The organism is uncultured Phascolarctobacterium sp. (assembly GCF_905212365.1).
Taxonomy (GTDB): Bacteria; Bacillota; Negativicutes; order Acidaminococcales; family Acidaminococcaceae; genus Phascolarctobacterium_A.
In genome coordinates, this window is record NZ_CAJMEH010000001.1 from 55,792 (window position 1) to 113,462 (window position 57,671).

Annotated in this window: 53 protein-coding genes, 1 other RNA gene, 1 pseudogene and 1 riboswitch (2 of these 56 only partly in view); of the genes and pseudogenes, 48 read left to right on the forward strand and 7 right to left on the reverse strand. The window is 50.3% G+C overall.

Annotation, left to right across the window (positions count from 1 at the left end; all coding sequences use genetic code 11):
- Nucleotides 1-390 carry the 5' portion of a hypothetical protein gene (locus QZ105_RS00305; protein ID WP_293727850.1) on the reverse strand. Its footprint begins 375 nt before the window's first position, so the window shows 390 of its 765 coding nt (coding positions 1-390); the start codon lies at nt 388-390; its stop codon lies beyond the left edge, outside the window.
- Between the two features lie 790 nt (nt 391-1,180).
- Here QZ105_RS00305 and QZ105_RS00310 point away from each other — a divergent pair.
- From QZ105_RS00310 to QZ105_RS00340, 7 genes are all read left to right on the forward strand, one after another.
- Nucleotides 1,181-1,582 (forward strand): hypothetical protein, encoded by a 402-nt coding sequence (locus tag QZ105_RS00310; protein WP_293727851.1) that lies wholly within the window; start codon nt 1,181-1,183, stop codon nt 1,580-1,582.
- 66 nt (nt 1,583-1,648) lie between these two features.
- Entirely contained in the window at nt 1,649-4,060 is a 2,412-nt protein-coding gene (locus QZ105_RS00315) for a TonB-dependent receptor (protein ID WP_293727852.1), read from the forward strand.
- Nucleotides 4,061-4,176: 116 nt separating this feature from the next.
- Complete coding sequence (locus tag QZ105_RS00320; RefSeq protein ID WP_293727853.1) at nt 4,177-5,220, forward strand: ABC transporter substrate-binding protein; 1,044 nt, start codon at nt 4,177-4,179, stop codon at nt 5,218-5,220.
- A 5-nt stretch (nt 5,221-5,225) separates the two neighbouring features.
- Nucleotides 5,226-6,281: an iron ABC transporter permease gene (locus QZ105_RS00325; protein WP_293727854.1), complete on the forward strand. Its 1,056-nt coding sequence runs from the start codon at nt 5,226-5,228 to the stop codon at nt 6,279-6,281.
- Nucleotide 6,282: 1 nt separating this feature from the next.
- Nucleotides 6,283-7,059, forward strand: a complete 777-nt coding sequence (locus QZ105_RS00330) for an ABC transporter ATP-binding protein (RefSeq protein WP_293727855.1) — start codon at nt 6,283-6,285, stop codon at nt 7,057-7,059.
- A 20-nt stretch (nt 7,060-7,079) separates the two neighbouring features.
- Nucleotides 7,080-8,273: a hypothetical protein gene (locus QZ105_RS00335; protein WP_293727856.1), complete on the forward strand. Its 1,194-nt coding sequence runs from the start codon at nt 7,080-7,082 to the stop codon at nt 8,271-8,273.
- Nucleotides 8,274-8,514: 241 nt separating this feature from the next.
- On the forward strand, nt 8,515-8,928 hold the full coding sequence (locus QZ105_RS00340; protein ID WP_293727857.1) for a GNAT family N-acetyltransferase: 414 nt from the start codon (nt 8,515-8,517) through the stop codon (nt 8,926-8,928).
- Nucleotides 8,929-9,022: 94 nt separating this feature from the next.
- On the opposite strand, the gene QZ105_RS00345 is transcribed toward QZ105_RS00340, so the two are convergent.
- Nucleotides 9,023-9,445 (reverse strand): flavodoxin, encoded by a 423-nt coding sequence (locus tag QZ105_RS00345; RefSeq protein ID WP_293727858.1) that lies wholly within the window; start codon nt 9,443-9,445, stop codon nt 9,023-9,025.
- A gap of 263 nt (nt 9,446-9,708) precedes the next feature.
- On the opposite strand from QZ105_RS00345, the pseudogene QZ105_RS00350 reads away from it, so the two are divergent.
- Nucleotides 9,709-10,332 (forward strand): annotated as a pseudogene (locus tag QZ105_RS00350) (2-dehydropantoate 2-reductase N-terminal domain-containing protein); the annotation flags it as partial.
- Nucleotides 10,333-10,442: 110 nt separating this feature from the next.
- Nucleotides 10,443-10,589, forward strand: a complete 147-nt coding sequence (locus QZ105_RS10490; protein WP_366935932.1) for a ketopantoate reductase C-terminal domain-containing protein — start codon at nt 10,443-10,445, stop codon at nt 10,587-10,589.
- Nucleotides 10,590-10,635: 46 nt separating this feature from the next.
- On the opposite strand, the gene QZ105_RS00355 is transcribed toward QZ105_RS10490, so the two are convergent.
- Nucleotides 10,636-10,857, reverse strand: coding sequence for a hypothetical protein (locus QZ105_RS00355; RefSeq protein ID WP_293727860.1), 222 nt, complete (start codon nt 10,855-10,857; stop codon nt 10,636-10,638).
- A 312-nt stretch (nt 10,858-11,169) separates the two neighbouring features.
- Between QZ105_RS00355 and QZ105_RS00360 the strand changes: the two genes are divergently transcribed.
- The 23 genes from QZ105_RS00360 to QZ105_RS00470 all read left to right on the forward strand — a co-directional run bounded on the left by QZ105_RS00360 (nt 11,170) and on the right by QZ105_RS00470 (nt 35,606).
- Nucleotides 11,170-12,585: an Rne/Rng family ribonuclease gene (locus QZ105_RS00360; protein ID WP_293727861.1), complete on the forward strand. Its 1,416-nt coding sequence runs from the start codon at nt 11,170-11,172 to the stop codon at nt 12,583-12,585.
- A 126-nt stretch (nt 12,586-12,711) separates the two neighbouring features.
- Entirely contained in the window at nt 12,712-13,023 is a 312-nt protein-coding gene (gene rplU / locus QZ105_RS00365; RefSeq protein ID WP_009145437.1) for a 50S ribosomal protein L21, read from the forward strand.
- 5 nt (nt 13,024-13,028) lie between these two features.
- The gene (locus tag QZ105_RS00370) at nt 13,029-13,355 is read left to right on the forward strand and encodes a ribosomal-processing cysteine protease Prp (RefSeq protein WP_293727862.1); all 327 of its coding nucleotides are present in this window, start codon (nt 13,029-13,031) and stop codon (nt 13,353-13,355) included.
- Between the two features lie 5 nt (nt 13,356-13,360).
- Nucleotides 13,361-13,651, forward strand: a complete 291-nt coding sequence (gene rpmA / locus QZ105_RS00375) for a 50S ribosomal protein L27 (RefSeq protein ID WP_293727863.1) — start codon at nt 13,361-13,363, stop codon at nt 13,649-13,651.
- A gap of 185 nt (nt 13,652-13,836) precedes the next feature.
- Entirely contained in the window at nt 13,837-14,304 is a 468-nt protein-coding gene (gene bcp, locus QZ105_RS00380) for a thioredoxin-dependent thiol peroxidase (RefSeq protein ID WP_293727864.1), read from the forward strand.
- Nucleotides 14,305-14,528: 224 nt separating this feature from the next.
- Nucleotides 14,529-15,566 carry a sugar-binding transcriptional regulator gene (locus QZ105_RS00385; protein ID WP_293727865.1) on the forward strand — a complete coding sequence of 346 codons (1,038 nt, stop codon included), beginning with the start codon at nt 14,529-14,531 and terminating at the stop codon, nt 15,564-15,566.
- Nucleotides 15,567-15,619: 53 nt separating this feature from the next.
- Entirely contained in the window at nt 15,620-16,627 is a 1,008-nt protein-coding gene (gap, locus tag QZ105_RS00390; RefSeq protein ID WP_293727922.1) for a type I glyceraldehyde-3-phosphate dehydrogenase, read from the forward strand.
- Between the two features lie 17 nt (nt 16,628-16,644).
- On the forward strand, nt 16,645-18,570 hold the full coding sequence (tpiA, locus tag QZ105_RS00395) for a triose-phosphate isomerase (protein WP_293727866.1): 1,926 nt from the start codon (nt 16,645-16,647) through the stop codon (nt 18,568-18,570).
- Between the two features lie 111 nt (nt 18,571-18,681).
- Nucleotides 18,682-20,199: a 2,3-bisphosphoglycerate-independent phosphoglycerate mutase gene (gene gpmI / locus QZ105_RS00400; RefSeq protein ID WP_293727867.1), complete on the forward strand. Its 1,518-nt coding sequence runs from the start codon at nt 18,682-18,684 to the stop codon at nt 20,197-20,199.
- 19 nt (nt 20,200-20,218) lie between these two features.
- The gene (eno, locus tag QZ105_RS00405) at nt 20,219-21,505 is read left to right on the forward strand and encodes a phosphopyruvate hydratase (protein WP_293727868.1); all 1,287 of its coding nucleotides are present in this window, start codon (nt 20,219-20,221) and stop codon (nt 21,503-21,505) included.
- A 211-nt stretch (nt 21,506-21,716) separates the two neighbouring features.
- A riboswitch (cobalamin riboswitch) is annotated at nt 21,717-21,887 on the forward strand.
- 154 nt (nt 21,888-22,041) lie between these two features.
- Nucleotides 22,042-24,210 (forward strand): TonB-dependent siderophore receptor, encoded by a 2,169-nt coding sequence (locus QZ105_RS00410; protein ID WP_293727869.1) that lies wholly within the window; start codon nt 22,042-22,044, stop codon nt 24,208-24,210.
- Between the two features lie 61 nt (nt 24,211-24,271).
- Complete coding sequence (locus QZ105_RS00415) at nt 24,272-25,357, forward strand: ABC transporter substrate-binding protein (protein WP_293727870.1); 1,086 nt, start codon at nt 24,272-24,274, stop codon at nt 25,355-25,357.
- 11 nt (nt 25,358-25,368) lie between these two features.
- A complete protein-coding gene (locus QZ105_RS00420; protein ID WP_293727871.1) occupies nt 25,369-26,421 on the forward strand; it encodes an iron ABC transporter permease in 1,053 nt (350 codons plus the stop codon).
- Complete coding sequence (locus QZ105_RS00425; RefSeq protein WP_293727872.1) at nt 26,422-27,189, forward strand: ABC transporter ATP-binding protein; 768 nt, start codon at nt 26,422-26,424, stop codon at nt 27,187-27,189.
- A gap of 183 nt (nt 27,190-27,372) precedes the next feature.
- Nucleotides 27,373-27,603, forward strand: a complete 231-nt coding sequence (secG, locus tag QZ105_RS00430; RefSeq protein ID WP_293727873.1) for a preprotein translocase subunit SecG — start codon at nt 27,373-27,375, stop codon at nt 27,601-27,603.
- A gap of 113 nt (nt 27,604-27,716) precedes the next feature.
- Nucleotides 27,717-29,714 carry a sodium-translocating pyrophosphatase gene (locus QZ105_RS00435; protein ID WP_366935937.1) on the forward strand — a complete coding sequence of 666 codons (1,998 nt, stop codon included), beginning with the start codon at nt 27,717-27,719 and terminating at the stop codon, nt 29,712-29,714.
- A 565-nt stretch (nt 29,715-30,279) separates the two neighbouring features.
- Nucleotides 30,280-31,032 carry an alpha/beta fold hydrolase gene (locus QZ105_RS00440; protein ID WP_293727875.1) on the forward strand — a complete coding sequence of 251 codons (753 nt, stop codon included), beginning with the start codon at nt 30,280-30,282 and terminating at the stop codon, nt 31,030-31,032.
- A gap of 57 nt (nt 31,033-31,089) precedes the next feature.
- Nucleotides 31,090-31,503, forward strand: coding sequence for a PaaI family thioesterase (locus tag QZ105_RS00445; protein WP_293727876.1), 414 nt, complete (start codon nt 31,090-31,092; stop codon nt 31,501-31,503).
- A gap of 68 nt (nt 31,504-31,571) precedes the next feature.
- Nucleotides 31,572-33,902, forward strand: a complete 2,331-nt coding sequence (rnr, locus tag QZ105_RS00450; RefSeq protein WP_293727877.1) for a ribonuclease R — start codon at nt 31,572-31,574, stop codon at nt 33,900-33,902.
- A 6-nt stretch (nt 33,903-33,908) separates the two neighbouring features.
- A complete protein-coding gene (gene smpB, locus QZ105_RS00455) occupies nt 33,909-34,376 on the forward strand; it encodes an SsrA-binding protein SmpB (protein WP_293727878.1) in 468 nt (155 codons plus the stop codon).
- 115 nt (nt 34,377-34,491) lie between these two features.
- Nucleotides 34,492-34,838: a transfer-messenger RNA gene (ssrA, locus tag QZ105_RS00460) on the forward strand.
- 104 nt (nt 34,839-34,942) lie between these two features.
- Nucleotides 34,943-35,233 (forward strand): nucleotidyltransferase family protein, encoded by a 291-nt coding sequence (locus QZ105_RS00465; protein WP_293727879.1) that lies wholly within the window; start codon nt 34,943-34,945, stop codon nt 35,231-35,233.
- Nucleotides 35,217-35,606, forward strand: a complete 390-nt coding sequence (locus QZ105_RS00470) for an HI0074 family nucleotidyltransferase substrate-binding subunit (RefSeq protein WP_293727880.1) — start codon at nt 35,217-35,219, stop codon at nt 35,604-35,606. Before QZ105_RS00465 ends, QZ105_RS00470 begins: the two co-directional genes overlap by 17 nt.
- A 50-nt stretch (nt 35,607-35,656) precedes the next feature.
- On the opposite strand, the gene QZ105_RS00475 is transcribed toward QZ105_RS00470, so the two are convergent.
- Nucleotides 35,657-35,857, reverse strand: coding sequence for a hypothetical protein (locus QZ105_RS00475; protein WP_293727881.1), 201 nt, complete (start codon nt 35,855-35,857; stop codon nt 35,657-35,659).
- A 4-nt stretch (nt 35,858-35,861) separates the two neighbouring features.
- Nucleotides 35,862-36,125 carry a TM1266 family iron-only hydrogenase system putative regulator gene (locus tag QZ105_RS00480; protein WP_293727882.1) on the reverse strand — a complete coding sequence of 88 codons (264 nt, stop codon included), beginning with the start codon at nt 36,123-36,125 and terminating at the stop codon, nt 35,862-35,864.
- Between the two features lie 150 nt (nt 36,126-36,275).
- Between QZ105_RS00480 and QZ105_RS00485 the strand changes: the two genes are divergently transcribed.
- Complete coding sequence (locus tag QZ105_RS00485) at nt 36,276-36,902, forward strand: 3'-5' exonuclease (RefSeq protein ID WP_293727883.1); 627 nt, start codon at nt 36,276-36,278, stop codon at nt 36,900-36,902.
- 53 nt (nt 36,903-36,955) lie between these two features.
- Here the strand turns inward: QZ105_RS00485 and uraA are convergent, their stop codons facing one another.
- Nucleotides 36,956-38,206, reverse strand: a complete 1,251-nt coding sequence (gene uraA / locus QZ105_RS00490; protein WP_293727884.1) for a uracil permease — start codon at nt 38,204-38,206, stop codon at nt 36,956-36,958.
- Between the two features lie 175 nt (nt 38,207-38,381).
- Here uraA and QZ105_RS00495 point away from each other — a divergent pair, with 175 nt between their 5' ends.
- Nucleotides 38,382-39,617: a Zn-dependent hydrolase gene (locus QZ105_RS00495; protein WP_293727885.1), complete on the forward strand. Its 1,236-nt coding sequence runs from the start codon at nt 38,382-38,384 to the stop codon at nt 39,615-39,617.
- Nucleotides 39,618-39,779: 162 nt separating this feature from the next.
- The gene (locus QZ105_RS00500) at nt 39,780-41,276 is read left to right on the forward strand and encodes an argininosuccinate lyase (RefSeq protein ID WP_293727886.1); all 1,497 of its coding nucleotides are present in this window, start codon (nt 39,780-39,782) and stop codon (nt 41,274-41,276) included.
- Nucleotides 41,277-41,408: 132 nt separating this feature from the next.
- On the opposite strand, the gene QZ105_RS00505 is transcribed toward QZ105_RS00500, so the two are convergent.
- Nucleotides 41,409-42,233, reverse strand: a complete 825-nt coding sequence (locus tag QZ105_RS00505; RefSeq protein ID WP_293727887.1) for a transglycosylase domain-containing protein — start codon at nt 42,231-42,233, stop codon at nt 41,409-41,411.
- 220 nt (nt 42,234-42,453) lie between these two features.
- On the opposite strand from QZ105_RS00505, the gene argC reads away from it, so the two are divergent.
- From argC to grpE, 13 genes are all read left to right on the forward strand, one after another.
- Entirely contained in the window at nt 42,454-43,488 is a 1,035-nt protein-coding gene (gene argC / locus QZ105_RS00510; RefSeq protein ID WP_293727888.1) for an N-acetyl-gamma-glutamyl-phosphate reductase, read from the forward strand.
- A 35-nt stretch (nt 43,489-43,523) separates the two neighbouring features.
- Entirely contained in the window at nt 43,524-44,729 is a 1,206-nt protein-coding gene (gene argJ / locus QZ105_RS00515) for a bifunctional glutamate N-acetyltransferase/amino-acid acetyltransferase ArgJ (RefSeq protein ID WP_293727889.1), read from the forward strand.
- A 31-nt stretch (nt 44,730-44,760) separates the two neighbouring features.
- Complete coding sequence (gene argB, locus QZ105_RS00520) at nt 44,761-45,651, forward strand: acetylglutamate kinase (RefSeq protein WP_293727890.1); 891 nt, start codon at nt 44,761-44,763, stop codon at nt 45,649-45,651.
- A gap of 78 nt (nt 45,652-45,729) precedes the next feature.
- Nucleotides 45,730-46,920, forward strand: a complete 1,191-nt coding sequence (locus QZ105_RS00525) for an aspartate aminotransferase family protein (protein ID WP_293727891.1) — start codon at nt 45,730-45,732, stop codon at nt 46,918-46,920.
- A 20-nt stretch (nt 46,921-46,940) separates the two neighbouring features.
- Nucleotides 46,941-47,882 (forward strand): ornithine carbamoyltransferase, encoded by a 942-nt coding sequence (gene argF, locus QZ105_RS00530; protein ID WP_293727892.1) that lies wholly within the window; start codon nt 46,941-46,943, stop codon nt 47,880-47,882.
- A 126-nt stretch (nt 47,883-48,008) separates the two neighbouring features.
- Nucleotides 48,009-49,229, forward strand: coding sequence for an argininosuccinate synthase (locus QZ105_RS00535; RefSeq protein WP_293727893.1), 1,221 nt, complete (start codon nt 48,009-48,011; stop codon nt 49,227-49,229).
- Entirely contained in the window at nt 49,229-50,641 is a 1,413-nt protein-coding gene (gene argH, locus QZ105_RS00540; protein ID WP_293727894.1) for an argininosuccinate lyase, read from the forward strand. Before QZ105_RS00535 ends, argH begins: the two co-directional genes overlap by 1 nt.
- A 201-nt stretch (nt 50,642-50,842) precedes the next feature.
- Nucleotides 50,843-51,529: a Crp/Fnr family transcriptional regulator gene (locus tag QZ105_RS00545; protein WP_293727895.1), complete on the forward strand. Its 687-nt coding sequence runs from the start codon at nt 50,843-50,845 to the stop codon at nt 51,527-51,529.
- Between the two features lie 574 nt (nt 51,530-52,103).
- Nucleotides 52,104-53,378 (forward strand): SLC13 family permease, encoded by a 1,275-nt coding sequence (locus QZ105_RS00550; RefSeq protein WP_293727896.1) that lies wholly within the window; start codon nt 52,104-52,106, stop codon nt 53,376-53,378.
- A 425-nt stretch (nt 53,379-53,803) separates the two neighbouring features.
- Nucleotides 53,804-54,844: a hypothetical protein gene (locus tag QZ105_RS00555; protein WP_293727897.1), complete on the forward strand. Its 1,041-nt coding sequence runs from the start codon at nt 53,804-53,806 to the stop codon at nt 54,842-54,844.
- Between the two features lie 71 nt (nt 54,845-54,915).
- On the forward strand, nt 54,916-56,100 hold the full coding sequence (gene hemW / locus QZ105_RS00560; protein WP_293727898.1) for a radical SAM family heme chaperone HemW: 1,185 nt from the start codon (nt 54,916-54,918) through the stop codon (nt 56,098-56,100).
- A gap of 107 nt (nt 56,101-56,207) precedes the next feature.
- Entirely contained in the window at nt 56,208-57,239 is a 1,032-nt protein-coding gene (hrcA, locus tag QZ105_RS00565; RefSeq protein ID WP_293727899.1) for a heat-inducible transcriptional repressor HrcA, read from the forward strand.
- Nucleotides 57,240-57,259: 20 nt separating this feature from the next.
- On the forward strand, nt 57,260-57,671 hold the 5' portion of the coding sequence (gene grpE, locus QZ105_RS00570) for a nucleotide exchange factor GrpE (protein WP_293727900.1). 182 nt of this gene lie beyond the right edge of the window; 412 of the gene's 594 nt are visible here — the first part of the coding sequence; its start codon is at nt 57,260-57,262; the stop codon falls past the right edge of the window.

Consider the following 57,671-nt stretch of genomic DNA (forward strand, 5'->3'; position numbering starts at 1 on the left):
GGTACCATCCTTGGCAAAATGGACAAGGCTGCCGCTTTTATAGCGCACATGGCCGTAGGTGGGAATGGCGATGCCGTAGCGCACGCCTACAGGCCGGAAGAAGCGCGGGAAGAAAACGCTGGAGGCCTGCACATAGCAGTAATCGTTGATGATGCTTTGCCAGCCGGTGGGACGCAGATAGGTGTCGCTGTTCAGTATGCCGCTGATGACTTCGCCGTCGTCATTGAGCAGCGCTTGCGTATCCTTTTTGAATTTTAAATCGTCGTCCGCTACGGTCCAGCCTTGCGGAACAAGCTTTTCCGCTTTATTCAGAGTGACGGTCTGCGCGCTGGCCAGCTGTGCGGCTAGGCAGGCGGCCAGAAAAACGGTAATTAAAGAAAGCTTTTTCATAAAAATCACCTCGCTTGTATAACGACGGCAATGCTTAAAAGGCTTGCCGTAATTTATTAAGCTTCTGATTTTCATTATAAGGTACAGATATTTAAAAGTCAAAAATAAATAAGAGATAATATCATTTGTTGCAGATTTTTTACAAATCCGCAGCGCGGAGAATAAGGCGAAGGGGTTCACGCAGTTTCTGGTAAAAATTTTTGTGAGTACTCGTATTTTTGTTAACCGGACATGCGGCTATTGACGTGATAGGTGTAAGGATATATTTGATTATTTATTGAAGAAGCGCATTTTAGTATGATTAAAATTGACGTTGTTGCAGCTAGTGTTTATGTTAAAGGCCGCCGTAAGGCAACCTTTTTGCTGATTTTTAAAATTAAAGATAGTTAGGTAACCAAAAAGGCTTTAAGGCGTTGCAGCAATGCAGCGTCTTTTTTGTTGATGATTTTTGGGGTGAGCGCAGACGCAACAAGGGAAAGACTATAAGTTACGCACTTTCTAACGCACGTTCCCCCGAAATGCGGCAGCATTTCAAATAAAATCCGCTTGAAGCGGATTTTAGGTTGACAGGGGGGGACAAGAGAGTATAATACAAGCAGAAATAAGTATCAATAAAGCTAATAACTCAAAACAAATAAAAGATAAATAAATTCAATAAAGCAAGTAAAAGAAAATTTCAGATGCTTTCCTGTGATGAATAAGCGAAACATGGACAGCGGATTCATCATTTGAAAATATTTTAGTTTTTCTCACAACACACTCTCACGAAATTTGAGGGAAAGGAGGAATCATGAAAAGAATTTATTTGGTGCTGGCGCTTTTATTGGCGCTGATGTGCCCAGCCTTTGCTTCCGCAGCGGAAGTTTCCGGCGATAAAATGATTTTGGACTGGACTACGTCCAAGGTGTGGGTATCCGGCGGCGACCTGTGCGTTACCGGCAGCTTTGTCAATAAGCGCAGCGATTTAACCATTACCAAATTAAACGAGTTTGTTATGCGCATCACCTTTACCGATAAGGATGGACAGCAGCGGCAATTTACCGGCAGCCCGGTGAAGCTGCCCTTGTGCAAAATAGCGGCCGGCGGTTCGCGCAAAATGAATTTTAATTTTGGTAAATTCGAGCATGATATCAACAACTGGGTAACGGCGCAGACATATACCTTTACGTATATTAACGGCGCGCGTTTTTGAAGCGAAACTAACGCGGCCTGTAGAAGCGCAGGCTGCGGCGTATGATGAAAGAAGATGTGTTTGAAAATGACTAAAAAACGTTTTACGGCGGCTGCCGCAATGATGATGGTTATGGGGCTGTGCGCCAATGCCAGCGCAGCTTTCGACGAACACTTAAACGATTATACTTTGGATACAATTGTAGTTGAAGCGGACGCCGCAAAAAATAAATTCGGCGACACTATTACCGAGCAATCCTATTACCGTACCGGCGGCGACGTAAAGGTAATTACCCGCGAGGAAATTGAAAAGCGTCATTATACCGATTTGACGGAAGCAATTAAGCGTATCCCCGGCGTTACCTTCCAAAACCCAGGCTATCGCGGCGGTGAATATGGTTATCAATTTTATAATAACGGAGTTTCTATTAACGGCGATACTCGCGTAATCATTTTGGTGGATGGACGACGTGTAGATAATGCTGCAAGTACAAGAGCCAGCGATAAATCTACTACCGGCACTAAATCTACAGGTGTAAATCTTGACCAAGTAACTAATATGGAAAATGTCGATAAGATTGAAGTTATCAAAGGGCCTGGCGCTTCTGTTTATGGTGCCGATGCTTTGGGTGGTGTAATCAATATTATTACCCGTAAGGGTGGGCAGCAGAATGTCGGCTCGATTGATTTGTCCACCGGGTCCTGGCATAAACATAAATATGCTATCAGCTACTCCGGCAGCGCAGGCAATGATAATTCCTGGCATTATTTCTTATCTGCCAATCGCGATATGTCCGGCGATACAAAATATAAAGATGGCATTGTAGGCGGTACCGGTACTTTGGGCGGTTCTAAGTGGAAAGAGGACGGCGTTAACTTCCGCTTGGATAAAGACTTTAATGATAAACAAAACTTGAAGGTTTGGTACAACTTTAAAGAAGGCAAGGACGGTTATCCTATTGCCGTACCTAATTTAAAATATTGGAATGAAAAAGACTGGAACGATATCATCTTTAAGGCTACTGTCGGACAGCTTGATGAGAATAATAAATTAGTGGGCGGTACTTTAAGCGGCGACGCTAAAAACCCAGGCTATCATAATTTATATGCATTAGACGGACAGGTTTACGGTTCGTTCAGTAAATTTAAAAACAACGATTGGGATATTCAATATACCTTTGATAAAGATAATGGTATGGAAAGCTTTATCCGCGTGTACGACCAAAATCATCGTTATTCCCACCGTGATAAATATCAGTGGTATGTCAACGGCAGAGGCGCTGCCGACGCTTATAACGCGGCGTTCCCGAATGGCGCAACGAACGAGCAATTATCACAGTGGATTAAAGATAATTTAGCTCCGTTCCCGGACGGCGACCAAGATAGGGTTAAGGAATGGCTGGAAAAAACGGGCGGCGCAGCGCAGGAACCTACTAGCTGGCATGAAGAAAAGAATCGCGGCGTACAATTACAATATGCTAAATCAGTCGGCGTGAACGATATTATCGCTAGCATAACTTATGATAAAGCAAAGAATTTCTCTAAACGCTATGATTCTTACGGTAAACTTACAAGTAGTCATGTCGACAGAAAAACGATTTTAGGTTATGTTCAGGATAAAATCCATATCAGCGATAAATGGGATTTAACGCCTGCTATTCGTTATTCTAAATATAGTTCTTTTGAAACTACAAATAGCGCCGGTACGACACAAGGCAAAGGCGATACGAATTTGATTACGCCGGTTATTAATACCCAATATATGTTTGATGATACCAGCAGCATGTATTTTGGCTGGACTAAAGTGTTCCGTCCTTTGAAAGAAGGCGACTATAATACAACAGACGGCGTATTTAAAACTCCCTTGGACGATGAAAAGGGCGACGCTTGGACGTTGGGCGTACGCAAGGATTTGACGGATAAAACCAGTGTAGCTGTACATTATGATTGGACTCGCATGAGCAGTGCTATTGCTACATTGCCCATTTTTGATACTTCTACTGGTAATATTACAAAGACTGCTGTTAATGCTAAGGAAGATAAAAAATCTTTTAATGTTACTTTGGATCATCAATTTGACGATCATTTTACCTTGAGCGCTTCTTATTCTCATATGAAGGATGAATGGAAGGCTAAGAACGGTTGGGTGCTTGATCCCAGCTGGGGTTATGCTAATGACAGCGATATTAATACTGCTATCAACAGCTTACGTCCGAAAAATCATTATTCCTTAAACCTTTCTTATGAAAATGGTAAATTGTATACGGGACTTTTGACTAACTGGTACACAGGCTGCAGCGATTACGCTTTCACTAATAACCGCTTCCTGGTTTTGGATTGGAACATCAACTATGAAATCACCAAAGATATGACTGTTTATGCTTTGGTAACTAATCTGACTAACGAAGCTTATGAAACATCCTATAATTCTTGGAACGGCGTTGGCAGTTCCGCAATGCCTGGCCGCTGCTGGATGGTTGGCGTAAAATACACCTTCTAATTTTAAATTTGCTAATCACTAACATCATTCTCCATTCACTTCACTTTAGTAGAGCGCTGCTGCTGGTTTTAGCAGCGGCGCTTTACTTCATTTTAAGATAAATATGAGGCCGATTTATGAATAAGCTGTTGATGGTAACGCTTCTATTGGCGGCAGCCTTGTCGCAGGGCTGCGCGAGAGATATTTTTACCCTGCCGGTGCAGGAAAATCAGGCGGCACTGGTGCGCTTTAACCGACCGGTTCATTATGATTACAATCCTGCCCACTATCCTTTGAGTATTGAAAATATAAATTCTCAAAATGAAATTGAGAAGATGACATACACCAAGCCGCCGGAAAGAGTGGTGGCCGTGTGGCAAAATTCCATTGAAACCCTGCTGGCTCTGGGCGTGGGAGACCGCATCATTGCCGGCAACGGCGTGCCTAGCCCCAGCTATTTTTTGCCGCAGTACCGGCAGCAGTATGGGCAAATACCTTATACCGGTTTGCAGCTGCTGGATTTGGAAACAACTATGATGCTGCAGCCGGATTTAATCGTAGGCTGGTATTCTACCTTTGGCCTGAAGGTGATCCGCAGCACGGATTTTTGGCATAAGCGCGGCGTGAATACCTATATCGCTAATAATTCTGTAGGCAGCCTGCGCTTTAAAACGCTGGAAAACGAGTACGACGATATTTTGAAGCTGGGCAAGATTTTTGACAAGAACGAGCGGGCTGCCGAGATAGTTAAGGCTATGCAGCGGGAGATAGGCTTCGCCGTGGAGCGGACGGCTCATTATCCAACTAAACCGCGGGCGCTCGTTATAGAATTTTTAGGCAAGGACGTTAATGTATATAACGAAAGAACCCTGGCGGGGAATATTGTCAACGCCCTGCACGGCGAACTGCTGGGACCGCAGGATCATAATATCGGCATCGAGCAGATTGTCGATTATGACCCGGACGTTATTTTTGTGATTATCACGGAATTTTATTACGGCCGGGAGCAGGAAATGGTGGGACGCCTGACGCAGCACAGCGCGTTGAGAAATTTGCGCTGCGTACAGAATAAGCGCGTGCTGCCGCTGCATCTGTACGGCGTATACAGTGCGGGCGTGCGGGCTTACGACGGTATTAAAACTATTTCGCGGGGGCTGTACCCTGAATTATACAAGGAGTGAGGCTTATGTTCAGCTTTTTAAAACGGCAGGGATATCTTTTCTTGTGCGCCGCGCTGCTGGGCGCTTTAGTAATCGCGTTGTTTTGGGCGCTGTCCATCGGCACGGTGAAGCTGCCCATGGATAGAATTTACGCCGCTGTGGTGCAGCAGCTTACGGGCGATCTGCCCATCGAGGCGGCGGGGCAGGGGCCTGTACACGATATAATCTGGCTGCTGCGGCTGCCCCGTCTCGTTCTGGCGGCCTTCGTAGGCATGGGGCTTTCCGTCTGCGGCGTAATTATGCAGGCCGTGGTTAAAAATCCGCTGGCCGACCCATATATTTTAGGCATTTCCTCCGGCGCGTCCCTGGGGGCGACGGCGGCAATTTTGCTGGGCATTGGCGTGGCCTGGGGCGAAAACTTTGTGGGCATTGCCGCCTTTATCGGCGCTTTTGCCATTTCTGTGGGCGTTTTGTTTATTTCTAATTTAGGCGGCCGCGCCAACGCTGTGAAGCTGCTGCTGGCCGGTATGGCGTTGAGCGCGGTGTGCGGCGCTTTTTCCAGCTTTATCGTGTATTTTGCCAATAATAAGGAAGGCATGCAGACCATCGCCTATTGGCTGATGGGCTCCTTTGCCGGGGCTAAGTGGGATACGCTGGCTGTGATTGGCCCGATAGTGGTAATATCGGTGCTGTTCTTCTGGAGCCAGAGCCGCATGCTGAACCTGATGCTTTTGGGCGACGAATCGGCTTTGACGCTGGGCACGGATTTGCATGTGTATCGGCAGGTTTACCTGCTGGTCAGCGCGCTTATCGTGGGCTTTGTGGTTTTTACTGCGGGCATGGTGGGCTTTGTGGGCCTGGTGGTACCCCATGTTATTCGCATGCTGGTAGGTACGGACCATAAAAAGCTGATACCGGTATCGGCTTTAACCGGCGCATTGTTTTTGGTAATAGCGGACGGCCTGTGCCGCGTTATCATTCCCAGAACGGAGCTGCCCATCGGTATTTTAATTTCGCTGATTGGCGCGCCCTGCTTCGTTTATTTAATGGTTAAGAAAACCTACGGTTTCGGAGGCAACTAAGATGGAAATATTAGCGGAAGCGGTTAAAATGGCCTTTGGCAGCAAGCAGATTCTCAAAGGAATCGACTTTACGCTGCGCAATAAAGAATTTGTAGGCATCATCGGCCCTAACGGCAGCGGCAAAAGCACCTTTTTGAAATGCGTGTACCGGGTGCAGCGGCCCTCGGCCGGCAGGATACGCTTTAACGGGCGCGATCTGGACGAGCTGAGCTACCGTGAATCGGCTTTGCAGCTGGCGGTGGTGGCGCAGCATAATGTGTACAGCTTTGATTTTTCTGTTTTAGAGGTGGTGCTCATGGGGCGTTCGCCCCATAAAAAGCTGCTGCAGCGGGATAATCTGGAGGATTACCGGATTGCGCGCAGGGCGCTGGCGGTGGTCGGGCTGGCGGATTTTGAGGAACGCAGCTTTGCTACGCTGAGCGGCGGCGAGCAGCAGCGGGTAATTTTGGCGCGGGCGCTGACCCAGCAGACGGAATGCCTGGTGCTGGACGAGCCCACTAATCATTTGGATATTAAGTATCAGCTGCAAATTATGGATATCGTCAAATCCTTGGATTTGACGGTTGTGGCGGCGGTACACGATTTGAATATCGCCGCTATGTACTGCGACCGCCTGGTGGCTATTAAGGAGGGGCAGGTCGTAGGCGTGGGCACGCCGCGCCAGCTGCTGACGGAGCAATTTATTTACGATATGTACGAGGTCAGAAGCAAGGTCAATGTTGACGAAGCGACAGGCAGAATCAATATTGTTTATCTGCCGCAGCATTGGCAGAGGTAAAATTACGGGAGGTATGTCTTATGAAAAAGCTATTTGCAGTTTCTATGCTGGCCGTTTTATTGGCTGTGCCGGGCTTGTGTGGAGCTAATACTTTAGCTGCTGCGCCTGCTGGTCAGCCTAGCGCGGCGGTAAAGCAGCAGGAGGGCAAGCGTATGCCGCCTCCGGCGCGAATGCGCCGCCCGCAAATGAGTCGCGAGGAGGCGGCAGAACGTTTGTACAAGGAGTACGGTGCAGATAAGGCGGAAATACGTAAATTGTTGGAGGCGGGGCAAAGCTATAACGAGCTGAATACGGCCTATCTTTACGCCGCTTTATCTAAAACGCCGGTGAGCAGGGTGCTGGAGCTGCGGGAGCAGGCTACCTGGGGGCGTGTGCGCGTGCAGCTGGGCATGGACGCAGGCACCTTTGCCAAGCGTAATTTGGATTATCAGCTGAACAAGCTGCCTAATGACGGCGCGCTTAGCCGGACGGCGGCGCAAAAATATACGCGGCAGGGCTATTCTTTGGCAGATATTAAACGGGCTGCCGTAATCGCCGTTAATGCTGATAAAGCCTTGGCCGAGGTTTTGCCGCTCAAAACGGCAGTCAAGGACTGGAATGCCGTTGAGGCGGAGCTGGGACTGGCTAAGCCGGCTGATAATGCCGGCTTGCGCGGACGGGGACAGCGCTCCGGCGCAGGCTTTGCCGGTTTGCATATACGCAATATGACTAAGGAGCGGGCGCTGAAAATTTTCCACGACGACTATTTGTTCAGCGAGGAGGAGCTGGCGCCGCTGTACGATGAGTTGGGCTTTGACGGCTTGGAGGACGTGTGCCTGCACGCTTATATGGGGCGTGTGCCGCTGCAAAAAATTATGGAAATGCGCGGGCAATATTCCTGGGAAAGGATTAAATATTTGCTGGGGTTAACGCCGCAGGTATATTTTGACCGCTGTGTGGATTATCAGGCGCGCCGCTTGTTGGAACGGATGGATATACCGCAGGAGGTTACTAAGGAGTTTATGCGGCAGGGCTATGCCATGCATCACGTCAATACGGCGTATCTGCTGGCTGCGCAAAGCGGGAAGCCTATGGCGGAGATTATCGTTTTGAAAACGCCTAAGAACCGCTGGAGCCAGGTGGCGGAAAGCATCGGCGTGAGCGCCGGGGAGCTGCGCGAAGCGCAGACGAAAATTTCCCAAGCCTTTGGCAGGCACGATGGAAAATTTTTGTGATTTCAAAAGAATAATAGATGATAACTACGAAGAACGATTATATGATTTATTAAAAATAGAATTTTATAGAAATAGTCTTTTTTACAATGTATATGAACAAGCATTTTTACATACTATATCATCTCTTGTTGATTTAAAACTTATGATATAGGCATCGATTGATAATGCAAAGTGAAGTGATTATAAATATTGAATTTAAAACCATTGAAAAAATAATTATGCGAGCGTAAGGGTGTGCAAAATGCTGATTTTTAAAGAATATAACGAATACAAGGAGACTGAAATTTTGGGGCTGTATACCAGCGTGGGATGGAGCAATTATACTCGTGAACCTGATATGCTGCGCAGAGCTTTTTCTAATTCCCTTTATGCTTTGGCTGCTTTTGATAACGATAAGCTTGTCGGCTTAATTAGAGCGGTTGGAGATGGCGCTTCTATTATTTTCATACAAGACCTTTTGATTTTGCCAGAGTATCAGCGGCGTGGCATTGGCAGCAGGTTGCTGCAAATCCTTATGAAAAAGTATAAGAAAGTCTATCAATTGCAGCTGCTTACAGACGCTTCTATGAAAAATATCGCTTTTTATGAAGCTGTAGGGTTAAAGAAAAGCAGCGATTTGAATTGCTGCGCTTTTATGCGAGTGCAGCAGGCTTGACAGCTTTTAATGGGGATGTACATTAGCAAGCAAAAAGCGCTCCGCGTACTGCTTTCACAGTATCGTGGAGCGTTTTGCTCATACTTATATGCTTTTATTCTGCCAGCAGCTTGCCGATTTCAGCGCATTGTGCCAGAGCGTCGTCATCAGGCTCATTCATAGCCAGTACGCCGTCGGCTACCAGCTCTGCGCCTGCTGCGGTTACGCGGTCCTGCCAATCCTGCATGTAGCTGCCGCCCCAGCCGTAGGAGCCAAACAGAGCAACCTTTTTGCCCTGCAGCCTGCCTTCCAGTTCTGTGAAGAAGGGCTCAAATTCAGCTTCCTCCAGAACCTCCACTCCCATTGCCGGGCAGCCCAGAGCCATGGAGTCGTAAGCTGCCGCGTCGTCGGCGGTGGTGCTGCTTACTTCCTGCAGCAGAGCCTTAGCTCCGGCTGCTTCGATGGCTTCCGCTACGGCTTCGGCCATTCTTTGGGTATTGCCGGTTGCGGACCAGTAAATTACGGGAATCTCTTTCATATCTTGTGCCTCCTTTTAGTTACCTTTTGCTAACTATATTATCATTGTAGCATAAGATAAAAAGGTTAGCAAGAGGTAACTGCTGCGTTTGCAAAGAATTTAGCTTCCGACTGGCCGTAGGCAGGCTGTTGCGCGGCGCGGCAAAAAGTGCTAAGATAAATTCATCAGGCCGCGCTGGCGCAGGCACAGCTGCTTTCGGCAGACGGCTATCAAGCAGGAAATGAGGGACGAGGGTGGAAATAAAAAGCGTTGCGATTGTAGGTATGGGGGCTTTGGGCCTGCTGTACGGCGAGCAGATTGTCAAAAGCTGCGGGCGCGAGGCCGTGCGCTTTGTGATGGACGCCGGGCGGTACGAGCGGCATAAGAACGACGTTTATACGGTCAACGGTGTGCAGCAGAATTTTGTGCTGCAAAGCGCCGCTGACGCCAAACCGGTGGATTTGGTGATTGTGGCTACTAAATTCAGCGGGTTGGAGCAGGCGCTGACGGAAATGCAGGGTCTGGTGGGCCCGGAAACGGCGATTTTTTCGGTGCTCAACGGCATCAGCAGCGAGGAAAGGATTAAAGAGCGCTTTGGCGATGGTAATTTGCTGTACTGCGTGGCTTTAGGCATGGACGCCGTGCGCGAGGGAACAAGCCTGACCTATCAGCACAGCGGTATGCTGAAAATAGGCTGTCTGGAGGATAAGCAGCGTCCGGCGTTAGCGGCGGTCACGTGCTTTTTGGACAAGGTTGGCCTGCGCTATACGGTGGAGGAGGATATTCAGCACGCTCTGTGGGCCAAGCTGCTGCTGAACGTGGGCATTAACCAAACCTGCATGGTTTACGAAACCAGCTACGGCGGCGCGCTGGCGGACGCTAAGGCGCGGGAGGATATGTTCGCCGCTATGCACGAGGTGATTGCGGTGGCGCAGTGCGAGGGCATCAATCTGACGGAGGCTGATTTTGAGGGTTGCGACAGGTGCTGCGCGGCTTGGCGCACGAGGGCCTGCCTTCCATGCGTCAGGACGCACTGGCTAAGCGGCCGTCGGAGGGGGAGCTGTTCGCCGGTACGATTATACGCCTGGCGGCTAAGCACGGGCTGGCTGTGCCGGTCAACCAGCGCTATTACGAGCGCATTAAGCAAATAGAAGCGGAATATTAAAAAGAGCGGCGGCAGTCTGACTGTCGTCGCTCTTGTCATAGTACACTTATTTACGCTTTTGGTCTAAATCGCGCTGCATATCGCGGGTGCGTTGGTTTTGCAGGTCGGCCTGGCGCTCAATGCGCTGCTGGCTTTGCTGGGATGCAATGCGGTTTTCGCGCATGGCAGGCGCTGGGGGTACCGAAACGCCGGCGTAGAAATTTTCAGCTGCCTGCGCGTTTGCGGCGAATGCGGCAAGCAAAATTGTTAAAGCTAATAAACGGCGCATGATTAACCGCCTCCTTGTAAGATAAATTATCGGTGCTTAGCATAGGTTTTGATTTGGCATATTATATCGCGCAGTACACTGCGGATTTCGTTTACCAACAATTATACTATACCATAAAAATGTGGCAGAAGTATGGTGAAGAAGCGGCGATAACTTTTGCCGGCAAATTTTTTTTGTGATATAATGTGAATGCTTAGCGATTCACGAACCGAAGGTGAAGCGAGAGCTTAGCAGAACATATTCCCTTGCGGTATAATATACTATTATAGTAATGGTCGTAAGACCGTAGAAAAACAAGGAGCGGACGGCAGCGTGACAGCAAAAATTATCATCGGCGTAACTGAAGACGAGACCAGAATGGGGCTTGTGGAAAACGGCCTGCTGATGGAATATCTGGTAGAGCGGGCTGCCGAGCAGCATTTGGTGGGCAGCATCTTTAAGGCCCGCGTCTGCAATGTAGTGCGCGGCATTCAGGCTGCCTTCGTCGATATAGGACTGGAGCAGAACGCCTTTCTGTATTTGGGCGACGCTATGGATGTAACCGAGGGCCAGAGCGTGGTGGTGCAGATCAGCAAGGACGCCCGCGGCACCAAGGGCCCTACTGCTACCCGGGAAATTACGCTGCCCGGCAGATATGCCGTGCTGCTGCCCCACGCCGATTATGTGGGTATATCCCGCAAGATTAACGATAAGGCGGAGCGTGAACGGTTAAGCAGCGTGTACAGCGCGGCGCGGCCTGTCGGTATGGGCGTGGTGGTGCGCACTGCGGCAGCTGGCGTGGAGGCGGCGCTTTTGGAGCAGGATATTGCCGAGCTGCACACCGCCTGGCGCGTGCTGGCGGCGCGGGAGCGGGTAGCCAAGGCTCCCTGCCTGCTGCGGCGGGAGCTGGATTTGCCCATCCGGATTGTGCGCGACTATCTGCGGCCCCAGTTGACGGAAATCGTTATCGATAATCTGGCCGTTTATAAGCGGGTGGAGGAGCTGCTGCAGCAGCTGCCGCAGGCTGCAGCTATCAAGCTGACGCTGTACCAGGGCTTGGAGGATATTTTCGTTTATCACCAGCAGCAGGAGGCTGTAGCTGGCATTTCCGATAAAATGGTGACTTTACCCAGCGGCGGCTATCTGATTATCGATTACACGGAGGCCATGACGGTCATCGATGTGAACAGCGGCAAATTCAGCGGCCGGGAAAATTTGGAAGAAACCATTATGCAAATCAACCGGGAGGCCGCGGCAGAGATTGCCCGACAGCTGCGCCTGCGGGATATCGGAGGCATTATCGTGGCCGATTTTATCGATATGCACAGCGAGGCGCATAAGAACGAGATTCTGAGCGTGCTGCAGCAGGCTCTTGCCGGTGACAAGATGCATCCCAAGGTGCAGGATATCACGGTGCTGAATTTGATAGAAATTACCCGCAAAAAGTCGCGGCAGAATTTGTCCAGCGTCTTGTATACGCCCTGCCCCGTGTGCGACGGCAGCGGGCGCGTGCAGAGCAGGGAAACCCTGGCGCTGGAAATTAAGCGGCGCCTGCGGGTGCTGCTGCGCCGCCGCGGCAGCGCGAAAAGCCTTTTGCTTGTGGCTAATCCTTGGCTGGCAGAATGGCTGTGCGGCAAGGATATCAAGGCCTGGGAGCGGGAGCTGGCCTGTAGCCTGAAGGTGGAAAGCGACCCGTCGTTACACGTTGAAAGTTTTATGATTTTGGATAATACCGGTGTTGACAAATGAAGCCGCGTAGGGTAAAATATTCCAGTATGGACTGATTTGGTCCGTCCCCAACCGCGCAGAGAGGTTCTGAAAACCCGGCGACGGGTACCGTATTTGGCGAGTCTATCATTAAGGGAGGTGCAATAGATGTACGCAATTATCAAAACCGGCGGCAAACAATACCGCGTAAGCGAAGGCGAAACCCTGCAAGTTGAAAAGCTGAACGCAGAGGTTGGCGCTGAAGTTGTTTTTGAAGAAGTTCTGACCGTTGTTAACGATGCAGACGTAAAGATTGGTAAGCCCGTAGTTGAAGGCGCAAAGGTTGTTGCTAAAGTTGTTGAACACGGCAAAGCAGACAAGATTTTCGTTTTCAAATACAAAGCTAAATCCAACTATCGTAAACGTCAAGGCCATCGTCAACCGTTTACTACTGTTGAAATCACCGCTATCAACGCTTAATCGCCATGATACAGGTCGATTTGTTCAAGGATAAGCAGGGCATGATCGTTGGCTATAAGGTCAGCGGGCATGCAGGCTACAGCGAAGAAGGCACGGACATCGTGTGCAGCGCTGTTTCTGCTTTAACGCAGGCTCCCTTGCTTGGCTTGGAAAGACACTTAAAGCTCAAGCCGTCCTATGTCGTCAATCAGGAGGACGGTATTTTAGAGGCTGCATTGAACAGTGCGCCTACAGACCTGACGCAGGCTATTCTGCAGACCATGGTTTATGGCCTGCAGTCCATAGAACGTCAGTGTCCGCAATATGTTCGTATTCAGGAACATAGGAGGTGAAAGTAATGTTTGAAATTATTCTGCAATTACATGCACATAAAAAAGGTACCGGCAGCTCCCACAACGGTCGTGATTCCAACGCGCAGCGTTTGGGCACCAAGGCTCATGACAGCCAGCTGGTAACCGCTGGCAGCATCATCGTTCGTCAGCGCGGTACTAAATTCCATCCCGGCAACAATGTTGGCATGGGCAAGGACTACACCATTTATGCTACTGTTGAAGGCCGCGTAAAATTTGAGCGCAAAGGCCGCGATAAACGCCAAATCAGCGTATATCCCGTAGAAGCAGCAATGTAATTTAGGCTTTGCAGACCCGCATCTTAAAGAGGTGCGGGTCTTTTTGCGTCTAAAGCGTGAGCTTTTTGTTAAGATATGGTGCAGCGGCTGTATTTTTAGTTTAGATATGGTATACTTAAAGTATCTTAACAAAAGCATAGAAGCTTAGCTTTTATTTGTGAATTATACTGCAAGGAGTTGATAATATGTTGGAAGTTGGTTCCGTAGCGCCGGCTTTTACCTTGCCGGACAAGGACGGCAACAGCGTCAGCCTCAGTGATTTTGCTGGGAAAAAGGTTGTGCTGTATTTTTATCCTAAGGATTCTACACCCGGCTGTACACGTCAGGCGCAGGCCTTTCGCGACGCTTTTGCGCAGTTTGCCGCCGAGGGCGCTGTGATTATTGGCATCAGCAAAGACAGCGTAAAATCGCATTTTAATTTTGCCGCGAAGCAGGAGCTGCCCTTCATTTTGTTGTCCGATACGGAAAAAGAGGTTTTGCAGGCCTATGAGGTGTGGCAGGAAAAGAAGCTGTACGGCAAGGTGAGCATGGGCGTGGTGCGTTCGGTTTACGTTATCGATGAAGACGGCAAAATTGCCGCCGCCTGGACGAAGGTAAAGCCGGAGCAGAGCGCTGCCGACGCTTTGGCTTTCGTATGCAGCTGCAATAAATAAGCCGGAACGCATTGCTGCGCAGAGTAATGCGCGGCGATGCGGCAAAGCTATTAACAGTGACTAACTGCATATTAAAATTTTCGTAAAAATTTAATGTGCTACACTTTATTTCTCCAATAGAGTATGCTATACTTATCAAAGAAAAACAGAATACCGATTCTTTGTATTAAATTCGTGGGACGCTAAAAGTACCACGAGGGACAAAATGTGCCGAGGCAGCAATTATGGATAGTATTATCAATTTACAAAAGAAAATCGTGCCGGAGCTGACGGACCTTTTAGTGCAGCGTTATCAGATTTTGCGTCAGGTAAGCCATGAATACCCTATCGGCAGAAGGGCGCTGGCGGCAAGGTTGGGGCTTAGCGAAAGGGTGTTGCGGGCGCAGGTGGATTTTCTCAAGAAAAGCGGTCTGCTGGATTTTTCCTCCAGCGGCATGAGCGTCACCGATGAGGGCGCTGATATTTTAAAGGAGCTGGCCGATTATGTGCGTAAGCTGCAGGATATTTCCTTCCTTGAAAAAGCCTTGAGCGATACGCTGAAGATTGGCCGGGTGGTAATTCTTCCTGGCGATTCCGACCAGGAGGAGGTAGTTAAAAGAGAGATTGGCCGTACTGCGGCGCATATTCTCAGCAAGCTGCTCAGCGACGGCAGCAAGCATATCGTAGCGGTCAGCGGCGGCACGACTATGGCGGCTATGGCGGCTAACGTCAGCGGTTCGCAGCCCAATACGATGGTTGTTCCGGCCCGCGGCGGCCTAGGCGATAACGTGGAGCTGCAGGCCAACACTATCGCAACGGTTTTAGCCCAGCGTTTGGGAGCAGGCTATCGCCAGCTGTATGTGCCGGACTGCGTGAGCGAGGATATTCTCAACAGTATTTTAAAAGAGGATGTTGGCGTGCGCGCCGTCGTGGATATTATCAAGAAAGCCGATATCCTGGTACACGGCGTAGGCCGCGCCAGCGTTATGGCTAAGCACCGGCGTCTTAATTCGGAGCTGATTGCTAGGCTGGAATCGGCTGGGGCGGTGGGCGAAGCCTTCGGCCAGTACTGCGCGCTGGACGGCAGGCAGGTTTATATGACCAATAACGCTGGCCTGATGCTACAGGATTTGCAGAACATCGGCATCATCATCGGCATTGCCGGCGGCAAGTCCAAGGCCGCAGCTATTTTATCGGTCATTCGCGCGTCACGGCAGGATATTCTCGTTACCGACGAGGCCGCCGCTCACGAGATTCTGCGCATGGCCCACGAGCGTTGTTAACCGGCACGCAAGTGCAATTTATAAAGAAACCCGTCAAAACTAAGGAGGAATTTATTATGACAAAAGTAGGTATCAATGGTTTTGGCCGCATTGGCCGCGAGGTTTTCCGCGTTGCTTTTACTAATCCTGAGGTTGAGGTTGTGGCTGTCAACGATCTGACGGATTCCGCTACTTTGGCTCATTTACTGAAATATGATTCCGTGCATGGCACCTTCCCGCACGAGGTAGCTGCCGACGGCGACTGCATCGTTGTAGACGGCAAACGCATTAAGGTATTTGCTTCTCCCGACCCGGCAAAAATTCCCTGGGGCGAAATCGGCGCTGAAATCGTTGTAGAATCCACTGGCCGTTTCACCGAAGGCCCGAAGGCTGCCGCTCATCTGGAGGCAGGCGCTAAAAAGGTTATTATCTCCGCTCCCGCTAAAGGCGAGGATATTACCATCGTTATGGGCGTTAACGAAGACAAATACGACCCTGCTAAGCATAATATTATTTCCAACGCTTCCTGCACTACCAACTGCCTGGCTCCCTTTACCAAGGTGCTGCTGAACAAGTTTGGTATTGAAAGCGGTTTGATGACCACCGTACATTCCTACACCAACGACCAACGTATTCTGGATTTGCCCCATAAGGATCTGCGCCGTGCCCGCGCTGCCGCCTGCTCCATCATTCCGACCACTACCGGCGCCGCTAAAGCTGTGGCTTTGGTTCTGCCGGAGCTGAAGGGCAAGCTTAACGGCTTCGCTATGCGCGTGCCCACTCCTAACGTATCCATTACCGATTTGACCGTTCTGCTGAAAACCGATACTACCGCCGAAGAAATCAACGCCGCTTTGAAGGAAGCTGCCGAGGGCGAATTGAAGGGCATTATGGGTTACAACGAACTGCCTCTGGTTTCCCGCGATTATAACGGCTGCCCGCTGAGCTCCATCGTTGACGGCCTGTCCACTATGATGGTTGGCCCGCGTATGGCTAAGGTTGTCAGCTGGTACGATAACGAATGGGGTTATTCCAACCGCGTAGTTGACCTGGCTATGTATATTGCTAAAAAGGGCCTGTAAGATAGGAGTAGTTATCCGTGGATAAGAAAACTGTACGTGATTTAGACGTGGCCGGTAAAAAGGTACTGGTGCGCGTAGATTTTAACGTCCCCTTCGACGATAAGGGCAATATTTCCGACGATACCCGTATCCGCGCTTCTTTGGAAACCATTAAATATCTGCTGGAGCACAAGGCCGCCGTTATTTTGATGGCGCATTTGGGCCGTCCTAAAGGACAGGTTAATCCTAAATACAGTCTTGCTCCCGTAGCTAAGCATTTGGGCAAGCTGCTGAGCAAAAAGATTCTGTTCGCTGCCGACTGTGTAGGGACGGAGGCAAAGGCCGCGGCTAAAAAGCTGAAAGCTGGCCATGTGCTGCTGCTGGAAAATTTGCGCTTTCATAAGGAAGAAGAAAAGAACGATATGGAATTTGCCGAGCAGCTGGCGTCCCTGGCCGACCTGTACGTTAACGATGGCTTTGGCGTTTCTCACCGCGCGCACGCTTCCGTAGAGGGCGTTACTCACTTCCTGCCTGCTGCCGCAGGCTTCCTGCTGGAAAAGGAAATCGAATATGTGGGCCGCGCCGTAACGGAGCCGCTGCATCCCTTTGCCGCTATTATCGGCGGCGCTAAGGTCAGCGATAAAATCGGTGTGATTAACAATCTGCTGGATAAGGTTGATACGCTGCTGATCGGCGGCGGTATGGCCAACACCTTCCTGGCTGCGCAGGGCTGCGCTATGGGCAAATCCTTAGTAGAAGAGGATAAGATAGAGCTGGCCAAGGAGCTGCTGGCGAAGGCTAAGAAGAACAAGGTAAATCTGCTGCTGCCTACGGATTTGGTAATGGCGGAAGCCTTTGCTGCCGGCGCTAAGCATGTTACCGAGGATATTAAGCATCTGAATCAGGACTATATGGCTCTGGATATCGGCGCAGAAACGGCTAAAGCCTATGCCGCTGCGCTGGCAGACGCTAAAATGATAGTGTGGAACGGGCCTATGGGCGTGTTTGAAATGGACGCCTTCTGCAAGGGTACGGAGGCCGTGGCTAAGGCCGTGGCCCGCAGCCGCGCAGTCAGCATCGTAGGCGGCGGCGACAGCGTGGCCGCTGTCGAAAAGCTGGGACTGGCTAAGCGTATTTCCCATATTTCCACCGGCGGCGGCGCATCTCTGGAATATCTGGAGGGCAAGGTGCTGCCCGGCGTGGCGGCTTTGGACGACCTGCGCCGCAAAATGATTGCCGGCAACTGGAAGATGCACAAGACCGTCAGCGAGGCCGTGGAGCTGGCTGAGGATATTGTGATGGAAACTAACGGCACTCTGAACGAGGTAGTTATTTTCCCGCCCTTTACCGCTTTGGAAACCGTGGCTGACGCTATCGACGGCAAGCATGTGGGCTATGGCGCTCAGGACCTGCACTGGGAGGATAAGGGCGCTTTCACCGGCGCTGTTTCCGGAGCCATGATCGCCGATATCTGCGCTGAATATGTGCTGGTAGGCCACAGCGAGCGCCGCACTATTTTCGGTGAGAACGAAAAAATTGTCGCCAGCAAAATTATCGCCGCTTACCGCAACGGCCTTAAGCCCATGCTGTGCGTAGGTGAAAATCTGGCCGAGCGCGAAGCTGGCAAGACTGCGCGCAAGATTAATATGCAGCTGAAAAGCGCGCTGCGCGTAATCGCTCCTGAGGACGCCGTTAATCTGGTGGTTGCTTACGAGCCCGTTTGGGCCATTGGCAGCGGCAAGGCGGCTACTCCGGCTGACGCGCAGGAGGTATGCCGTCTGATTCGCGATAAAATCGCTAAGATTTTGTCGCCGGAGATTGCCCGTCAGGTGCGCATCCTGTACGGCGGCAGCGTTAATGAAAAGAACGCCGCAGATTTCAATATCAGCGGTATAGACGGCGTTTTGGTTGGCGGCGCTTCCTTGAAGGCCGACAGCTTTGCTAAGATAGTACGCAGCTTTTAATTGAAGAAAGCAGTGACCCGCAGCCTGCCGGTAAAGCCTTGCGGCTGCCGGCAGGTTGGCGGGTTTTATCGCTTTCTGTACTTATAAATGATAATATATGGAAGGCGAAGCATGAAACATCCTGTACTTTTAATGATTTTAGACGGCTGGGGCATTGCTCCCGCCAGCAGCACCAACGCTGCGGCAGTTGCCAGGACACCTAACCTCGACGGTTATTTTGCCAATTATCCGCATACCACCTTACAGGCTAGCGGCCGGGAGGTAGGCCTGCCTGCGGGGCAAATCGGCAATTCCGAGGTGGGGCATTTGAATATCGGCTCAGGCCGCATTATTTACCAAAGCCTGACCCGCATCAGCAAGTCCATTGAGGACGGCGATTTCTTTAAGAACAGCGTGCTGTGCGATACTATGGAAAAAACCAAGGAGGCGGGCGCTGCGCTGCATTTGCTGGGCCTGGTATCCGACGGTGGCGTCCACAGCCATATTTCCCATTTGCTGGCGTTGCTGGAAATGGCTAAGCAGCACGGCTTGAGCCGCGTTTATGTACACGCCTTTTTGGACGGACGCGACGTGCCGCCCCAAAGCGCGTTGACCTATATCGAGGAATTGGAACAGGCTATGGACAGGATCGGCGTAGGCCGTATCGCTACTGTCAGCGGCCGCTATTACGCCATGGACCGCGATAAACGCTGGGAGCGCGTAGAGCGTGCTTACAGGGCTGTTACGCTGGGCGAGGGCGTGCCTGCCGCCAGCGCTGCCGCAGGCGTGCAGGCGTCCTATGCTGCCGGTGTGACCGACGAATTTGTGGTGCCGTTGGTAGTAAATGGCGTAGACGGACGCATTAAGGCCGGCGACGGCGTAATTTTCTTTAACTTCCGTCCTGACCGCGCTCGTGAGCTTACCCGTGCGCTGTATGACGAGGACTTTCCGTATTTTGCCCGTCCGGAGGGCGTGCGGCCGGTGCGTTTTGCCTGCATGGCGCAGTATGACGCGACTATCGACGCGCCTGTGGCCTATCCGCCCGAATCCATTGACGATACGCTGGGACAGGTGCTGGCGGCCCGCGGTATGCGGCAGCTGCGCATAGCCGAAACGGAAAAATACGCCCATGTAACCTTCTTCTTTAACGGCGGCGTGGAGGAGCCTAATGCTGGCGAAGAGCGTATCCTCATTCCTTCGCCCAAGGTAGCGACCTACGATTTGCAGCCGGAAATGAGCGCCGAGGAGGTAACGCAGGCGCTGTTGGCGGAATTGGAGCAGGATAAATTTGACGCAATCATTCTGAACTTCGCTAATCCCGACATGGTGGGGCATACGGGAGTGCTGGCAGCCGCCGTTCAGGCGATGGAAAAGGTGGACGACTGCGCCGGACGCATCGTGCGCAAAGTGCTGGAGCTGGACGGCACGGTCTGCATTACGGCGGACCATGGTAATTTGGAGAAAATGGCGGAGGCTGACGGCGAGCCTAATACGGCTCATACCACCAACCCTGTGCCCTTCATCGTGGTGAGCAAGCAGCAGCATAAGCTGCACAGCGGTATTTTGGCCGATATTGCGCCGACGCTGCTGGAGCTTTTGCATATCGAGCAGCCTGCCGCTATGACGGGCCATAGCTTATTGGAAAAATAAAATTAGAGGTGAGTGAAAGATGGCAATGATTACTGAAGTATATGCACGCGAGATTCTGGATTCCCGCGGCAATCCTACCGTAGAGGTTGAGGTTTGCCTGGAGGACGGCGCCGTAGGACGCGCTGCCGTTCCCTCCGGCGCTTCCACCGGCGTACACGAGGCTGTGGAGCTGCGCGACGGCGACGCCGAGCGTTATCTGGGCAAGGGCGTAACCAAGGCCGTGGATAATGTCAACGACATTATTGCCGAGGCTATCATCGGCCTGGAGGCAACCCGTCAAACTGAAATTGACGAGCTGCTGGTACGCTTGGACGGAACTCCCAACAAGGGCCGTTTGGGCGCTAACGCTATTTTGGGCGTTTCCATGGCTGTGGCTAAGGCGGCAGCCGCTTCTGTAGGCCTGCCCCTGTACCTGTATTTGGGCGGCGTGGCTGCTAAGGAGCTGCCCGTACCCATGATGAATATTTTGAACGGCGGCCAGCATGCCGACAATAACGTGGATATTCAGGAATTTATGATTATGCCCGTAGGCGCTAAATCCTTCAGCGAGGCTTTGCGCATGAACGCCGAAATTTACCATAACCTGAAAGCGCTGCTGAAATCTAAAGGCTTGAGCACCGCTTTGGGCGACGAGGGCGGCTTTGCGCCTAACCTGAGCTGCAATTCCGAGGCTATCGAGGTTATTTTGGAGGCAGTGGAAAAGGCAGGCTATAAACCGGCTAAGGATATCGTTATCGCTTTGGACGTAGCCAGCAGCGAATTTTATGAGGACGGCAAGTATAATCTGGCAGGCGAGGGCATCGTTAAAACCAGCGAAGAGATGGTGGATTACCTGGCCGAACTGTGCGAGAAATATCCAATCATTTCCATCGAGGACGGCATGGCCGAGGACGATTGGGACGGCTGGAAGAAGCTGACCAAGAAGCTGGGCAAGAAGGTGCAGCTGGTGGGCGACGACCTGTTTGTTACCAATGAAGAACGCCTGGTGCAGGGCATTAAGAAGGGCGTAGCCAACGCTATTCTGATTAAGGTAAACCAAATCGGTACCCTGACCGAAACCTTTAACGCTATTGAAACTGCTAAGCGCGCAGGCTATACCTGCATTATTTCCCACCGCAGCGGCGAAACCGAGGATACCACTCTGGCAGATATCGCTGTAGCAGTAAACGCAGGTCAGATTAAGACCGGCGCTCCGGCGCGCACCGACCGCGTGGCTAAGTACAACCAGCTGTTGCGCATTGAAGAGGATTTGGGCAAGGCAGCCAAGTATAACGGCAAGCACGTTTTCTACAATATCAATAAATAAGCTTACTTGCAGCGAGAGCAGAGGCCTGAGGGCTTCTGCTCTTTTTTTGCGTTGATTTTACGCCTCTCTAGCGCCCGTTCCCCCGGAGCGCGGCAGCGCTTCAAATAAAATCCGCTCAATGCGGATTTTAGCTTGACTGGGGGGGACGAGAGTGTATAATATTGCACAAGAAATACTAATAAGAAAAGAATAATATCTGATGGAATAAATTAATAAAATTTAAGAATCAGGTGCAGCGATGCTTAATAGAGAAACAGGTGCAATGCCTGTGCTGTCCCGCAGCTGTATGGTGGAGCAGACTTTATATGTCACTGGGAAACCGGGAAGGCTAAGCCTGCTGTGAAACCGAGCCAGAAGAACTGCCTGATTTACATGCTGAAAATTCTGCGATAGACGGAAGGGCATATGGTGGAGAAGTGCGCCCTTTTGCTGTGAGCAGAGGGCGCTTTTACTTTGTGATTTTAGATTAAGCGGCAAGCGAAACACGGACAGCTCGGCAGCTTAATTTAAAAAATAAAATTAAGAGGTGTGGAAAGATGTTGAAGAAAAAGCAAGCTTTAGTGATGTCGGTGCTGTGCGCTATTGCCAGCGTAGGTTTCGTAATGAGCGCCGGAGCAGAAGAAGCTGCGAACGAAGAAAGACCTGTTTTTGCACTCGACACTATTGTTGTTGAAGCAGACAGAGAGGCATTACCGGGCGGTTTTGTATCCCGCGAAGGCAATTTAGGCCGCTTGGGCAACAAGAATATTATGGATATGCCCTTTACGCAAACCAGCTTTACGGAAAAGACCATTGAAAAATTTAACGATCCCAGCGCTCAGCTGACTGGAGTATTGATTAATACTCCGTCAGTTAAGAGCAGCAGCTATACGCTGTATAACGACTTTTCTATCCGCGGCTTGGGAATGACTGGCTATAACCTGTATGTCAACGGCGTACCCGGCATGTTTACCCAATCGACTATTCCTACGGATTTTGCCGAGCGTATTGAAATAATTTCCGGCCCGGCGATGGGCTTTAACGGTACTACTACGCGCCAGTCCGCCGGCGGTCTTGTTAATATGTACACGAAGCGTGCGGGCGACGAGGATCTTACTCGTTACACGCAAACCTTCTCCGGCAGTTCCTCCTTTGGCGAGCGTATTGACGTAAGCAGAAGATTTGGCAGCAACAAGGAGTGGGGCCTGCGCATTAACGCGCAAAATACGCAGGGTGAAGAGCTGACCGGTGTAGGCGAGGAGCTGACCAACAGGGATATCTTTATCAATTTGGATCACCATGATAAAAATAGCAAGACTAATTTATTTGCTGGCTACAGCTATTCCGAGCTGGAAAAATCTGCTCGTTGGTTCCAGTTTGGTACAGGTGTAACAACCTTACCCAGCGCTCCCAGCAATAAGATGAACTACGCTTATGACGGACAGGGAGCAACTTTGGACAGATGGATGGCAGTGTTGAATCACGAGCAAAAGATCAGCGATGATTGGACGGCTTTCTTCAACGGCGGTTTCTGCCGTTATGATTTGTTTAACAACAAAACTGGCAGAGCCAGCGAGCCTTATACAGTTATAAATAATGCAGGTGATTTCAACTCTGTGGACCGTGACGGCCCGCTTGCTATTAGCAATTATTATGGCGAGTTTGGCGTTAAGGGTAATCTTTATACTGGCGAAGTAAAGCATAATGTGGTTTTGTCGGTCGATAAGAGTTGGAACACCCAGTGGAGCGGTAGCGGTAACAAACCGATTGCGTTTGCTGGCAATATATATGAAGGACGCACGGAAAATTTCAATCCTGACTTAGGCAAGAATAATTTCTATAAAACCGGACACAGCGAATTTTGGGGATTGGCTTTAGTAGATACGTTGGAGTATGGCAAAGCACAGCTGATGCTGGGCGTGCATAACCAACATTCCGATGTTGACAGCTTTACTAGCGGCAGCAAAACTGGTTCTATCAGCAGTAGCGCTACCTCCCCGATTTATGGCTTTATTTATAAGCCTGTAGAAAATTTGTCTCTGTATGCCAGTCATACGGAGAGCTTTGCAGGCGGTTCTGCTGTTACAAATACGAAGTATACAAACCTAGGTGCGATTTTAGATCCTGCAAAAACTAAGCAGAATGAGATTGGTATTAAATATGAAAATGCTGGGTTGCTGACTACTTTAAGCGCGTTCAATATTAAAAAGGCTGGTACGGTCGATGAATTACGCAATGGCAAATTGTATTGCACTCAGGACGGCGAGGATGAACATGAAGGCATAGAGTTTTCCATTAATGGCAAAATAGCGCCTAAGTGGAACGTTATGGGCGGCGTTATGTATTTGGACGCTAAGCGTAATAAGACTTCCGATAGCAATAAGGATGGTGTAGGCGATTACGATGGCTATCGCGTGAACGGCGCTTCCAAATGGAACGGCGTTTTGAGTTTGGAATATGAAGCAAGCGATGATTTTTCTGTATTGGCAAGAGGATTGTATAACGGTAGCTCAACTATCAATAATGAAAAATTAGACGTTCCTTCATATTTTACTCTTGATTTGGGACTGAGCTATAAGACAAAGATCAATAATACGCCAGTTAAGTTTACGGCGATGTGCTATAATGTTACTAATAAAGATTACTGGATGCCCCAATCCGGCAGCAATTATCTTGTACTGGCCAATCCGCGTACTGTTATGCTGTCCGCACAATTTGATCTGTAAAAATCGCTTTAAGGGAGACGCCTTGCGCTCTCCCTTAACTTTTCTTGTATAGGGATTTATTATGCGACATTATTTTCATAAAATTTTTCTGCTGCTTTTAGCTGTTGGCCTTTTACTTGCTTTATCCGGCTGCGGCAAGGGGCAGCAGGAAAATATTGCTCAGGAACAGGCTGCTATTGTGGTATACGACAGCTTGGGCAGAAAAATTGAATTAACAAAGCCGCTGACGCGGGTAGCTATTGCCAACGCTTATAATACCGACCTGACGGAGCTGGTGTCGGCGTTGGGCTGCTTGGACACTATTGTCGGCATTGACCAGAATATTTTGTGGAATCCCGACGCCTTTCATCATAAATTTACTAAGGATCAGCTGATTTGCGCCCGCGAGGGCTTGGCTATCAATTATGAAAAGGTAATCGAGCTGAAGCCGCAGGCTTTATTGATTTCCAGCAAGGGCAGCTGGTATGACGCACAGGAAAAGCTGGGGCATTTCGGGATTAAGGTTATCGTTATCGATACCCATCATTTGGAGCAATTTGGCGCTAACTGCGAGCTGCTGGGAAAAATTTTTGCTAAGGAAGCCCGCGCTAGGGAAATAAAAGAATATTTTGGCGGGCAGCTGGCCTATGTACAGAAGCAGCTGGCAAATATCAGTCCTCGTAAAACGGTATATTTTGAATGCGGCGGGCCGGGAGCCACAACCATGCCGGGCAGCTATTTTTACAGTTTGGTACAGTACACTGGCGGCACTAATATTATGGAGGACGCCGTGGAGCGCCACATAGTTCCGGAGGCCGTGGTGCTGCGTAATCCGCAGTATATCGTTAAAATGGCTGACCGTCGCTGGAAATATTCTTACCAGCCGCCTATGGAGGAGGAACACCTGCTTATTAAGCAGGACCTTTTGCAGCGTCCCGGTTGGGATGAAATAGACGCCGTTAAGCACGACCGTTTTTTTCAGCTTTCGTATTTTTCCCACTGTGGTGCTTCCAAGATCATCGGCGTACTTTACGTAGCGAAATTTTTGTATCCGGAATATTTGCCTGACCTGCATCCGGAGGCTGTCTTTAAGGTGTGGCTGACAAAATATTTAGGGCTGGATTATGTGGCCGGGCATACATACCCTGCCATGAATCTTGATTATTGAAGGGGAAGGCTATGTTGATTGAAAAACAATATCAAGCTTACAAGCAGGCCGCGCAAAAGAAGATTTTGCTGGCAGCCGCTTTGGTAATAATAGTAGCGCTATTCTGCCTGACCTTTGGCACGGAGCTGAGCCTGTGGGAAGGACTGGAGGCTGTTGGACGCTACGCTTGGTCGCAAGACTTTAACGAAGAACATATAGCTGCGGAAAAGGTGGTAATTTTTTTGCGCCTGCCGCGCATCTGTCTGGCAATTTTGGCGGGCGTGGGTCTTTCTGTTGCCGGTATGATGATGCAGTCGGTAACGCGCAACTTTTTGGTCAGCCCGTTTACTTTGGGCGTTTCATCGGCAGCGGCCTTTGGCGCGTCCATGTGTATTGTTTTCGGCAGCGCGACGGTTTTTTACAACGATTTTTTGATCATCGGCAGCGCATTTATCGCTTCCTTATTAAGTATGCTGGTGGTTTTTGCCGTAGCCAGGCGTGTGGGTATTACGGCTAATTCCGTAATCCTTGTGGGCATTGCTTTGAATTATTTCTTTGCTGCTATGACTGCTTCCCTGCAATTTTTTGCTCAGGAAAATAAGCTGGCGGCTGTAGTGCAGTGGACCTTCGGCACCTTTAACCGGGCTAACTGGCACGCCGTCTGGATTATCGGCGTAGTACTGCTGGTATGTTGCTTGTACGCTGTACGCTTATTGCTGCAATGGAACGCTATGGCCAGCGGCGATGATGAATTGGTTAAAAGCTTGGGCATCGATCCGGAACGGCTGCGGGGAACGACTATGTTTTTAGCGGTGCTGATTACGGCGACGATTATCAGCTTTACCGGCGTTATTGGATTTGTGGGGCTGATTGCGCCACACATGGCGCGTTTTTTAGTAGGGAACGATCATCAATGCTTGTTCCCTATGTCGGCAGCCATTGGCGCAGTGCTGCTGGTGTTGGCCGACACCCTGGGCAAATTCATTCTGTATCCTGTTAATGTGCCGGTTGGTATCGTGGTTTCCTTCGTTGGCGTGCCGATTTTCATTCATTTAATTCTTAACGCCAGAAAGGGTGGCTTGTAAATGCTGACGATTAATAATCTATCCTTTGGCTATCACGCTGGCAAAGCTGTTTTGGATAATATTTCCCTGCAGGTAGAGCAGGGAGAGGTGTTGGGGATTTTAGGCCCTAATGGTACGGGCAAAACTACTTTTATTAAATGTATTAACCGTATTTTGCAGCCGCGTTCAGGGCAGGTGCTGTTTGACGGACAGGATATTGGTATGCTGACCCAGCAACAGATAGCCAGGCTGATGGCCTATGTGCCCCAATACATCAACAGCTTTTTCCCGATGACCGTTGTGGACGCGGTGATGATGGGCCGCCTGCCCTACGCCGGGCGCAGCTATTCGGAGCAGGACAAGCAGATTGTTTTTGACATTTTGCAGCGTATGAATCTGGAGCAGTTTGCTTTTCGCAGTATCAAAGAAATGAGCGGCGGCGAAAGGCAGCGGGTATTTATTGCCCGCGCTATGGCGCAGCAGCCGCGGCTGATAATTCTGGACGAGCCGACCAGCAGCCTGGATCTGCATAATCAGCTGTTTATTCTGCATACGATTGCCGGACTTGCCAAAAAGAACGGCATTTCCATCATTATGACCATACATGATTTGAATTTGGCCGCTATGTTCTGCGACAAGCTGCTGATGCTCAAGGACACGCATATTTTTGCTTACGGCTCGCCGCAGAAGGTTCTGCACGAGGATAATATAGACGCTATGTATAAGGTGCATACTAAAATAACTACGGAGGATGGCTTTAAGCATGTCCGCCTGCTGAAGAAGCTGTAATTTTTTCATTATATCAGCGTTGTTTGCACGCTTAAAAAGGGCTTTTACGGACCGCCTGCTGCTGCGGTCTGTTTTTTTGTGCATTTTCAGACGGTTCTGTTAAATATTTTGCAAAATTACGTTGTAAGCTCACTATATTTATGGTAAAATATCATGGTACAAAAATGTGAGGAGGTAAGCTCTGTGATTGAAACTGTCTTGATAGTTCTTGAAGTTATCGTTTGCATAGCTCTCATTGGCGCAGTTCTGCTGCAGTCCGGCAAAGGCGGCGGTATGGGCAGTACTTTCGGCGGCAGTGACGGTGCTTTTTTTGGCAAGGGCAATGATCTGGATTCAATTATGGCTAAGGCTACGATTTATTTAGGCGCTGCATTTGCCGTAATTACGTTGGCGCTGGCCAAAATCAACGCTTAATGACTGTGTTGGCGCAGTCTTGGCTTATTACTCATGTTAAAAAGGGCGTAACTGCGCTCTTTAAATTTTAAATTTTTTATAAAAAGAAAGGGGTTAGGGTCTTGAGTTATTTAATGATCTCCATCGTTGTTGGCCTCATTGCATTGGCAGTTGCTTTGACGCTCAGCAGCGCAATCGGCAAGGCTCCTGCTGGTACTCAACGCATGCAGGAAATCGCCGGTTACATCCATGAGGGCGCTATGGCGTTCCTGTACAGAGAATACAAGGCTTTGTCTGTATTCGTAATCGTTGTCGCTATTGTTATTTCTATGTTCCTGTCTCCGCTTACCGCAGTTTGCTTCGTTGCAGGCGCTGTTTTCTCTGTAAGCGCAGGCTATATTGGTATGACCGTTGCTACTAAGGCTAACGTTCGTACTGCTGAGGCTGCCCGTCACGGTATGCCGGAAGCTTTGAAAATCGCTTTCTCCGGCGGCGCTGTAATGGGTCTGGGCGTAGTTGGCCTGGGTATCGTTGGCGTTGCCGCAGCTTATATGCTTTTTGGCAATATCGATATCGTTACCGGCTTTGGCCTGGGTGCAAGCTCCATCGCTTTGTTCGCTCGTGTTGGCGGCGGTATTTATACCAAGGCTGCCGACGTTGGCGCCGACCTGGTTGGTAAGGTTGAAGAGGGTCTGCCTGAAGACGATCCGCGTAACCCGGCTACCATCGCTGATAACGTAGGCGATAACGTAGGCGACGTTGCCGGTATGGGCGCCGACCTGTTTGAATCCTATGTAGGCGCTATCATTTCCGCTATTACTCTGGGCGCAGTTGCTTACCCTGGCGGCGAAGGCGTTATGTTCGTATTCGAGCTGGCTTTTGCAGGCATTATCGCTTCCCTGATCGGCGTTGCTTATGCCCGCAACAGCAAATCCAGCAATCCGCAATCCGCATTGAACCAAGGTACCTATGTTGGCGGCGTTATCGTAATTGCTGCCGCTTACTACCTGTCCACTTCTATTTTCGGCAATGCCGCAGCTTTCGTAGCTATCGCTTCCGGCCTGATCGTAGGCCTGCTGATCGGCAAAATTACCGAAATCTACACCTCTGCTGATTATTCTTCTGTGAAGAAGATTGCACAGCAATCCGAAACCGGCCCGGCAACCACCATTATTTCCGGTCTGGCAGTTGGTATGTATTCCACCTTCCTGCCGATGATCTTCATCTGCATCGGCGTAATCCTGTCCTTCTTCAGCATGGGCGGCGCTAAGGACGCAGGCATGGGCTTGTTCGGCATCGCTCTGGCAGCAGTTGGTATGCTGTCCACCACCGGCTTGACCGTAGCCGTTGACGCTTATGGTCCTATCGCCGACAATGCAGGCGGCATTGCAGAAATGTCCGAGCTGCCTCCTGAAGTACGTGAAATCACCGATACTCTGGACTCTGTAGGCAACACTACCGCCGCTATCGGCAAAGGCTTTGCTATCGGCTCCGCTGCTTTGACTGCCTTGGCTCTGTTCTCCGCTTATGCACACACCGTAGGTCTGAAGGCTATCGACCTGCTGAATCCTGTTACTCTGATCGGTCTGTTCGTCGGCGCAACCCTGCCCTTCGTATTCGGCGCTATGACCATGGAATCCGTTGGTAAGGCCGCTTATCAAATGATCGAAGAGGTTCGCCGTCAATTCCACGAAATTCCTGGCCTGCTGGAAGGCAAGGCTAAGGCTGACTACCAAAAATGTGTAGACATTTCTACCGCAGCTGCTCTGCACGAGATGATTATGCCTGGCGTTATCGCTATCGTTGCTCCTCTGCTGATGGGCTTCCTGTTCGGCACCGAAGCTTTGGGTGGTATGATCGGCGGCGCATTGGCTTCCGGCGTATTGGTTGCTATTTTGATGGCTAACGCTGGCGGCGCTTGGGATAATGCGAAGAAATTCGTAGAAGCAAGCGGCAGAAAGCATACTCCGGTGCATGACGCAACCGTTGTAGGCGATACCGTAGGCGATCCGTTCAAGGATACCTCCGGACCGGCAATGAACATCTTAATTAAATTGATGACCATTGTTGCTCTGGTATTCGCTCCTGTTTTGGCAGCTAACGGCGGCATCCTGCTGAGCTTCTTCAAATAAGAGCATGCAAATGTTAAACGCTCCTTCTCCTTGTGAGAGGGAGCGTTTTTGCTTGCAAATATTTGGCTTTCGTGCTATATTAAATATAGAAGGACAACCGCCCACAAGGTGGGTTGGCCTGTTATTGGGTAAGAGAATCCATCCCGTCACTGGCCAAGTTTAGGGATGGATTTTCTTTATGCAGAAATTTTATTGACACATCAGTCGAATGAAGGTCAGCAATGCAATGATAAACATTCCGAAAGCCATCAGGTCTTGGAAAGAAAAGTTTTTCATAAGCATCACCTCCAATCTCATTAGATGAAGGCCAAACCACCCTGAACACGGTTGTCTGTTGATATTTTAACACAAAAAATTAATAAGAGCAACATATGTTTGCGATATTTTGGCGTAAAGGAGACGTTTTGCTTGCAAATATTTAGTTTTCGTGCTATATTAAACATAGAAGGACAACCGCCCACAAGGTGGGTTGCCAAAGCTAAGTGGTGGAAGGCCGCCCCTCGAACTAGGCAAAGTTTTGGGGCGGTTTTTCTATACCTATATAACGTGGGAGGATATTTTAATTATGCAGATTATGGCGGGGGCAGAAACCTTTTTGCTGCAAGGTAATAATGGAAAAGCAGTATTGCTGCTGCACGGCTATACCGGCACGGCGGCGGAAATGCGGCCCTTAGGCGATTATCTGCATACGCTTGGCTACACTGTGCTGTGCCCGCGTCTGCCCGGACACGGCACTACGGTGGAGGATTTAGAGCAGACGACGGCGGACCAGTGGCTGGCAACGGCTGCTGCGGCCTGCGATGAGCTTTTGGCTGGATACAGCAAGGTGTATGTTGCCGGGCTTTCCATGGGCGGCCTGCTGGCGATGGCTATTGCAGCCTCTAAGCCTGTGCGCAGGGCGGCACTGCTGTCCGCTCCTATTTATGTGCGCGACAGGCGCGTACCCTTTTTGCCGTTGCTGCGCTACTTTATCCGCTATTTGCCTAAGCGAAAGCGCAACTACCATGAGATGAGCAAGTATTGCCAGGCTTATACGCGAATGCCTACCAAGCCCTTAAGCAGCTTGTTTGCTTTGGTGAAACGCTGCAAGAAGCAACTGCTGCCGCAAATTACCATTCCCTGCCTGATTGCTCAATCGACTATCGAACATACGGTGCAGCCGAAAAGCGCACAGTATATTTACGATAATCTGGGAACGCCGCCGGAGCAAAAGCAGCTGCTGTGGCTGGAGCGCAGCGGGCATATTTTAACGCTGGACTGCGAGCGGGAAACGGTCTTTGCTGCTGTGGGAAATTTTTTTGAGGCTGACGAAAAGTAATAAGTTTGTAAATTATCCTGCGGCACGGCAGGATTTGTCAGAAATAGAGGGAAAGATATGGATAAAAGCCTTTTGGATAATAACGAATACAGCTGGTGCTTTGCCTGTGGCAAGGATAATCCCAGCGGTCTGCATATGCGCTTTGAAATTGACGACGACTGCTGCCGGGCTTATTTTACACCGCGCCGCGAGCATCAAAGCTATACGGGGCGTATGCACGGAGGGCTGGTAGCTGTGCTGCTGGACGAGGTGACAGGCAATTATCTGTACTGTAAGGAAGGCAAGCCGTCGTATACGGCGAAAATAGAAATTCGCTACCGCCAGCCCTTGGCTATTGGCGAGGAGGTTATTTGTACCGGCCGCGAGCTGCGGCGCAAAGGGCGCATGGTAGAAATGCAGGGCACCATCTGCCGTAAGGACGGCACTGTGCTGGCAGAATCAACTTCTAAAATGATGATTAAGGAGGACTGAGGCTTGCGCTGCTTGCAGCAAGCAGCCTTGGTCGTTTGTTATGCGAAAGCATGAAAGGTATTTAGGTTATGCATAAGAAAATTCATGAGAAAATTTTAAATTTGATGCGCGACGGCAGCTATGCGCCGCTGACGGCGGAGGAGCTACTGGACGCGCTGGCCGGAGAATGCAGCGCTACTGACTTTTGGCAGGAGCTGCTGGCCTTGGAGCAAAACGGCGAGATTATCAAGACCCGTTTTGATACCTACGGTTTGCCGGAAAAAATGGGCCTGGTGGCCGGACGCTTTCAGCTGACCAGCAAGGGCTTCGGCTTTGTTATTCCCGATAATAAGGGTGACAGGCCCGATGTGTTTATTCCGCCACGTTCTTTGAACGGAGCTATGAATAACGACCGGGTACTGGCGCGCGTGAATAACGATACACATGGCAAAAAGCCGGAGGGCGAAATTCTGCGCATTATCGTTCACGCTAATAATAAGGTGGTAGGCGTTTTCCATCAAAGCGGCGACTTTGCATTCGTAACGCCGGATGATAAGCGCATCGGGCAGGACGTGTACGTGATGAAGCGCGATTTTAATAAGGCGCAGGACGGGCAGAAGGTAGTGGTAGAAATTACTGCCTGGCCCCAGGAGCACCGCAAGGCCGAGGGCAAGGTTACTGAGATTTTAGGTAATTTGGGCGACGTGGGCCTGGAGATTTTGTCCATTATTAAGCAGAACGATTTGCCGCTGGAATTTCCGGAGGAGGTTTTGGCTGCCTCCCGCAAAGTGCCGAAAACGATTAAAAAGAGCGAGCTGGCAGGGCGGCGCGACCTGCGCGGCCGTACTGTGGTAACGGTGGACGGCGAGGACGCCAAGGACCTGGACGACGCCGTGTATGTGGAGCAAATTGGCAAGGAGGAATTTCTGCTGGGCGTATATATTGCCGACGTCAGCTATTATGTGACGGAAGACAGCGTGCTGGATAAAGAAGCGCGGGAGCGCGGGACTAGCGTTTATTTGGTGGACAGGGTGCTGCCCATGCTGCCGGAGCGTTTGTCCAATGGTATTTGCAGCTTGAACGCCGGCGAAGACCGCCTGACTATGGCCTGCGAAATGCATATCGACGGCAAGGGCGCGGTGCTGAGCTACGAAATCTTCCCTGCGGTTATCAATGTGCGCCATCGCTTGAGTTATAATATTGTGCGCGCTGTTTTAGCTGGCGATAAGGAGCTGTGCCAGCGTTATGAGGATGTTGTGCCCATGCTGGCGAAGATGGATGAGCTGCGCCAGATACTGCACGATAAACGCGCCCGCCGCGGAGCAGTGGATTTTGATTTGCCGGAGCAAAAGGTTATTTTGGATGAAAAGCTGCATCCTATCGAAATCGTTCAGCGTATTCATGGCAATGCAGAATCCATCATTGAGGAATTTATGCTGGCGGCTAACGAAACCGTGGCTCAGCATATGTTTAAGCAGCGTTGGCCTTTCGTTTACCGTGTCCATGACGTGCCTGCGGAGGATAAAATGCAGGAGCTGGCAAAGCTGCTGGCTAATTTTAACGTCAAGTTCCGTGTGAGCGAGGAAACAAAGCCCAAGGAGGTGCAGCAGGCCGTTAAGGCGATAGCCGGCAGGCCGGAGGAACGGCTGATTACTACGGTAGCGCTGCGCTCTATGAAGCAGGCTGTGTATCAGACGGATAATATCGGGCATTTTGGTTTGGCGGCTAAATATTATACGCATTTTACTTCGCCTATCCGCCGTTATCCTGATTTGATCGTTCATCGTCTGCTGCGGCAATGGCTGCAGGCGCCTAAGCTGAAAAGCAGCGAGGTTGAGCCGCTGACGGAAAAGCTGGACATGATTGCTGAGCATTCCTCTATTCGTGAACGCGCCGCTGCCGATGCCGAGCGCGCTACGGTAGAGCTGAAAAAATGCGAGTATATGGCCGAGCATATCGGCGAGGAATATGACGGCGTTATTTCCGGCGTTACGGCCTTCGGCATGTTCGTAGAGCTGGCCAACGGCGTGGAGGGCTTGGTGCATATTTCCAGCCTGATGGACGATTATTACGAATTTTTCGAGGAGCGTTATGCGCTGGTAGGTACGCATACGGGCCATGTTTACCGTTTGGGCGATAAGGTGCGCATCGAGGTATTGCAGGTTAATATCAGCGACGTAGCCATCGATTTTATTATGGCGGGAGAAAACGCAGGCGTGCGAGAGCATATCCGTCAGCAGCTGCTGTCCAAGCAGAAGCCTGCCAAGGGATTCAGCAGCCAGCGCGTCGCTTTGAGCGCTGAAACCAATAAGAAAAAGCACGAGCGCAGCAAGGGCTTGAAGAATAAGCAGCCGGGACGCCGCAGCGGCAAGCATGGCAAGCCTGCGGATAAATCCAAGAAGCGCAGAAAGAAGAAATAATAGATTATGGCAGAAGAAAGAATTAAGATTATTGCAGAAAACCGTAAGGCGAGGCACGACTTTACTATTTACGAAACCTTTGAGGCAGGCATTGCGCTGACCGGTACGGAGGTAAAATCGCTGCGGGCAGGCAGAGCCAATATGAAGGACAGCTATGCCCAGGTGACGCGCCGGGCAGAGGTCTTTGTGTATAATCTGCACATCAGCCCTTACGATCATGGTAATATTTTTAACCATGACCCTTTGCGCAGCCGTCGTTTGCTGCTGCACCGCCAGGAAATCAATAAGCTCATTGGTAAGGTGAAGGAAAAGGGCTATGCTTTAGTGCCGCTCAAGCTGTATTTTAAGCGCGGGCTGGTAAAGCTGGAGCTGGCTTTGGCGGTGGGCAAGAAAAATTACGATAAGCGTCAGGACATGGCTAAGCGTGACGCTAAGCGTGAAATGGAGCGGGCGCTGAAGGAGCGCAGCCGCTAGGTTTGTCCTTTTGACATTTCACAGAAATGTGCGTTGCTTTTTCCCTTGCGCCATGGTACAATATTAGGCAGAAAAAGCGTATGAGCGCTTATTTTCGACCAATACATTCTAAGTCGGGGGTGTACTGGTTTCGACGGGGATAGGTGCGGTATGATAAGCGAGCCGTGGTCCGGCACACGTTAACTGTTGGGACGTTTAAATATAAACGCTGATAAAGAATACGCTTTAGCAGCTTAACTGCTAACTGTCATCTGAGCTCTTCCTATAGGCGAAGAATGACAGTCAATATGTAGGATACTGTATGGCCGACTCCCGTGGGCCTTACGGGAAACTCTGCGGGATAGCGACCTGGACGCCCGTCGATAGGCATTTAGGAAGCGAAATGCAATATGTCGTCTGCGCTCGGAGAAAGTTGTATGGCAATATTTTCGGACAGGGGTTCGACTCCCCTCACCTCCACCAGCTATTGTCAGAGATCGATCTGTTAAATTATATAAGGTGGATTAAAAGCGCTCGCAGAGCTTATGCTTTGTGGGCGCTTTTTACTTTGTCAAGGAGCCTTGCTAATGTATGGATTAAAACCGCAGCTATTGCAGGCCCTTGCAGCTATAGCACAATATTATGGTTTGCACAGGCTGATATTATTCGGCTCCCGTGCTCGCGGAGATTATAAGGAGCGCAGCGACATCGATTTGGCTGTCAGCGGCGGCAATGTCAGCGCTTTTGCCGCTGCGGCGGATGAGGAGCTGCCTACGCTGCTGCAGCTGGATATAGTTTCTTTGGATGGAGCGGTACAGCAGGAGCTGCTGCAGGCAATCGAGCAAGAGGGGATTATACTTTATGAAAAAATATGCTAATTTTTGCAGGGCCTTAGAAAATCTGCATGAGCTGGAAAGCTTTCAAGGAGAATATAACGCAATAACCTTGACCGGTATGGCTTCCCTGTATGGGCTTTGCTTTGAGCAAAGCTGGAAAGCCATGAAGGAAATATTGGAGGATCAGGGTTATCTTGCTGAAAAGCTGGGGTCGCCGCGTATGATTTTGAAATGTGCCTATGCTGCCGGTATGCTGCATGATGAGCAGCTGTGGCTGGATGCTCTGGCTTCCAGAAATAATGTTGCTCATTCCTATAATGAGGCTGTAGCCAAGGCTATTATTGAAGATACTAAAAATAAATATTTGAAAATGTTTGACGCCTTACAAGCCGAAATAGAACGTAATTGGCTGTAAAGCAGCAAAAAGCCCACGTCTGTTTAGGCGTGGGCTTTTAATGTCAGGCGTTAAAAGAAGATCAGCGGCGTGCGGTATACGGCGTTGGCCCCGGCGCTGAGGGCGACAAGGCAGCCTATGGAAAGGGCTACAAGCAGCGCCGCTTCTTTGGCGTTCAGCGGCTCCTGATTATTCAGAGCGCGCATGAACGCTTTGACGCACAGCGATACCAGCATACCGAAAAGAAATAGTGCGAAGAGAATATTCAGCATAAGCTTACTCCTTAGCGGCGCCTTCAACATTGGCATAGGCGGTTTTGGCCGTTACGCCGGGAAGCTCGCCCAGCTTGCCGGAAAGGGCGCTGATAATATCGCGGGGAGCGTCAACGGCTACGCAAATAATATTTACGCCCTTGGCGCGATAGGGCAGACCCATACGACCGATGATATATTGTGCATAATCGTGCAGCAGGCTGTTGAGCCGTGCTACAGATTCTTCCTGAGCAACGATGATGGAAATAACGGCAACTCTTGTATCCATAGCGACCTCCTTGAGTATCTGTCTGTAGTATTTCTTATTATTAGTATAGCATATTTTGCTGCAAAATGCTTGCTATAATTATTGAGAGATTTTACGCTGCGTGGTATGATATTGGTATCAATTAAATTCATACAAACCCAGGAGGTATTCATGGAATTTGTCGCATTAGATTTTGAAACCGCCAATAAGAGCCGCAACAGCGCCTGCTCCATTGGCTTGGTAACGGTTAAGGACGGGCGTATTGTTGATGAATATTATCAGCTGATTCGTCCGAAATATTTATATTTTGACCCCGATAATATTGCTGTCAACAGTATTACGCAGGAGATGGTCTTGGATAAGCCCAGCTTCAAGGAGCTGTGGCCGGAAATTTTACCGCGTCTGCAAAATAAACAGGTAGTAGCCCATTTTGCAAAATTTGACGTTAATGTGCTGCGCAGTACGCTGGAGGCGTATTATCTGCCGCTGCCGGATTTTGATTTTTTGTGCAGCTGGCTGTTGGCTAAGCAGGCCTTTCCTTTTTTAGAGCGCTTCAGCCTGGATTATGTAGCCGCATATGTGGGCTTTAAATTTCAGCATCATCAGGCTTTGGACGATGCCCGAGCCTGTGCCGCTATTATCAACGCTGTACTGGCAAAAACTCCGGCGCAGGATTTTCGCCAGCTGGCGGCGCTGTATAAGCTGCAATGCGGCGAGGTGAGCCGCGGCAGTATTACGCTATGCGAGCACCAGCAGGAAGTTCCGCCTGCAGAACCGATTATGGACTCTCTTTTCTGAGCAAGCAAAAATGCCTGTATACCATGAAGGTATGCAGGCATTTTCTTTAGGGTTTAAAATTCGTCCATCAGATGCAGATATTGGAACAGCTTAAAGAGCAGGCTCATAATAATGGCGACCAGCGTTGCCAGCACCATGCCCTGTACGGAAAAAGCGCCGAAGGACAGCTTAGCGCCGGACAGGCCGATAATCATAATAACGGAGGTCATGACCAGATTGGCAGACTTGCTGTAATCCACCTTGCTTTCTACCAGCACGCGGATGCCGGAGGAGGCGATAACGCCGAAGAGCAAAATGCAGATGCCGCCCATAACCGGTACGGGAATGCTGTGAATCAGCTGGGAAAGTTTGCCGCAGAAGGAAAGAATGATGGCCATAACGGCAGCGCCGCCGATTACCCAGGTGCTGTAAACCTTGGTGATGGCCATAACGCCGATGTTTTCACCGTAGGTGGTGTTGGGCGTAGCGCCGGCAAAGCCGCTGATGACGTTGGATAAACCGTCGGCAAACATGGAGCGGGAAAGGCCGGGGTCTTTAATGAGGTCGCGGCCGACGATATTGCCGGTAACGACTAAGTGGCCGATATGTTCCGCCATAACTACCAGCGCTGCGGGAGCGATAATCATAATGGCGCTGAGATCAAAGACGGGAGCGTAAAAATGCGGCACCTGGAACCAGGGAGCGTCGATAATGGGCTGGAAGTTGACCATACCCATGAAGGCGGCGAAAATATAGCCGCAGATAACGCCGAAAAGAATGGGGATAATACTCATAAAGCCGCGGAAGGCTACGGAGCCGATAACGCCGACTGCAAGTGTGAACATAGATACGGCGATGTTGGCGGCGACGATATTATCGCCGGTCAGGCCGGCCATGCCTGCGGCAGTAGGAGCCAGCTCCAGGCCGATAACGGCGATGATAGCGCCCATGGCGGCAGGAGGGAAGATTACGTCAATCCATTTAGTGCCTACATAATGAATAATCAGCGAGAAAAGCATGAAGAGCAGGCCGAAAACGATAAAGCCGGATTGCGCGTGGCTGTAGCTGGAGTTGGAAATAATCAGCAGCACCGGCGAAATAAAGGCGAAGCTGGAACCCAGATAGGAGGGAATCTTGCCTTTGGTTAAAAAGATATACAGCAAGGTGCCCAAGCCGTTCATAAAGAGGCAGGTAGTGGGACTGACCTTAAATAAAAAGGGTACGAGAACGGTGGAGCCGAACATGGCAAAAAGATGCTGCATGCTCAGAGGAATGTTAAGCAGCAGCGGCGGCCGTTCTTCAACTTGAATTACTTTGTGTTCCATGAAGAAAACCTCTTTTCTTAAAATTTTCTATTACTAATTTTATGTTGAAACAGAAGGAAATGCAAGCTATTTCTGCGAAAGAAGCGTCTTGCGCAATCGCCTTAGGGGACGTATAATGATTTTAGTTGTTTATTGTTTATTTAGTTGTGGGTTATACAAATGAGGAGGCAGTATCATGCAAGCAATCAATAAAGCACGAGTAGATAATTTGTTGGCCGGACTGGCGCAGTTCGGTGCCACCGCGGAGGGCATTACCCGATTGGGCTACAGCGCCCTGGACAGGGAAGCGCAAAACTGGCTGCTGCGTCAGGTGGCAGATTTAGGGCTGACCATGCGGGAGGACGCTGTGGGCAACGTCTTTTTGCGGCGCGAGGGCACAGAGCCGCAGCTGCCGCCGGTTGCCTGCGGCAGCCATTTGGATACGGTGATTCACGGCGGCGCTTACGACGGTATGTGCGGCGTAGTGGGCGCGTTGGAGGCGTTATATATGCTGAAGGACGAAAGCCTGACGCGCAGTATTGAGGTTATTATTTTCAGAGCGGAGGAATCCAGCCGCTTTGGCTTTGCCACTATGGGCAGCAAATTGATGACGGGCTTGGCGACGCCCGTTTCCTTAAATAAAAGTGCGAAAAAAGGCGATATTTCTTTTATTGAAGCGCTGCGGCAGTGGGGCTGCGACCCTGATAAATATACCAAGGCAGTCCTGCAGCAGGGCTGCTACAGCAGCTTCAGCGAGCTGCATATCGAGCAGGGCAAGGTTTTGGAGGAAACGAAACATCAGATAGGCATTGTCCATAATATTGCCGCGCCGACGCGCTTTAAGCTGTATGTGCAGGGCATGGCCGACCATTCGGGCGCAACGCCTATGGGGATGCGGCGCGACGCGCTGGTGGCTGCCGCTAAGCTGATTTTAGCGGTTAACGAGATTGCCACTAATGAGAAGGAGCATGGCACGGTAGGAACCGTGGGCGTGGTAGAGGTAGAGCCCGGCTCCATCAATGTTGTGCCCGGAGCCGTTACGCTGTGGGTGGATGTGCGCGGCGTGGATTGCGCCAGTATTGAGCGCACTCTGGCGGCGGTGCGGCAGCAGGCCGACGTAGTTGCCGCTGCGGACGGCGTGACTATTACTTGGGAAATGCTGACGGCGGATAAGCTGGTGGCGTTAAGCGGCGCTTTGGCGCAGCAGAGCGAAACGATTTGCCGTGAATTGGGATACAGCTATCTGCATATGAACAGCGGCGCAGGGCATGACGCTATGAATATGGCGAAGCTGGCGCCTGCGACGATGATTTTTATTCCCTGCCGCGGCGGTATCAGCCACAATCCGGCAGAGTTTGCCAAGAGCGAGGATATTTGCCGCGGCGTAGAGGTGCTGGCTCATATTCTGCTGAGGGAAGCGAATAAAAGATAAAAATAACGGGACTGGCGTGCGGGCTGGTCCCGTTACTGTTTTTGTAAGGTAAATGTGATATAATTTATACACACAGTGCGCATGCAGGCGAAGCGAGAGCCGTGGTTAAGGTGATGTAATGCTTGCATATAAAACCATTTGGTCAGAAGGGAGCGACTTGATATGAAAAAATTTCTAGCCGCGCTGCTGCTGTGCGCAGTGAGCGGAATGGCGCTGAACTGCGCAGCAGGCGAAGCGGCAGCGCGCGATAATTTTTACTGGTTGGGGCAGATAAATAAGGCGACTGCCGTTATCAATACTGACGATGGGCTGTTGACGCCGGAGCAGGGGCATAGATTTGCCATAGGCCTGCAAAAGGTTTTGGAGCAGGGGAACGAGAACGGCGGACAGCGCCCTGGTCTGGTAATAACCTTTGAGCCTTTGCTAATCGACACTGCCGGGTCGGAAATAACCAAGCTGCATGCAGGCCGTTCCAGTCAGGATATGCTGACGACGGTTAGCCTGGCTATGCAAAGAGAGCAGCTACTGGAGCTGGCTGTGGCGCTGAACGAGATGCAGCGCAGCCTGCTGAATTTGGCGGAGAAGCAGCAAAAGACTATTCTCCCGAATTATACTAACGGTGTGGCTGCCCCGCCCAACAGCTTTGCCCACTACCTTTTGGCTTATAATGCGGCGTTTGACAGGGATATGCAGCGCTTGCAGGCCTATTACAAGCGTTTAAACCGTTCGCCTATGGGCGCAACAGTGCTGAACGGCACGGGCTGGCCCTTGGACAGGGACCGCATGGCAAATTTATTGGGCTTTGATGAAATTGCCTACAATACCTATGATGCCGGACAGGTATTCCCTCAGGAAGCGCCGGTGGAAATGGGGGCTGTGGCCAGCAGCATTGCTATCCACATGGGCAGCTTTATTGAAGAAATTATGCAGCAGTATGCGCAGCCGCGGCCTTGGATTTTGCTGCGTGAGGGCGACGGCAATACCTATGTTTCCAGCGCTATGCCGCAGAAGCGCAATCCCGGCATTCTGAACAAGGCGCGCACCGATTGTTCAACATTGTTAGGTACGGCGGTGGGCGGCGTTTTCCGAGCTCATAATATTCCTGCCGGTATGGCCGACGGGCGGCTGCGCGGGACGGACGGCATTACCCGTCAGACCATCAGCGTGGTCAAGCAGTTTAATAAAATCCTTAATGCGCTGGAGGTTAATCCGGAGCGGGCTTTAGAGGAGCTTAATCTGGACTGGACCTGCTCGCAGGAAATCGCCGACGAGCTGATGCGTAAATATGAGGTTCCATTCCGCACGGGCCATCATTTTGCGTCGGAAATAGTTACTTATGCGCGGGCACATAATATTCCGCCTTCCGAGTTCGCTTATGCGGACGCCTGCACTATTTACCAACGGCTGGCGCAGGAGGACGCAGCTCTGCCGCAGAAGCTGCCGCTGACAGAAACGGAATTTCGCGCCTGCCTGAACCCTGTGGCTATCGTTAATAACCGTGCCGTTAAGGGCGGGCCGCAGCCTGCGGAATTAAAAATTATGTTTGCGCAGGCGGATAAAGCTTTAGCGCAGAATATAAATTGGCACAAGCAGGCGGCGGCAAAGGTCGTAAACGCAGAAAACAAATTGAATAATGAGTTTGAAGCATTGTTGAGATAGGTAGAAAAATCGAAAAACGCAAAAATAACCGCAGCTTGAAAGCTTGCGGTCATTTTTTAACGATATTTTTTAGGGACAACAGCTTATCAGTCGAACCTTTTCTGTTTGTCTTATAACGAAAAACATCAAATTTTACAGAGCTGTGCCGTTAGTCAAGTAAATTTTTTCGGCTTTGGCTTCGGCCAGCTGGGCTTGGTTAATCAGTCCATATTTATGCATGGAAGTCAAAACCAACAGCTGGCGCTCCTTGCAGCCCTGAGGATTTTCCAGCGGATTGAGGGCGCTGGGGGCGTAGGGCAGAGCGGCTATGACGGCGGCCTCGGCCAGCGTCATAGCGGAGGGAGCCTTGCCGAAATATTTGGCGGCGGCCTGCTTAATGCCGTTGGCCCCTGCTCCAAAATAGGTGGTGTTTAAGTAAAGCTCTAAAATTTCGTCCTTGGTATAGTTATCCTCCAGCATAAGGGAAAGAATAGCTTCCTCAATTTTGCGCTCCATGCTTTGCTCGTGGGTAAGAAAAACATTTTTGACAAATTGCTGTGTCAGTGTGCTGCCGCCCTGCACTACTTCGCCCGCGCTGATGTTCACCAGCAGAGCGCGCAGAATGCCGTCTACGGCGATAGCGCCATGCTCGTAAAAGGCGTGATCCTCAATGGCTATCAGCGCCTGGGGTATATTCTGGTTCATAGCGTCCAGAGCCGTCCAGTCTGGGCTTTGACGGATAGGGTCGATTACCTCGTCCATATTGAAGGCCAGATAAAATTTCTGCATAGGCGACGGCCATTCCTCTTTAGGCGGCAGCAGGCTGACAAAGAGCGCCATAGCGGCCGCTTTTTCATGCTTATTCACTTTTTCCTCCTGCTGCTGCGCGGGTGCGACAGGCTGGGGCTTATCCGTAAGCGCGTCGTAGCCGACCATGCCGGCAAAAATCAGGAGCGCCATTACCAGTGTTTTTATCATGCTCATACCTCGCTTGTACTTCTTCATTATATTGTAGCAGGAAATATATTTTTTGGCAAAAGAATACATAAAAAATGCTAGGAAAATCCACGCGGGCGTAGTAAAATATATATCATAAAATGGATGAGTGTTTCTTGCCCTTTTTACAAAAAACCTTGCACAGCACTTGCAATGTTATGCAGGTTGGATGTATAATTATCAAACGTAAAGGAGGATGTATATGAAAGCAAGTGTTATCGGGGCAACCGGTTACGCAGGCGTAGAGCTTTTGCGGCTGCTGGATGGACATCCGGAGGCGGAAATTGCCGCGATTACTTCCGAAAGCAGTACAGGTGAAGCTATTGCCAGCATGTATCCCCATTTATCCGGGCGTATTGTGAAAAATTTGACGTCGATGCAGGATATTGAGGCTATTGCTGCCAACAGCGACGTAATTTTTATCGCCCTGCCTCACGGTCATGCCATGAAGATTGGCAAAAGGCTGCGCGGCAGTAAAACCAAAATCATCGATCTTGGCGGCGATTATAGATTTAAGGATTACCGCGTTTTTGAAGAATGGTACAAGGTGAAGCACGAGGACCCGGAGGCCCAGGCTGTTTATGGCCTGACGGAGCTGTACCGGGAGCAGGTACGCGGCGCGCAGCTGGTGGCTAATCCCGGCTGCTATACCACTTGTAGTATTCTGGCTATGGTGCCGCTGCTGAAATACGATTTAATCGAGCTTCAGGGAATTATTGTGGACGCTAAGTCCGGTACTACGGGAGCAGGCCGCAGCTTGAAAGCAGGCAGCCTGTATTGCAGCGTCAACGAAAGCTTTAAGGCTTACGGCGTGGCGACTCACCGTCATACGCCGGAAATAGAGCAAGTTTACAGCGAATTTGCCGGAGAGCCGGTGGTTATTCAGTTTACGCCCCATTTGCTGCCGGTGGACAGAGGAATTTTAGCTACCTGCTACGGCCAGCTGAAGGAGGGCGTTACGGACGCGCAGATTGAAGAGGCTTACCAGGCCATGTACGGTAAGGAATTTTTCATTCGCCTGCGCGGTAAGGGCGGCTGTCCGGAGCTGAAAAATGTCCGCGCCTCCAATTATGTTGATTTGGGCTGGCAGACGGACAAGCGCACAGGCCGCATTATCGTGATGAACTGCATCGATAATCTGGTCAAGGGCGCTGCGGGACAGGCGGTGCAGAATATGAACGTCATGTTCGGCTTGGACGAAACCGCCGGACTGCGCCAGCTGCCCATTGTACCCTAAGCGTATAAAATATTGATAATAAAAGAGGGAAAAGCATGAAAAAGATTGAAGGCTGGGTTACTGCTCCCCAAGGCTTTTTGGCCGCCGGCGTGAAGGCCGGCATTAAAGCCAGCGGCAATCATGACGTGGCTGTAATTTACAGCACCGTGCCCGCTGCCTGCGGCGCAGTATTTACCCAAAATAAAATGTGCGCGGCTCCTGTGCTGGTCTGCCGCGAGGTCAATAAGCAGGGCTACGCTCAGGCCATAGTGGTCAACAGCGGCTGTGCTAACGCCTGCACCGGCGCCCAAGGCTTGGACGACGCAAAAAAAATGCAGGCTCATGCGGCGGAGCTGCTGGGCATCGAGCCGCAGGAGGTTTTTGTGTGCTCCACCGGCGTTATCGGGCAGTTTTTGCCCATGGATAAGCTGCTGACGGGCATTGCCGACGCTGTGGACAGTATGGACGAATGCGAAGGCGAAAGCTGTGCTATGGCTATTCAAACCACAGATACCTTTATCAAACGGGCTGCTTATGAAGCGGAAATCGGCGGTAAAACGGTGAAGATCGCCGGTATCGCTAAGGGTGCGGGCATGATTCATCCAAATATGGCTACTATGCTGACCTTTATCACTACGGACGCAGCTATCGCTCCCGACGTGTTGAAGCGCGCTGTAAAAGCCGCTGCCGATAAATCCTTTAATATGGTAGTGGTGGACGGCGATACCAGCACTAACGACAGCATGATTGTGCTGGCTAACGGCTTGGCAGAAAATGAGATTATTTTATCCGAGGAGCATCCTGATTATCCGGCCTTCTTTGAAGCGCTGACGGCCTGCGCTACCGACCTGGCAAAGATGATAGCCCGCGACGGCGAAGGCGCTACAAAATTCCTGGAGGTCAACGTAATTGGCGCAGCCTCCTGGGAGGACGCCAAAACGGCGGCTATGGCGATAGCTAAATCTCCGCTGGTAAAGACCGCTTTCTTCGGCGAAGACCCTAACTGGGGACGCATTGTCTGCGCAGCAGGATACAGCGGCGCGGCTATGACTGCGGAAAAAGTAAATTTGGAAATCGGCGGCATTCGCTTGGTGGAAAACGGCATGAACTGCAATGTGCCTGCCGAAAAGCTGGCTCCTACCATGGCGGAGCACGATATTTCCATGACTATTGACTTGGCGGCAGGCGACGCTGCGGCTACAGTCTGGACCTGCGATTTCAGCTATGAATATGTAAAAATCAACGGCGAATATCATACCTGATTAAATATTAAATATAAAGGAGGATTTTACAATGTTAATGAACGACAATCAAGTACAAACCTTAGTGGAGGCCTTACCGTACCTGAGCGATTTCAAAAATAAAACCATCGTTGTTAAATACGGCGGCAACGCTATGCTGAACGATGAGCTGAAAAATAAGGTGCTGCAGGATATCGTGTTCCTGCAATGCGCAGGTATGCGCCCCGTTGTGGTACACGGCGGCGGCCCGGAAATCACCCGTATGCTGGTGCAGGCCGGTAAAAAGAGCGAATTTGTCAGCGGCCTGCGCGTAACCGACGCTGAATCCGTTGGCATCGCTGAAATGGCTTTGGTAGGCAAAATCAATACCGATTTGGTAGCACGCCTGAATACTTTAGGCGGCAAGGCAGTCGGCTTGAACGGCAAGGACGCTAAGCTGATCTGCGCTAAAAAGCATTTAGCAGACGTATATGAAAACGGCGAAGTAAATCTTGTAGATATCGGTTATGTAGGCAATGTTGAGCATATTAACACCGAATTGATCGACTGCCTGCTGGATAACGGCTTTATTCCTGTAATCGCTCCTACCGGCGTAGGCGCGCAGGGCGAAACCTATAATATTAACGCCGACAGCGTTGCTGGTGAGATTGCCGGCGCTTTGAAGGCTGAAAAGCTGCTGGTGCTGACCGACGTGCGCGGCATTTATTCCGATTACCGCGATGAGAACAGCTTTATTTCTACCTTGACCTTTGAAAAGGCGCAGGAGCTGATTATCCGCGGTAAAATCGACGGCGGCATGATTCCGAAGGTTCGCGCCTGCATTACCGCTTTGTCCGGCGGCGCTAAAAAGACTCATATTATCGACGGCCGTGCCGAGCACACCATCCTTATGGAAATTTTCAGCGACGAGGGCGTGGGCACTGAGGTCGTTAAAGAAATCTAATAATGACACTTTAAGCAAGGGGCCGATGCTGGCGTCGGTCCTTTGTTATATTTTTTACGCTAAGAGAGAGGGTGCGATATGGATAAGAAAACTGTTGTCGAGCAGACGGAAAAATATTATCTGCCCGTTTTCGGCAGATACGATATGGTGCTGGATCACGGGCAGGGCTGTAAAATTTATGACAATGAAGGCAATGAGTATATCGACGCTTTTGCCGGTATTGCCGTAAATTCTTTAGGCTATAATCATCCGGTACTGGTGAAGGCTGTTGCCGAGCAGGCGGCTAAAATTATGCACTGCTCCAACTTGTATTATACTGAAATTCAGGCTAAGGCCGTGCGCCTGGTGGCAGAAGCCACCGGCATGGACCGCGTCTTCTTCGCTAACTGCGGCGCGGAGGGCAATGAGGGCGCAATGAAGCTGGCGCGTAAATACGGCGTGTCTAAGTCGCCCACGAAATATAAAATTATTTCCGCCGATGAATCGTTCCATGGACGCACCTTTGATACGCTGGCTGCCACGGGCCACGATTATTACCATGTGGGCTACGGTCCGCTGAGCCCCGGTCATGTGCTGGTTCCTTACGCCGATATTAAGGCCTTGGAGGCCGTTATGGACGAGGATGTGTGCGCAGTTCTGCTGGAGCCCATTCAAGGCGAGGGCGGCGTACATGTGCCCAGCGACGAATATTTGCAGCAGGTGCGCACCCTGTGCGATAAATACGACGCTCTGCTGATTTTTGACGAGGTGCAGACCGGAGTTGCCCGTACCGGCAAATGGTTTGCTTATATGCACAGCGGTGTGAAGCCGGACGTAATTACCTTTGCCAAGGGCATCGGCGGCGGCTTTCCGGTAGCAGGCTTTGCCGTGCCGGAGCGTTTGGCCCATGTGTTCAAACCCGGCGATCACGGCGGCACCTTCGGCGGCAATCCGTTGGCCTGCGCTGCCGTTTACGCTACGCTGGCTACCATTCGTTCCGAAAATTTGGTGGACAAGGTAGCGGAAAAGGGCGCATATTTTATGGAAGAGCTGCTCAAGCTGCAAGCCAAATATCCCGCTAAGGTGAAGGACGTGCGCGGACGCGGGCTGATTTTGGGCGTAGAGGTGGCAGGCGAGGGCAAGCCTGTGGTGGAAAGCTGCCTGGCTAACCATGTAGTGGTCAACTGCACTGCGGGCAATGTTATTCGTTTGGTTCCGCCGTTGATTATCAGTAAAGAAGAAATAGATACTATAGTGGCTGCTTTGGATAAAGCTCTGGCTGCGCTGTGATGTGATTGAGAGGGTAAAAAATGGGCTTAAAGAATAAAGATTTAATTTCGATTCACGATTTGTCCGTAGGCGAGGTGGCTACGATTTTAGATGTGGCTAAAAAGCTGAAACGCAGGCAAAAGGCCGGTGAGCCGCATCAGTATTTGAAGGGTAAGACCTTGGCTATGCTGTTTTCCAAGGCTTCCACCCGCACCAGAACCTCCTTTGAGGTAGGCTTCTGGCAGCTGGGCGGTCATCCTATTTATTTAAGCGATGCTTCCTCCCAGATTGGCCGCGGCGAGCCTGTGCGCGATACGGCGCGGGTGCTTTCCCGCTTTGTGGACGGCATCATGATTCGCACCTTTTCCCATGATTCCGTAATCGAGCTGGCTAAATATGCAACGGTACCCGTTATTAACGGTTTAACGGATTTGCTGCATCCCTGCCAGGCACTGACCGATATGTTTACCATTCAGGAAAAGATGGAGGTTTTAAAGGGCCGTAAGCTGGTATATGTGGGCGACGGCAATAATATGGCTCATTCTCTGATGTTCGCCTGCGCTAAGGTGGGCATGAACATGGTCTGCGCCAGCCCGCAGGGCTATCAGCCCGATCCGGAGGTGCTGCGTTTGGCGCAGGAGGACGCTTCCCATACCGGCTGTACTATTACCGTGGAGGAGGATTTGTTTAAGGCCGCTAAGGGCGTCGACGTGCTGTACACCGATGTGTGGACCAGCATGGGCGAGGAGGCCGAACGCGAGATTCGCTTCAAGGCCCTGCATAATTATCAAATCAATCAGGAGCTGTTGGACACTGCGCGTCCCGGAGCTATCGTGCTGCACTGCCTGCCTGCACATCGCGGCGAGGAAATTACTGAGGAGGTTCTGGAAGGGCCGCAATCCGTAGTTTTCGATCAGGCCGAAAACCGTTTGCACGTGCAGAAGGCCATTATGGCGCTGCTGATGAGCGACGAGGTACTCTAAGCAAAAAAATTTTGTATACATGCCCCAAGACTATTGGATTGCGGCACGAAAAGTGCTATAATACAAAAAGATTGCAAGATTATTCATTGAATATGTATTTTATTCAATTCTAGGAGGCTTTTGACAATGAAAAAAGAAGACATTAAGAAAGTAGTTCTGGCTTATTCCGGCGGCCTGGATACATCCGTTATCATTCCCTGGCTGAAGGAGCATTACAATAACTGCGAGGTTATCGCCGTTTGCGCCGATTTAGGCCAGGGCGACGAGCTGGATCCCGTACATGACAAGGCTATCAATACCGGCGCAAGCAAATGCTATATTCTGGATTTGAAGGAAGAATTTATCCGCGATTATGTATGGCCCACCGTTAAGGCAGGCGCTGTATATGAAAAGAAATATCTGCTGGGCACATCTTTTGCCCGTCCGCTGATTGCTAAAAAGCTGGTAGAAATTGCAGAAGCTGAAGGCGCTGACGCTATCGCTCACGGCGCTACCGGCAAGGGCAATGACCAGGTTCGTTTTGAGCTGTCCATTATGGCTTTGGCTCCGCAGCTGGCAATTATTGCTCCCTGGCGTGAGTGGGAGCTGCGTTCCCGCGATCAGGAGATCGATTATGCAGCAGCGCATAACATTCCTATTCCCGTGTCCCATGACCATGATTATTCCATGGACCGCAATATGTGGCATCTGTCCCATGAAGGCTCCGACCTGGAGGATCCCTGGAACGCTCCGAAGGATGAGCTGTTCATCGTAACCAATATTCCTGAAAAGGCTCCGGATAAACCGGAATATGTAGAGCTGGAATATGTTGAAGGCGTGCCTGTTTCCGTAAACGGCGAAAAGCTGAGTCCGGCTAAATTGGTAGAAAAGCTGAACGAGATCGGCATCCGCAACGCTGTTGGCATTACCGATATGGTAGAGGACCGTCTGGTTGGCATGAAATCCCGCGGCGTTTACGAAAATCCTGCCGGCGCTATCATTTACTTCGGTCATAATGACCTGGAAAACCTGTGCCTGGACCGCGCAACCCAATCCTTTAAGCAGCAGGTATCCATCCGCTATTCCGAGCTGGTTTACGACGGCATGTGGTTCAGCCCGCTGCGTGAGGCTCTGGACGCTTTCGTCAACGAAACCCAAAAGACCGTTACCGGTACTGTACGCATGAAGCTGTATAAAGGCAACATCTACAGCGCTGGCGTAAAATCCCCGTACTCCCTGTACAGCCAGGAATATGTAACCTTCGGCGAGGACGAAGTATACAACCAGGCTGACGCAACCGGCTTCATCAACCTCTTTGGCCTGCCGCTGAGAGTTCGTGCATTGATGAAGAAAGGCGACCTGAAATAATGGCTAAGCTTTGGGGCGGTCGTTTCAGTAAAAATACTAACGAATTAGTGGACGCATTTAATGCGTCCATTGATTTTGATAAGCGTTTATATCACGAGGATATCCGCGGCAGTATCGCACATGCCCGTATGCTGGCAAAGTGCGGTATCATTCCGGCAGAAGACGGGGAGAAAATTATTGCTGGATTGAAGGATATTCTGGCTGATATCGAGGCTGGTAATTTCCATTTCGACGTGGCTTTGGAGGATATTCATATGAATGTCGAAGCCCGTCTGACAGAGCGTATTGGCAGCGCCGGTGCGCGTTTGCATACAGCCCGCAGCCGTAACGACCAGGTTGCGCTGGACATGCACATGTATATGAAACGCGAGGTAGCGGAAATCGCCGAGCTGCTGCTGCGCTTTGAGGAAGCGCTGCTGACAGTGGCTAAAAAGCACGATAAAACCTTAATGCCGGGCTACACCCATTTGCAGCGGGCGCAGCCGATTACCTTCGCTCATCATCTGCTGGCATATTTTAATATGCTGCAGCGTGATTTTCGCCGTCTGCTGGGCGTATGGGAGGGCGCGGATATGATGCCCTTAGGCGCTGGCGCTATCGCCGGTACTACCTTCCCTATAGACCGCTTTATGGTGGCTGACGAGCTGAATTTCAGCACGGTTTATCCCAACAGCATGGACGCAGTCAGCGACCGCGATTATGTTATCGAATTCCTGTCCTTCGCCTCTATGCTGATGATGCATTTGAGCCGTTTAAGCGAGGAAATCTGCCTGTGGAGCAGCACGGAGTTTGGCTTTGTCGAGCTGGACGACGGCTTCGCTACCGGCTCCTCCATGATGCCGCAGAAAAAGAATCCGGATATTTCTGAACTGGTGCGCGGCAAGACGGGCCGCGTTTACGGTCATTTGCAGGCCATGCTGGTAACCGCCAAAGGCCTGCCCCTGACCTATAATAAGGATTTACAGGAGGATAAGGAAGGCTTCTTTGACGCTGTGGATACCGTTAAGTTCAGTCTGGCAGTTTACCGCGATATGATTCTGACCATGACTGTTAACGTGGATAAGATGGCTCAGGCTGTAAGCAGGGACTTTTCCAATGCTACGGACCTGGCCGATTATCTGGTTCGCAAGGGCCTGCCCTTCCGTCAGGCTCACGAGGTTGTGGGCAAATGCGTGGCTTATGCTATTCATCAGGGTAAATTCCTGCCGGAAATCAGCTTGGAGGAATACAAGAAGTTTTCCGAGCTGTTTGAAGGTGATTTGCTGACGGCATTGAATCCGGAAAACTGTGTGGAAGCGCGTAAGTCCTATGGCGGGCCGGCTTTTTCAGAAAATGAAAAGCAGCTTGCCGCAGGCGATAAGGTTTTGGCTGCTCAGCGTCAAAAGCTGGCTGATTTGCAGGCCAAGCTGTAAGCTCCGTTCATAAAATTACATAGAATTAAGGCCAGTCGAATGCTTATTGCAGACGGCTGGCTTTTTTCTGCGCTAAATCGGTGTTGCCTGTGCAACAAACTTACTTAATGCTTTCTTTAATTACAAAATATTTACATATATATTTTGCTTTGGCATAATGGATATATAAAATGAATGGAGTAAATATAGGCGGTGACAAGAATGGCTATAAAAATGTACTCACCCAATTATGCAGATATACCATTGTTCAATGGTTTGGCCAGAGAAGAAATTAACGAAATTCTGCAAAAATTTCATGGCCTGATCAAGCATTTTCCCAAATCTGATTATATTTATCTGGCCGGCGATTGCGTAGAAAACCTGTGCGTGGTTTTAGAAGGCACGGTGCAGATGATTAAGGAGGATATTTGGGGCGAAAAATCCATTATCGCTAATCTGGGCTCCGGCTCCGTCTTTGCCGAAAACTTTTTAGGTAAGCTGGGGGATCGTAGCGTGGTAAGTTATTTCGCGGCTAGCGACAGCGAGGTTTTGATGCTGCCCTTGGGCAAAATGCTTTTTGACGGCAGCAGCCACAGCGAAGCTAACAGGCGCTTAATGTGCAATATCGTTTCTATCTTAGCCGATAATAATACGCGCTTGATTGAAAAAACCGAGATTTTGTGCAAAAAAACTCTGCGTAGCAAAATTTTAGCTTATCTGGAGCAGGAAGCAAAATACAATAACAATACTCGTTTTACAATTCCCTTCAACAGAACGGATCTGGCCAATTATCTGGACGCCGACCGCAGTGCTTTGACTCGTGAGCTGGCGCGGATGCGGGAAGAAGGCCTGATATATTTCGAGAAGAATATTTTTGAGCTTTTGGATGTGCAGCACAAGGAAAAGTGACGGCAGCTAGGGACTGCAAGTAAATACCGGTACGCTTTGCGAAGTATTTAAGAACGCCTGCGGGCGTTCTTCTTTTTCGCACCACGACTGTTTTTCAAGGCATTTGATTGTACGTCGCCGTCGCTTTGCCTTGTATCTGACGCATTCTCCAAGTTTTTTTAGAGAATTACTATCAAACTTATAAAAAAAATAAAAAAAGCGATTAAAACACTTAAAACGCCACGCATAAAAGCGCGGCATTTTTATTTTATTAACATAGATATAATATTGCTAAAACACCATGTAACACAAGGATAGTAGCTTTATAAGCTATTTAAAGTAAAAAGATAATATTAATTTATAAAGAATGTTGTGCCGCCTGTACGGAAGCTGCTGCCGGGGTATGCGCGTATATTCTGTTGCTAAAGCAACAGACCTTTCATTAAAATATTGTTATCATAGCTTTAGTTAAAGAAACTTAGTAGTTTTTTAAATTATAAAATTACTTCTAGAACTTTGAAAAGTTAATATTTTTTACTGATATATGGCGCCCTCAGGCACTGTATATAAATATCTTTTAAAGGAGGAACATATAATGTCCCCAGCAATTAAATGTTTAATTCTGTTGGCAGTAGTTGCGTTATTATTTGTAACTGAACTTATTCCTTTGGCAATTACTGCTACCGCTGGCGCAATTGCATGCGGCCTGTTGGGCTTGATTCCTGCTAAACAAGTATTTAGCGGTTTGTCCAACTCCACCGTTGTACTGTTCGCCGGCATGTTCGTCGTTGGCGCGGCCATGTTCTACACCGGCTTGGCGCAGGCTATCGGTAACAAAGTAGTATCCCTCTGCGGTACTGGTGAAAACAGCCTGATGTTCGGCCTGATGCTAGTTGGCACCGTGCTTTCTTCCGTACTGTCCAACACTGGTACTGCTGCCTGCCTGTTGCCCGTAGCTTTGGGTATTTGTTCCGCAGCTAAGATTCCTGCTTCCCGTCAGCTGATGCCTTTGGCATTTGCCTGCGGTTGGGGCGGTATCATTACCATGGTAGGTACGCCTCCTAACATCATCGCTACCGGCGCTATGACCGCTGCCGGCCTGGAAGGCTTTGGCTTCTTCGAATTCGCTTGGATTGGTATTCCTGTTTCTATCGCAGGTATGCTGTACATGATGTTCGTTGGTAAGCACCTGCTGCCGAAGGTAGAATTGGACGCTGACCAGGAGATCGAACAAGAAATTGAAGCTAACGAAACTTCCAAGAACAAGATGATCGTTTCCGGCGTTATCCTGCTGGCAGTAGTTCTGGTAATGGCTTTGGGTATCAAAGGTATCACCTTGGAAATGGCAGCAATCATCGGCGCGCTGGTTTGCGTACTGACCGGCTGCCTGACTGAAAAACAAGCCTATGCTTCCATCGACTGGGTAACTATTTTCCTGTTCGCTGGCATGATGCCTGTATCCACCGCTATGGATAAAACCGGCGCTGGTAAGCTGATCGCTGAATGGACCGTTAACCTGATGGGCGGCGATCCTTCTCCGTTGGTTGTAACCGCAGTTCTGTTCATTCTGTCCTGCGGCCTGACCCAATTCATGTCCAACACCGCATCCGCAGCTCTGCTGTGCCCGATCGGTATTGCAATTTCCAAACAACTGGGCGCTGACCCGAAAGCAGTTCTGATGGCTATCGCTGTTGCAGCTTCCTGCGCATTCGCAACTCCGGTAGGTACTCCTCCGAACACCTTGGTACTTGGCCATGGCGGATACAAATTCATGGACTATGTAAAAGCTGGTACCGGTCTGGTAATCGTAGCTTTCATCGTATCCTTGGTGGTTATTCCTATTGTTTGGCCGTTCTTCCCCGGCAAATAATTAAAAATCTCTGACGCATTCTCCGGGATTTTGGGGGATTATCAACGAAAATTAAAGCCTGTCGCTTCGGCGGCAGGCTTAATTTCTTGTCTTGAATTGTCAAGTCAATTGCAACACTACGCCAAAGAAAACCTCATAGGGAGACTTCCAACCGAGGCATTTGTAATGCCATTTTATTGCCAAGATGCAGTTAAGAGATAAATCCTATATTCGCAACGTCAGCGTTAAGTGCGGCCTTTTCAATACTGCCTTTGATAAGAGTAATTACTTTGGCTGTGAAAGTAAAACTTATTTCTAGTATCAGTTTTGTGCAAAATACTGCGTTAAAAAGCCATTGACAATGGCGAAAAGTTAAGTATACTAAAAATGTAAGAATTGATATAAGCATTAAAGTATATTTTTTCTGCTGAAGGAGGCTTAATGAAATGAAACGCATGATATTTATAGCTGCATTGCTGGCGACGTTGCTGTTTGCTTTTTCTGTTTGCGCAGGCAGTGCTGGGCCTACGGAAAAGCAAGCTGATGCGCAAGAAACGCAGCAGGTGCAGCAAGGAAATAATGGCAGAATGCCTGCTGGTGGCATAAAGGTTGGGCCTATAACCCACCGTGACGGCGATATGGGCAGCCTGAAGCCGGACAAGGAGCTGCAGGGTATCTTGGACGAGGTGCAGGATAAGTACCAGCTGCTGACCTTCACCGACCCTGACACCGGCTTTAAAATGCAGTATGAACTATTCGTGCCGGAAAATTATAATAAGGCTGAACGCTATCCGCTCATTATGTTTATTCCGGACGCCCGCGCTGCTGGGCGCACTCCCGCCTTCTCCCTGAACGTAGGCTGGGGCGGAGTTATTTGGGCTACGGCGGCGGAGCAGGCTAAGCATCCGTCCTTTGTATTGATTCCCGTTTTCACAGAGGTCATTGTGGACGACGATTTTGACACCTCGCCGCAAATTGAAACGGCGGTAAAGCTCATTCATAATTTGTGCGATACTTACAGCATCGATACGAACCGCCTTTATACTACGGGACAATCCATGGGCGGCATGACCTCCTTCCATTTGAACGTAACCCATCCGGACTTGTTCGCGGCTTCGCTTTTTGTGGGCAGCCAATGGAATAATGAGCTGCTGCAGGTATTGGAGCAGAAAAAATTCTTCTATATCGTTTCGGCGGGCGACAGCAAGGCTTCTGCCGGACAAGTCGGGTTGATGGCCGTTTTTGATAAGGACGGCGTGCCCTATACCCATGAGCAATGGAGCGCTCAGGAAGCCAGCGATGTGCAGAACGCTTGCGTACAGGCGATGCTGACGAAAGGCTTGCAGGCTAATTTCGTTACCTTTATCAAGGGGACGACCTTTACGGGCGAAGCGCCCAGGGGCGGCGAACACCTGACGTCCTTTGATTATGCGTATAAGCTGGAAGCGGTGCGCGACTGGCTGTTTGCTCAAAGCAAAGAGGAATAAAAGTAAAATTACGGCAGGCAGTCCGTGTGATTGCCTGCTGCTTTTGTATAATAGAAAATTTTGGAGGCGCTATGATGACTTTAGATAAAAGCACATGGACTGATTATCAGGCGCTGTATCTGCATGTGCCCTTTTGCCGGCAAAAATGCTTGTACTGCGATTTTGCTTCTTACGCGGGCTATAGCACGGAGGCCATGAAGCGTTATACGCAGGCCGTGTGTAAGGAAATAGCTGCGCGCCGCAAGGAAGCGCGGCAAATGTCGCCGACTGCTACGATTTATTTTGGCGGCGGCACGCCCAGCGTACTTCCTGAAGCTTGTCTGGAGCAGCTGGTGGCTGCGCTGCGGCGTTATGGCTTTTGGCAGCAGCCGCAGGAGGCGACTATCGAGGTTAATCCCGGTACGGCAAATTTGGACAAGCTGCGTTTGCTGCGGCAGCTGGGCTTCGACCGCATTAGCTTCGGCGTGCAGAGCCTGAATGATAATGAGCTGCGTACTATCGGGCGGATTCATAATGGGCAGCAGGCCTTGGAGGCGGTGGCGTGGGCGCGTCAGGCGGGCTTTGAGCGCATCAGCTGCGATTTGATTTACGGTCTGCCGGGACAAACCCTGGCGTCTTTGCGCGCTAATCTGCACGGGTTGACGGAGCTGGGTATCGAGCATCTTTCTGTGTACGGGCTTATTGTGGAGGAAGAAACGCCTTTGGCGCGTTTAGTGACGCAGGGCAGGCTGCTGCTGCCGGACGAGGATTTATGCGCCGATATGTACGAGCTGGTGCAGCAATATTTACAGCAGCAGGGCTTTGAACGCTACGAGGTGTCCAACTATGCCAAAAACGGCCAGTATTCGCGGCATAATTTGGTCTACTGGCGTTATCATCCCTATATAGCCTTTGGCGCGGCGGCCTGCGGCTTTGACGGGCACGTGCGACGCACGGCTGCGGAAAATGTGGAAACGTATATTGCCAGCGTGCTGCAAAATGCGCAGGCGGATAAATTGTATAATACAGAAAGGCTTACGGCTGCGGAAATGCTGGGTGAGTTTATGTTTATGGGCTTGCGCTGCGTGCGGGGAGCCGATTTGGCAGAGGCTCAGGCGCGCTTCGGCGTGGACGTTATGGCGCGTTTTGGGCAGGAGCTGAAGCCATTTCTGGAGCAGGATTTGCTGCGTCTGGAAAGCGACGGACGCTATCTGCGCTTAACACCGCAGGGTATGGCTGTGGGCAACAGGATATTTGAAATCTTTGTGACAGCTTAATTTTTGCACAAAAAAATGTTGACAATAAATTAGGTCAGTGCTATTCTTATACCAAGATGTTAGCACTCCAATAACGCGAGTGCTAACAACTAAAATGAGGTGGGAATATGTTAAACGATAGAAAGAAAAAAATTCTCCAGCTCATAATTGAGGATTATATTTCGACAGCCGAGCCTGTAGGCTCGCGAACCATCGCCCGTAAGTATGATTTGGGACTCAGCCCTGCGACTATTCGCAACGAGATGAGCGACCTGGAGCTGCTGGGCTATTTGGAGCAGCCCCACACCTCGGCAGGACGCGTACCCTCGGCGCAGGCTTATCGCTTGTATGTGGATTCGCTGATCGAGCCGGACGCTTTGAGCGACAACGAACGCGCGCTTATCAACAGCTGGTTCAACGAACGGCGCAGAAGCATCGACGAAATCTTTCAATCCACGGCAAAGATTTTATCCCGCATGACGCAGAACGTATCCATGGTTTTGGCTAACCGCGATGCAGGCGCCCAGTTCCGTTATATGAAGTTTTTGCCTCTGGATGAGCATCACGCCATCCTCTGCATTATTACTGACGACGGCAATGTGGACAACTGCGTAGTGGAAATTCCTCTGGGAATGCGCCCCGAAGAGCTTGATTACCTAGCCGGACGCATCAGCCGTATTTTGGAGGGGCGGGAGCTGGCCAATATTTCCGAGGATTTGCTGCAAGCCGTACACAGCAATGTGGCTGACGATAAATTACTCTTTACTTCATTAGTTCAATCTATTCGCAAGCTGCGTAATAAGCATCAGGAGCAAAGAGTATTCTTAGGCGGCACTAAGCAGCTTCTGAATCAGCCGGAGTTTCGCGACGTGGAGCGTGTGCGCAGTCTTTTGGGTATTTTGGAGGAAGAGCGCGTAGTACGCGACCTGCTGAAGGCCGGCGAGGACAGCGGCCTGCGGATTACCATTGGCAGCGAAAATAAATTTTCCGGTATTCAGGATTGCAGTATGGTGCAGGCTACCTACCGCCTGAATGGTCAGATAGTAGGCACGATGGCCGTACTTGGGCCAACGCGCATGGAATACGGCAAGGTAATCGCCGTAATGGATTACCTGCATAAATATTTGAAAACAATGTTTGAGCATGATCCTAATAAATAGCAGTCAAAGGAGGAAGAGCCTTGCAAGAGAATGATGTAAAAAACACTCAGGCTGAGGAAAATGTTGCTCCGGAAGCCGAAGTAAAGCAAGAAACCGCCGCCCAGGAGGAAGCAGCCGCTCAGCAAAACGCTGAGGAAGCTGCCGGTGAAGCCGCTAAGGAAGCGGAGCCGGACCCCAGGGACGTTAAGATTGAAGAGCTGACCAACCGTCTGCTGCGTTTGCAGGCTGATTTTGAAAATTTCCGCCGCCGCAGCGCAGGTGAAAAGGAACAGCTTTCTACCTTCGTTACCGCCGGTGTGGTAGGTAAGTTTTTGAAGGTACTCGATAATTTTGAACGCGCCGAAGCCAGCGCCGCTAAAGCCACCGATATGGCGGGCGTAATCACCGGTATGCAGAAGATTCGCCGTCAGTTTGAGGATACCTTTAAGGAGC

Coding starts and splice junctions, on each gene's coding strand:
- uraA (WP_293727884.1), bottom strand. CDS start 38,206: ATGGAACACAAAGTAATTCAAGTTGAAGAACGGCCGCCGCTGCTGCTT.
- QZ105_RS00525 (WP_293727891.1), top strand. CDS start 45,730: ATGGATAAGAAAACTGTTGTCGAGCAGACGGAAAAATATTATCTGCCC.
- QZ105_RS00495 (WP_293727885.1), top strand. CDS start 38,382: ATGCAAGCAATCAATAAAGCACGAGTAGATAATTTGTTGGCCGGACTG.
- QZ105_RS00485 (WP_293727883.1), top strand. CDS start 36,276: ATGGAATTTGTCGCATTAGATTTTGAAACCGCCAATAAGAGCCGCAAC.
- QZ105_RS00415 (WP_293727870.1), top strand. CDS start 24,272: ATGCGACATTATTTTCATAAAATTTTTCTGCTGCTTTTAGCTGTTGGC.
- argJ (WP_293727889.1), top strand. CDS start 43,524: ATGAAAAAGATTGAAGGCTGGGTTACTGCTCCCCAAGGCTTTTTGGCC.
- QZ105_RS00325 (WP_293727854.1), top strand. CDS start 5,226: ATGTTCAGCTTTTTAAAACGGCAGGGATATCTTTTCTTGTGCGCCGCG.
- QZ105_RS00340 (WP_293727857.1), top strand. CDS start 8,515: ATGCTGATTTTTAAAGAATATAACGAATACAAGGAGACTGAAATTTTG.
- QZ105_RS00475 (WP_293727881.1), bottom strand. CDS start 35,857: ATGCTGAATATTCTCTTCGCACTATTTCTTTTCGGTATGCTGGTATCG.
- bcp (WP_293727864.1), top strand. CDS start 13,837: ATGTTGGAAGTTGGTTCCGTAGCGCCGGCTTTTACCTTGCCGGACAAG.
- QZ105_RS00505 (WP_293727887.1), bottom strand. CDS start 42,233: ATGATAAAAACACTGGTAATGGCGCTCCTGATTTTTGCCGGCATGGTC.
- QZ105_RS00345 (WP_293727858.1), bottom strand. CDS start 9,445: ATGAAAGAGATTCCCGTAATTTACTGGTCCGCAACCGGCAATACCCAA.
- QZ105_RS00425 (WP_293727872.1), top strand. CDS start 26,422: ATGCTGACGATTAATAATCTATCCTTTGGCTATCACGCTGGCAAAGCT.
- argF (WP_293727892.1), top strand. CDS start 46,941: ATGGGCTTAAAGAATAAAGATTTAATTTCGATTCACGATTTGTCCGTA.
- QZ105_RS00470 (WP_293727880.1), top strand. CDS start 35,217: ATGAAAAAATATGCTAATTTTTGCAGGGCCTTAGAAAATCTGCATGAG.
- QZ105_RS00310 (WP_293727851.1), top strand. CDS start 1,181: ATGAAAAGAATTTATTTGGTGCTGGCGCTTTTATTGGCGCTGATGTGC.
- argB (WP_293727890.1), top strand. CDS start 44,761: ATGTTAATGAACGACAATCAAGTACAAACCTTAGTGGAGGCCTTACCG.
- QZ105_RS00465 (WP_293727879.1), top strand. CDS start 34,943: ATGTATGGATTAAAACCGCAGCTATTGCAGGCCCTTGCAGCTATAGCA.
- argH (WP_293727894.1), top strand. CDS start 49,229: ATGGCTAAGCTTTGGGGCGGTCGTTTCAGTAAAAATACTAACGAATTA.
- QZ105_RS00420 (WP_293727871.1), top strand. CDS start 25,369: ATGTTGATTGAAAAACAATATCAAGCTTACAAGCAGGCCGCGCAAAAG.
- QZ105_RS00355 (WP_293727860.1), bottom strand. CDS start 10,857: ATGCGCCGTTTATTAGCTTTAACAATTTTGCTTGCCGCATTCGCCGCA.
- hemW (WP_293727898.1), top strand. CDS start 54,916: ATGATGACTTTAGATAAAAGCACATGGACTGATTATCAGGCGCTGTAT.
- QZ105_RS00435 (WP_366935937.1), top strand. CDS start 27,717: ATGATCTCCATCGTTGTTGGCCTCATTGCATTGGCAGTTGCTTTGACG.
- QZ105_RS00440 (WP_293727875.1), top strand. CDS start 30,280: ATGCAGATTATGGCGGGGGCAGAAACCTTTTTGCTGCAAGGTAATAAT.
- QZ105_RS00315 (WP_293727852.1), top strand. CDS start 1,649: ATGACTAAAAAACGTTTTACGGCGGCTGCCGCAATGATGATGGTTATG.
- QZ105_RS00410 (WP_293727869.1), top strand. CDS start 22,042: ATGTTGAAGAAAAAGCAAGCTTTAGTGATGTCGGTGCTGTGCGCTATT.
- QZ105_RS00555 (WP_293727897.1), top strand. CDS start 53,804: ATGAAACGCATGATATTTATAGCTGCATTGCTGGCGACGTTGCTGTTT.
- rnr (WP_293727877.1), top strand. CDS start 31,572: ATGCATAAGAAAATTCATGAGAAAATTTTAAATTTGATGCGCGACGGC.
- QZ105_RS00385 (WP_293727865.1), top strand. CDS start 14,529: ATGGATAGTATTATCAATTTACAAAAGAAAATCGTGCCGGAGCTGACG.
- QZ105_RS00480 (WP_293727882.1), bottom strand. CDS start 36,125: ATGGATACAAGAGTTGCCGTTATTTCCATCATCGTTGCTCAGGAAGAA.
- rpmA (WP_293727863.1), top strand. CDS start 13,361: ATGTTTGAAATTATTCTGCAATTACATGCACATAAAAAAGGTACCGGC.
- QZ105_RS00500 (WP_293727886.1), top strand. CDS start 39,780: ATGAAAAAATTTCTAGCCGCGCTGCTGCTGTGCGCAGTGAGCGGAATG.
- QZ105_RS00330 (WP_293727855.1), top strand. CDS start 6,283: ATGGAAATATTAGCGGAAGCGGTTAAAATGGCCTTTGGCAGCAAGCAG.
- rplU (WP_009145437.1), top strand. CDS start 12,712: ATGTACGCAATTATCAAAACCGGCGGCAAACAATACCGCGTAAGCGAA.
- QZ105_RS00445 (WP_293727876.1), top strand. CDS start 31,090: ATGGATAAAAGCCTTTTGGATAATAACGAATACAGCTGGTGCTTTGCC.
- QZ105_RS00545 (WP_293727895.1), top strand. CDS start 50,843: ATGGCTATAAAAATGTACTCACCCAATTATGCAGATATACCATTGTTC.
- eno (WP_293727868.1), top strand. CDS start 20,219: ATGGCAATGATTACTGAAGTATATGCACGCGAGATTCTGGATTCCCGC.
- gpmI (WP_293727867.1), top strand. CDS start 18,682: ATGAAACATCCTGTACTTTTAATGATTTTAGACGGCTGGGGCATTGCT.
- argC (WP_293727888.1), top strand. CDS start 42,454: ATGAAAGCAAGTGTTATCGGGGCAACCGGTTACGCAGGCGTAGAGCTT.
- hrcA (WP_293727899.1), top strand. CDS start 56,208: ATGTTAAACGATAGAAAGAAAAAAATTCTCCAGCTCATAATTGAGGAT.
- QZ105_RS00320 (WP_293727853.1), top strand. CDS start 4,177: ATGAATAAGCTGTTGATGGTAACGCTTCTATTGGCGGCAGCCTTGTCG.
- QZ105_RS00550 (WP_293727896.1), top strand. CDS start 52,104: ATGTCCCCAGCAATTAAATGTTTAATTCTGTTGGCAGTAGTTGCGTTA.
- QZ105_RS00535 (WP_293727893.1), top strand. CDS start 48,009: ATGAAAAAAGAAGACATTAAGAAAGTAGTTCTGGCTTATTCCGGCGGC.
- QZ105_RS00335 (WP_293727856.1), top strand. CDS start 7,080: ATGAAAAAGCTATTTGCAGTTTCTATGCTGGCCGTTTTATTGGCTGTG.
- smpB (WP_293727878.1), top strand. CDS start 33,909: ATGGCAGAAGAAAGAATTAAGATTATTGCAGAAAACCGTAAGGCGAGG.
- QZ105_RS00370 (WP_293727862.1), top strand. CDS start 13,029: ATGATACAGGTCGATTTGTTCAAGGATAAGCAGGGCATGATCGTTGGC.
- QZ105_RS10490 (WP_366935932.1), top strand. CDS start 10,443: ATGCGTCAGGACGCACTGGCTAAGCGGCCGTCGGAGGGGGAGCTGTTC.